Source organism: Streptomyces sp. NPDC002328, assembly GCF_042890065.1.
GTDB lineage: Bacteria > Actinomycetota > Actinomycetes > Streptomycetales > Streptomycetaceae > Streptomyces.
In genome coordinates this window covers 346030-401704 of record NZ_JBIARQ010000005.1, presented here as the reverse complement: position 1 = coordinate 401704, position 55675 = coordinate 346030, and the positions used below count along the sequence as shown (strand labels likewise).

Below are 55675 nucleotides of genomic sequence, written 5' to 3'. Positions count from 1 at the left end.
CATACGGAAGCTCTGGGCGTACGCGACCGCCGGGTCGTCGATCTCCTCGGTGAGCCGGTCCATGAGACCGCCGAACCACTCCATCGCCTCCTCTACCGCGGTGCGGAAGAGGTCCTCCTTGGTGGTGAAGTGGTTGTAGAACGAGCCGACCCCGACGTCGGCCAGCTCCGTGATCTCCAGGACCGCGGCGTCGGTGCGCCCCTCGGCCAGCAGGCGCTGTGCCGCGCACACCAGCGCGTTCCGCGTCCGCGCCCGCCGCTGGTCGACCCGCCGGGACGTCCTGTCGGCCATGGCATCCTCCATCGCACCGCACGCCGATTCAGAGTTGAAGTTATCATCAACTCTTTTGGCCTCCGCGACACCGCCCGCGGACGGTAAATCGGGCACGTCCCGCCCATCTCACCCATCCCGCCCATCCCATTTTCTGAATGTTTCGTCAGTTCTATTGACTGACGTCATCCTCGGAAGTGACGATTTCTTCAGGAGGTGGTGACCATGGTTGTTCATCCCGGCACCCACAACGACCTGCACTCCGAGCAGGGCGCGCTGCCTGGAGAGCATCCAGGGCGCGCGGCGAACCCATTGATCAAGGTCCACGACATCGCGTGGCTGGAGTTCTCCAAGCCCGACCTGGAGCGTGCCGAGGTCTTCGGCAGGGCGTTCGGCTTCGTGACGGCGTACCGCGACGGAGGCGAACTGCATCTGCGGGGCACCCGAGCGGGAGCCCCGTGCGTGATCATCCGCAAGGGCCGCCGGTCACGGTTTCTCGGGCCGGCCTTCCGGGCCGTCGACGCCCGCGATCTGCTGCGACTGGGAGACGCGCTCGGCGCCCGGGTGCTTCCACTGCCCGAGACGCTGGGCGGGTCGGTGGTCGAGCTGGCCGACCCCGGTGGCCTGCGGGTTCGGGTGGTCGCCGACACGGACGAGCTGCCCGCCCTGCCGGGACAGCATCCGCAGCGGTTCAACTTCGGCGGTGACGTCGACCGCGTCAACGGCACCCAGCGGCCGCCCCGTGAGCCGGCCGGCGTGCGGCGTCTGGGGCATGTGGTCCTGGAATCGACGACCTACCGGCGCACCCTGAACTGGTACCTGGAGCACCTCGGCCTGATCGTCAGCGACTTCCTCTACTACGAGGGTCAGCGCGAGCGCGGCCCCACCATGAGCTTCATCCGCTGCGACCGGGGCCCCACCCCCACCGACCACCACACCCTCGCCCTCACGCTGGGGCCCTCCAACCGGTACGTGCACTCGGCGTACGAGGTCACCGACCTCGACGCGCTCGCTGCCGGGGGCCAGTACCTGCTGGGGGAGGGCTACCGGCGCTCCTGGGGGATCGGCCGGCACGTCCAGGGCAGCCAGATCTTCGACTACTGGCGTGACCCCGATGGCTTCCTCGTCGAACACTTCACCGACGGTGACATGTTCGACAGCACGCTGGAGCCGGGCTGGGCACCTATGTCGGCCTCCGGCCTCGCCCAGTGGGGGCCGCCGGCGACCAGGGACTTCCTGGGCATCGCCCCGGGACGGGAGTCGCTGGCCGAGCTGCGCTCGATCCTCACCTCTCTGCGAAACGACGACAACGAGTTCGACCTCGACCGCCTGCGCGGCCTTCTGAAAGTGGCTTCTTCGTGACTATCACCGTCCTCCGCACCCCCGACTCGTGGTGGGTCGCGCTCGACGAGCGCCAAGCCGTCCCCGTCGACACCACCGCGGCCACGACCGCCGAACTGCTGGCCGACATGGCCGCGGTCAGCGCGGCCCGCTCGGGCCGGTCGTCCGCGCAGGCGCGCAGCATCAGCACGCTCCCGCTGGTCTCCCCGGTCACCGCGCCCTGCCGGGTGGTCGCGCAGATGACCAACTTCGTCTCCCACGTACGCGATTCGGGCATGGACCCCGCGACCGTCCCGCTGACCTTCTTCCGCAAGACCTCCGGATCGATCAGCGGCCCCTTCGACGAGATCGTGAAGCCCGCCCACGTCCGGTTCCTCGACTACGAGATCGAACTCGGCCTGGTCATCGGGCGCCCGCTGAGGGTCGGCGCCACCGTGACCGCCGCCGACTGGAAGGACCACGTCGCCGGCCTCGTCATCACCAACGACATCTCCGCACGCGACGTCCAGCTGCCCAAGACCCAGTTCTACGAGGCCAAGTCGTACCCGACCTTCACCCCGGTCGGCCCCTCCCTCGTCCTGCTCGACGCCGACGAACTCGACCGGCTCTCCCAGCTCAGGCTCGTCCTCAAGGTCAACGGCGAGATCCGCCAGAACAGCGACCTCACCGAAATGATCTACAACCCGCTCCAGGCCCTCCAGGAGCTGTCCCGCTTCCAGGCCCTCGCGACCGGCGACCTCATCCTCACCGGCACACCCGGTGGGACGGCCCTCAAAGCTCCGCCGAAACCGGTGGAGATCATCGGCTCCCTCCTGCCTCCCGCGGCCAAGTGGAAGGCGTTCTTCAACACTCAGGCGAAGAACGCCAAGTACCTCCGCGACGGCGACGTGCTGGAGCTGTCCATCCGCACCCCCGACGGGGCCATCGACCTCGGCGTCCAGCAGAACACGGTGAGGTACGCGTGACCACCAGCACCAGCACCAGCACCAGCACCAGCACCAGCACCAGCACGAAGTGGAGCGCAGGCTCAGCGACTTCGCCGTGTTCTGTCGCATCGTCACGCTGGAGGTCGTCGACGTACGCGACCCGCGCGCCCACGCCCTCCACGAACGGGACCTGGGCCTAATCCGGCCCGACCGGCACGTCGCCCGGCGCGCAGACACGGCGCCCGCCGACCCGCTGCGCATCGTCGACCGCATCCGAGGCGCCCGCCGACGGCTACCGGCCGTCGTCCCCCACCGTGGGCACGATGGTCCCGCCGAACTGGCGCTGCGACGGCGTGGCCGAGGTCCGGTTCGGCAGCAGGACCGCCTCTCTGCCAGAACCCTGGTGGCCTACCCCGGTGGCCTCCCTGGTCAGCAGCGCTTCCGGGCCAGTCAGGGGCGACGGCGGTGGGCGGCCGGTGCCAGAGGCGGCGGCACCGGTCACGCGTCCACTTCTCGCTCCGTCAGGGCTTGACGAGGACCTTGAGGCTCTTGCGGTCGGCCATGTCCCGGTAACCGGCCGGAACGCCGCCGAGGTCGGTGGTGGCGTCGAAGACCCGGCCCGGGTCGATGCTGCCGTCGAGGATGGCGGGCATCAGTTCCTCGATGTAGGCGCGGGTGGGGGCCGGCCCGCCCGCCAGGCGGATGTTGCGCCCGAAGAGGCTGTCGAAGCCGATCGGGGCCTGCTCGTACTGCGGGACGCCGACCCGGCTGATCACGCCGCCGGGGCGGACGATGCCGACGGCCTGCTCGTACGCCGGCATGGCGCCGACGCATTCGAGAACCACGTGTGTGCCGTGTCCGCCGGTGAGGTCGCGGACGGCCTCGATGCCTTCCGCGCCCCGTGCGGATACGACGTCGGTGGCACCGTAGTCCCGGCCGAGGTCGGTGCGTGCCTGGTGGCGGCCCATGAGGATGATCTGTTCGGCGCCCAGGAGCCTGGCCGACAGCACGCCCAGCAGGCCGACGGCGCCGTCCCCGATGACGGTGACGCTGGTGCGCTTGTCGACCCCGGCCGCTACGGCCGCGTGGTGGCCGGTGCCGAAGACGTCCGAGAGGGTGAGCAGGGACGGCATGAGCGCCGAGTCGGCGGCGACGGGCAGCTTGACCAGGGTGCCGTCGGCGAGCGGGACGCGGGTGGCTTCGGCCTGGCCGCCCTCTTCCGGCATGCCGTCCCAGAACCCGGCACGCGGGTTCTCGCAGGAGGTGTGCACGCCCTCGCGGCAGAAGACGCAGGTGTTGTCGGAGACGGCGAACGGAGCGACGACCAGGTCACCCCGCTTGACGCTGGTCACCTCGGAGCCGGTGTCCTCGACGATGCCGATGAACTCGTGGCCCATCCGCACCGGGCCGTCCGCCGCCTGCATCGAACCGTACGGCCACAGATCGCTGCCGCAGATACAGGCCGCGGTGATACGGACCAGGGCATCGGTGGGCTCCTGGATCACCGAGTCGGGGACGTCCTCGACCCGGACGTCGCCGGCTTCGTACATGAGGGTTGCGCGCATGAGTGGTTTCTCCTGTCGGGTGAGGTGGTCGGAGTAGAAGGCGAGCGGCGCTCGCGTGGCGGGTGGCCGCGGCTCCCTCAGCGCGCCGTGCTTCCGGCATCGGCAGCAAGAGGAGGAGCGGCATCCGCATCGCTCAGGACGACGGTTTCCCCGCGGTCGCGTCGGTAAAGCAAGGCGATGGTGATCGTCGGGAGCAGGGTCAGCGCGGCGACCGCTGTGCCCACCACGGCGGGACCGGTGGCCCCGAGGGAGGAGTCCAGGGCCATGCCGGCCGCCCACGTGCCGACCACGGTGCCGGCATTGAACGCCGACACCGTCAGGGCCGAGCCCAGGGTGGGCGCCTTGCCGGCGAAGCGGACGGCGAAGGAGATCAGCACCGGGTTCGCACCCAGCCCGAACCGACCCAGCAGCGCCACCAGCACGATGACGGGCACGGAGAACGCGGACAGCACGCAGATCGCCAGCAGCAGGACCGTGGTCACCGCGGCGGCCACGATGGTCGTCGCGTGCGGACGGACGTCCCCGAGCCTGCCCCCGACGAGGAAGCCCGCCAGGGCGCCGACGCCGAACCCGACCAGGACCAGCGGAACGATCCCGGCAGCGAGCCCCGCCCGGTCGGTCAGCAGCGGGGAAATGTAGGAGTACGTCGCCAGCACGCCACCGGTCGTGGTCGCGCAGGCCGCCGGCGCCAGCCAGAGCCGGCCGGCGCTGCTCCGGGCCGAGGCCGGACGAGAGCCCAACGACCGGGCCCTGCGGGAACTCATCGGCGAACTCTCCACGCTCAGCCCCGAGTTCCGCACGCAGTGGGCCGCCCACGATGTCCGCATCCGACACGACGGCGTCAAGTGGCTGCGGCACCCCGACGTCGGTGACCTGGAGCTGACCTACCACTCACTGGGACCTGCCCCTGTCCAACAGGGCGATGCACGACCTGACCGTCTACACCGCCGAACCCGGCACCCCGTCCGAGGAACAGCTCAGGCTCCTGGCCAGTTGGACGGCGACCCGGCCCACGGACAGCGCCAGAGAACCCCGGTACACCAACTGAGACCGCGTCCTACGTGGTTGGCGGACAGTGGCACGCCACGACCACGAGCGCATCACGCGCACCTACCGGAACCCCGAAGTCAGTGTGCGGAGCCACGAGCCAGATCCGCTGCTGCCTATCCACAGCCGGGGCAGGTTGGCCGCCCGGAGACTGCCCATACTCGGAGGCATGAACGGAAAGACGCAGCTCGGGGAGTTCCTTCAGGCGCGGCGCTCGCAGCTGCACCCGGAGGATGTCGGGGTGCCCACCTACGGAGAGCGCCGGCGTGTGCCGGGGCTTCGGCGCGAGGAGCTGGCCCTGCTCGCGGGGGTGAGCGCCTCGTACTACACCAGGCTGGAGCAGGGGCAGTCCCTGAGCGCGTCCGCTGAGGTGCTGGACGCGATCGCCGGTGCTCTGCGGCTGGACGAGTCCGAGCGGCGGTACCTGCACGACCTGGCCCGAGTGGACAGGCGGCGCACCCGGGGCCGACGGCCGCCGCCGGAACGGGTGACGCCGGCGACGCGTGAACTGCTGGACGTGCTGGGGGACACACCCGCGGTGGTGCTGGGCCGGCGCACCGACGTACTGGCGTGGAACCGCCTGGGCCACGCGTTGTTCGCCGGACATCTGGACCCGGGAGCCCCGCAGGCTCCGGCGCAGCGCCCGAACATGGCCAGGCTGGTGTTCCTCGACAGCCATGTCCGTGACCTGTACGCGGACTGGCCGAGCAAGGCCAGGGCGGTGGTGGGGAATCTGCGCCTGGTGGCGGCCCAGCATCCGGAGGACACCGCACTGCACGCGCTGCTGGGTGAACTGGCGGCCAAGAGTGCGGAGTTCGCCTCGATGTGGGCCGACCACCGGATCAAGGCGTGCACCGTCGCCACCTACGAGATGCGGCACCCGCTGGTCGGGCCGCTGACCGTCGTCCAACAGTCCCTGAGCAGCGGGCCGGGCCCGATCGTGGTGGTCGCGACCACACAGGCGGACTCGCCGTCGAGGGCCGCGCTCACCCTGCTCGCCGGGGCAGTCAGCCAGGCGACCACGCAGGCCGCTCCACTGACCGACCCGGAGCAGACGCGGCCGCGACCGCGAGCCGGCAAGGGCTGATCCCGACGAACGGCACGGGCGTTCGGCCGCAACGAGCCGACGTCCCGCGACAACTTCCGTAAGCAAACTCATGCGTCGGCGTGTTGCTGCCGCATGCCCGAAAACACTCCGAAAGGTCAGAAAGAAGCCATGCTCAAGAACCTCTCCGTGTCCGTCGCGACGGCGGCCGCCCTGGTCGCGACCGCTGCCACCGCGCTCAGTCCCACCGCGGCCTCGGCCGCCTCCGCCCCGCTGAGCGACGCGCGGATCGCCGCGCACTTCGACCTGGCCAAGGGCCAGACGCCGGAGAACGTCGCCCTGGCACCGGACGGCAGCGCGTACGTCACCTTCGCCAAGGGCCGCCAGATCGCCAAGATCTCCCCGAAGGGCGCCGTCCGGATCGTGGCCACCCTGCCCGAGCCCGCCGACGGCGGCGTTCACACCCCGGCCCTGGGCTTCCCGCTGACCGCCGGCATCGTCCGCGCCCACGACGGCACCCTGTACTTCCTCTACGCCACCGGCACATCCGACCTCACCGGCGTGTGGCGGCTGCGCCCCGGCGGCGAACCGCAGCGGATCGCCGCGCTGCCCGCCGACGGTCTGCCCAACGGCCTGGCGCTGGACGCGCGGACCCGCACGCTCTACGTCGCCGACTCCGTGCGCGGCACTGTCTGGAGCGTGCCCGTGCGCGGCGGCACCCCCACGGCATGGTCCACCGCTCCGGAGCTGGCGCCCGCCGGCTTCCTCGGCGCCAACGGCCTGAAGGTCCACAACGGGGCGGTGTGGGTCACCAACCTGGACAAGGGCACCGTGCTGCGCATCCCCGTCCTCCGGAACGGACGGGCCGGCCACCTCCAGACCCGGGCCACCGGTATGCCCGGGATCGACGACATCACCTTCACCGGCCACGGCAACCAGCTCCTCGCCGCCCTCGACGGACCCAACGAAGTCGCGGTCGTCGAGCCCGACGGCAGCCACTCCATCGCGCTGACCTCAGCCGACGGCCTCCAGAACCCCACGTCCATCGCCCTGCGCGGCCACACCGTCTACGTACTGAACGCGGGCTGGCTCACCGGCACGGACCCCAACATGATCCTCGCTCACTGGTCCGAGTAGACCGCAGTCACCAGTGACGAGCCCGGAGACGTGGTGGGCTATCGCCCCGTCGGCCGTGCGATGGCGAGGCGATTCGGGGGCGGCCGTCGGTCACTTGCCCGTTCGAGGGAACAGGCGCTGGGCGTTGGCTGCCGTCAGGGAACGCCATGTGGCCCCTTCCAGCGGTGACTCGGCCGCGTCGATCGCCGCGATGTGGGCATCGGCCAGAGGGGAAGGCGTCCAGCAGTAGTCGCTGCCGAACAACATGCGGTCGGGATCGACGAGTTTCAGCAGCGCGGGGGCCCCGTTGACGATCTCGACGGTCGGGTCGCACAGCCGGACCACGTGCGCGGCGCCTTCGGCGGGCGAGACGCCTTCGTGGGCGTACAGGGGGAGCAGGGCCGTGTCGCAGGCGCCCGGGTGCACGGAGACCGCGGTGACGCGCGGGTCGGCGGCGAACACGGTCAGGGCCAGCTGGGACTGCGCGTAGGCGGCGAGCCTGGAGTAGCGGCGGGCGCGGTGGGGGTCGGACCACTGGAGGGACGCCGTGCGGTGCAGCGTCGAGGACACGTTGACCACCCGGCCGCCGGGGTCGCTGGTCAGCGCGGGTTCCAGCAGGCAGGTGAGCTGGTAGTGGGCGAGGAAGTTGACCTGGAAGGCGATCTCGTTGCCGTCGGCCGTCACGGTGTGGCGCTCGGGGGCGGCGATGCCCGCGTTGTTGACGAGCACGTCCAGGTGCGGGTGCTCGGTGACGACCTCGCGGGCGAGGGTCTCCACTTCGTCGAGTCGCGTGAAGTCGGCGGCGTACGCCCGCAGTCGGGCGGCGTCGACGCCGGCCGTGGCGACCAGGCGGTCGGCGGCGGCGCGGGCCTCCTCGGCGGTGCGGCCGTGCAGCAGCTCGGTGGCGCCGCGTTCTGCGAGCTGCCGGGCGGTCTCCCAGAACCCCGTCCTCCTGCCTGCGCCGCACCAAGGCGCTGGAGGAGGACGGGGTTCTGACGCGAAAGGTGAAAGGGGTGCCGGGACGGTGATCTCGGCGCGCCCCTGGGATGCGGAAAGCCCGTCAGCGGGACGAAGACGCCGGCGTTTCCGGACAGCGCGGCACGCGACGGGGCAGCCGAGCGGGACTCGGCGGCCGGTCGAAGGGGGGCCAGGCACTGTTCACAGGTCCCATGAAATCTGTCCCGCAGGCTCCGGGCAAGCCATGTAGCCGTTCCCTGACACGCCTCTGACGTGCGCATACGTTCTCCTGACGGCCGAGCCGGGGGAGCGGCGCGCATCCATTCTTGACTCGATCGTCCATTACTGGGTAGGTTATGGACGTTCCATTCCATAACCGAAGGGGTTCGACATGCAAGGCGTGTTGCAGGGGAAGGTGGCCGTGATCACCGGAGGGAGCAGCGGGATCGGTCTTGCCATCGCCCACCGTTTCGTCCGGGAGGGCGCACGCGTCTTCGTGACCGGCCGGGACACCGGCCGCCTCGAAGCGGCGGTCAAGGAGTTGGGTCCAGCGGCCACCGGCGTACGATCCGACGTCTCGGTCCTGGCCGACCTGGACGCGCTCTACGCGCGAGTCCGCGAGGAGGCCGGACGCATCGACGTGCTGGTGGCCAACGCGGGAATCGTCGCGGACGCCGCGCTCGGCGACCACACCGAGGCGAATGTCGACCTGACGCTCGCCGTCAACGTCAAGGGCCCGCTGTTCACCGTGCAGAAGGCGCTTCCGCTGCTGGCGGAGAACGCCTCCGTCCTGGTCATCGGTTCGAGCAACAGCGTGCGGCCCAATGAGCATCTCGAGGTCTACAGCGCCTCGAAGGCGGCGGTGAGCAACCTCGTGCACAACTGGGCCCGGCAGTCGCGGGAGCGCCGATTCCGCGTCAACGTGCTCAGCCCGGGACCCACGCGGACCCCTGGCCTGCTGGGCGCCGCGGGACCGGACGTCGACCGGTTCGCCGAGGCCGTCGTACCCCTGGGGCGGCTGGCCGACGCCGAGGAAATCGCCGAGGCCGCCCTCTTCCTGGCTTCGGACGCCTCGTCGTTCGTCACCGGCGCCGAACTCTTCGCTGACGGCGGCTACACCCGGGCCTGAACGACGGCCCTTGAGGACGGAGTTGAGGAGGAGAACGGCTCCGGGGAGGTAGGGCCGGCGGGCGTGGAGGCGCCCAGGCTTCCGCCTGGACCCTGGCAGCGGAAGAAGGCCGTCCCGCGCGCGTCGTCCCCGTCCTCGGCCTGGCCGGCTGCGTGGTCCTGGCCTTCGCCCTGCCGCCGTCATCGGTCCTGACCGGGGCCGCGGTGCTGGCCGTCGGCGCCGCGGCCTACGGCATCCGCCGCATCCTGGTGCACCGAGGCTGATGTGTCCTGATGCCGGCCTCGATGCCGCGCTCGGAGAGCAGGCCGCGAATGCGCCGCGCTCGATCTCGTCGCGGACCGGGCTGACGGCGTCCACGCCCTGCCGGGCGGGAGCGTCCAGCAGCCGGCCCAGGCAGGGAGGAACGCCTGATTGTTCCTGATCGTGCGAAGGTGTTGATAGGGGGAGCGTGGCGAGGGAGTAGGCATGGCGAGGAATCCCGAAGACCTCCGGGGCACCGCCCCCGGTCTTCCCCGCCGGCAGCGCGGGCGCGACGAGAGCGCAGAGGAGCGTGCGGACCGGATGTGGGCCGACCTGTTGCAAGAGCTGCGTGTGGCTCAGACCGGTGTGCAGATCCTCTTCGGCGTCCTGCTCATCGCCGTCTTCCAGCCCGCCTTCAGCGACCTCGGCGACACCGACCGTGTCCTCTACGTCTCCGCGGTCATCGTGGGGGCGGCTACAGCCGGGGCCCTCATAGGCCCGGTGTCCCTGCACCGGCTCGTCGCCGGCCGCCGCATCAAGCCGCAGACCGTGGCGCTCGCCTCCCGGATGACGAAGACCGGCTTGGTGCTGCTCGCGGCGACGACCGTGCTGACTCTGCTCATGCTGCTACGTGTGGCACTCGACGACGCGCTCGCCGCCTGGCTGACCGCCCTCATCACCGTCTGGCTGGTCGCCGTATGGTTCGTGCTTCCCTCCTGGGTCGGACGCCACTACTCCGACCGCACCGAGTGATTCGAGTCAGAGCAGCCGGTCCGCCACGCCCGTTCCACCCGCCTCATCCGTTTCACCCGAACAGGGCTTCAGCCGGCCGCTGCGGCGCTCGGCTCACTGCTTCATCTTCGGGCCGGGGATCGCGGTGTTCCTGGAGCGGATGAAGCAGTGTCGTCCGGTCATGCCCGCGGGGCGGGCCAGGAGTTGAGGGGGAGCGGGCCGCGGTCGATGACGGTGCGGATGCAGAAGGTGCTGCGGGCGTCGCGAACGGGACCGATGGCCAGGATCTGGTCCGTGAGCACCTTTTCGAAGGTGCGCAGGTCCGGCACGGCGAGTTCGACGAAGAAGTCGGCGTCGCCGGACACGACGTGGCAGGCGACCACGTGCTCGATCTCCTTGAGTGCCTCTTCGACCACTTGGGAGGTGGTGCGGGAGTGCTCGACCTTGAGGGAGAGGAACACCGTCAGCCCGAGGCCGAGGCGCTCGCGGTCCAGATCGGCCCGGTAGCCGGCCAGAACCCCGTCCTCCTCCAGCGCCTTGGTGCGGCGCAGGCAGGAGGAGGGTGACAGGCGTACGGCGTCGGCGAGATCGACGTTGGGGGTGCGTCCGTGACGCTGGAGGTGGTCCAGGATCGCCCGGTCGATGCGGTCGTACAGGGGGTCGTGGCATGAAATGCAGCGTATCGGCCGGATCGACGAACAATCCTGCGCCGCAGATCCGACTGGGCACTGCCTACGCCATCGTATGCCGGACTCGGTGACGCATCCTGGTCACGCCGCGTCCGGTACGCCGGACCGCCGCCCTCGTACCCCTCTCACGCACATCGGACTGCCTCATGCACCACGTCTTCCTCCCCTTGGAACCCGACCGCGCTGCGATGACCGAAATGGGACACCTTGTCCTGGATCATGTCGTCGACCGCACCGACCAGCTCGCGGCCCGCCCCGCGACCAGCCCCCTGTCGCCGCAGGCCGAAGCCGACCTGGTGGAGTCCTTCCTGGCACCCCCGCCCGAGCGGGGCGGCGACCTGAAGGCCCTGCTCGCGCGTCTGGACGAGGCCGCCGACTGCGCTCTGGAGATGGCCGGGCCGGGACACCTGGCCTACATCCCGGGCAGCGGCCTTTACTCGGCCGCGCTCGCCGAGTTCTACAACCGTGCCGTCAACCGCTACGGCGGTCTGGCCTCGGTGGCTCCGGCCCTCGCCGCGCTGGAGGAGAGTGTGATCCGCTGGATGGCCCGCGATGTGTGCGGCCTTCCGGAGGGCAGCGGCGGCCTGCTGACCAGCGGTGGCTCGATGGCCACATTCTCCGCGACGGTCGCCGCCCGCCACCACAGGCTCGGCGAGGATCTCGCCGGCGGCACCGTCTACACCACCGCCTTCGCCCACCACTCCGTCGCCAAGGCCGCCCGCCTCGCCGGCATCCGCGCCGCTCACATACGGACCGTGCCGCACACCCCGGACCTGCGGATGGACCCGGAGGCCGCCGCCGCGACGATCCGCGCCGACCGGGAGGCCGGTTTGCGGCCGTTCCTGCTGGTGGCCACCGCCGGTACCACCGACACCGGCACCGTCGACCCGCTGCCTCAGCTGGCCGACCTGGCCCGCCGCGAGGACGTGTGGTTCCACGTCGACGCGGCCTACGGCGGCTTCTTCCGCCTCACCGCACGCGGCTCGGAGCGCCTCGCCGGTATGGAGCAGGCCGACTCGATCACCCTGGACCCGCACAAGACGCTGTTCATGCCGTTCGGCACCGGCGCCCTGGTAGTCCGCGACCTCGCCGCCCTGCATGCCGCGCACGACGGCACCGGCAGCTACCTCCAGGACATGGGGGCGGCGGGGGGCGTCCCGGACTCCGGCCGGCTCGGGCCCGAGCTGACCCACGAGATCCGGGGGCTGCGGGCCTGGCTTCCCCTGCACCTGCACGGGGTGGACGCCTTCCGCAACGCCCTGGACGAGAAACTCGACCTGGCCGAACACGTAGCCGAAGACCAGGGAGAGGGTGGCCAGCATGACTGACTCCGACTTGTCCGCGCTTCAGGAGCGTGCCGGTAACGGTGACCGGTCCGCCGTCGACGAACTGATCGAACTCGCCGCAGAGCAGGGCGACTTGGGTGTACTCCGGAGGCTGGCCGACCAGGGCAACACCACTGCGACCGACCAGCTGATCGAACTCGCCGCAGAGCAGGGCGACCTGGGCGAGCTGCGGCGGCTGTCCGACCAGGGCAACGCCACGGCCGCCGATCAGTTGATCGAACTGGCCACCGAGCAGGGGAACTTGGACGAGTTGCGGCGGCTGGCCGACCTCGGCAACGGAACTGCGGCGGAGCAGCTCGCAGAACTGACCTCGGGTTGATCGTCTTTACAACCGAACGGTCGACGGCCTCACGGGTGCAGTGACCGACCATTGATTCGGTCCTCGGCGGTGCCATCACGTCGACGCGGCCCTGCGTCCACACAACCGGGGGGTCAGATAACGCGTTCGTGCGGTTCGTCGGAGCGCAGCAGATCCTCGGCCCGGCGTTCCATGAGGACCGGCAGGTAGGTACGCACCTCACGGACGCCTGGGTCCGCTACGCCTCCCACTGGGCCCCTGTGTGGTGAACCCCCTGCGGAAGGGGACAGGGCCGATGGCGACGGACGCCCTCCGGATGTGCACCGGCCTCACCGGCTGCCCACCGCTCCCAGCTGATGGGCAGGAACCACCGGCCGTGGATGAACACCACCGGGATGCGGCCGGTGGTGTTCGGCCGTTCGATCTCGGCGAGATCGCGGGCGCAGAGCGGGCTGGACGACTGCGTGCTCATGGGTGACTCCTCGGCGTGGCGGGTGAGAAGGACCAGGCCGACGGCCGCAAGAAGAAGGGCAGCCAGGGCGGCCGTCCCGTCACCTTCGACGCCGATTTTTACCGCGACCGCAAGCAGCCGATCGATCATGACGTCACACGGGCCCTAACGGTCGTCTCAGGTTCGCTCGCTATGAAGTAGGCGTCCAGATAAGCGATGTGACGCGTATTTAGGAGGCCAGTGATGGCAGTCGACGCAGCGCCGTCCGGGGAAGCGCCGGCCGGTCGGTTGGCAGGCCGGTGGGTGCCTTGGTTGGTGATCGGCTTGTGGCTGGTGCTGGCGGCGGGCATGGTGCCGCTGAGCGGAAAGTTGAGCTCGGTCACCACCGACAGCGCCGTGGACACCCTGCCGGCCAGTGCCGAGTCCACCAAGGTGGCGGTGCTGGAGGACAGACTCCCCGGCGGTGAGGACAACACGTTCGTCTTCGTGTACCACCGCGCCGGCGGCATGACCGACGCCGACCGAGCGACGGTCGAGCGCCACTACGACACCCTTGCCAAGCGGTACCCGCCGAAGGCGACGACGACGACGGCGACGGCCGACGAGGACGACGAGGGCTCACCGACGACGCCCTCCACCGACCGCGAGGCGATGATGTTCACCCTCGAGGTGAGCACGACCTACGGCGCACCGGAGGACATCCTCGGCCCGTTGCGTGACGCCGCGAAGGACCGCCCCTCCGGCCTGGAACTCGACGTGACCGGCCCGGCCGCGATCGACGGCGACATGGACGCCGTCTTCGACGGAATCGACGAGCAGGTCCTCCTCACCACCATCGTCGTCGTCACGCTCCTGCTCATCCTCACCTACCGCAGCCCGGTGTTGTGGATCATCCCGCTGGTGGTCGTGGGCGCGGCCGCACTGACCTCGATGGCGACCGTCTACCTGCTCGTCAAGGGCTTCGGCATCGTGGTCAACGACCAGAACTCGGCGCTGCTGACGATCCTGGTGTTCGGCGTCGGCACGGACTACGCGCTGTTGCTCATCGCTCGATATCGGGAGGCACTGCACCACCATGAGAACGTCCGGGTCGCGATGGTCCACGCGCTCCGCGGCGCGGCGCCGGCCATCGTCGCGTCCGCGGCCACCGTGGTCGCCGGCCTGCTCTGCCTGCTCGTCGCGGACCTGAACAGCACCAGCGGGTTGGGCCCGATCGGTGCGGCCGGCATCCTGTGCGCGCTGGTGGCCATGCTGACGCTGTTCCCGGCGGTGCTCGTGGTGCTCGGCAGGCGGATCTTCTGGCCGGCCATCCCGCGGTTCAGCACGGCCGTGGAGGAGAAGCCGGGGGTGTGGGGACGGCTCGGCACCGCCATCAGCCGCCGCCGGTGGGTGGCGACGCTCGGCTCGCTCGGAGTCCTCGGCGTGCTCGCCCTGGGGCTGGCGGGCAACACCGGCACCCTGCGGGAGCAGGACCAGTTCCTGTCCGCGCCGGAGTCGGTCACCGGCTTCACCGTTCTCCGCCAGCACTTCCCGGAGCTCGGCGGCCAGCCGATGACGGTCTTCACGCGGCCGGCGCACCAGGAGCGGGTGCTCGACATCGTCAAGGGCACTCGCGGTGTGGCTCTGGCCGTCCCGGAGCAGACCAGCGGTGGCTGGGCCAACATCTCCGTGTTCCCGAAGGACGCGCCGGACACCGTCGCGGAGTACGACACCATCAAGCGGGTGCGTACCGCCGTGCACGCGGTGAGCGGGGCGGAGGCGATCGTCGGCGGGCCGAGTGCGGAGAACCTCGACACCGAGGTGACCACCAAGCGCGACGAGAAGCTGGTGATCCCGCTGGTGCTCGCCGTCGTCCTGATCGTCCTCGGGCTGCTGCTGCGCGCGATCCTGGCCCCGCTGATCCTGATGGCCACCGTGATCGTCTCATTCGCCGCGGCCTTTGGCGGCAGCGTGTTCGTCTTCGACACGATCCTCGGGTTCAAGGGGATCGACTACTCGGTGCCGCTGCTGGCCTTCCTGTTCCTGGTGGCGCTCGGCGTCGACTACAACATCTTCCTGGCCAGCCGGGCCCGGGAGGAGACCGTGCGTCTCGGCACCAGAGAGGGCATGCTCAAAGCCCTCTCGGCCACGGGTGGCGTCATCACCTCGGCAGGCCTGGTCCTGGCGGCCACGTTCGCGGTCCTCGTCACACTTCCGCTGGTGATGCTGGTCGAGGTCGGGTTCCTGGTCGCCTTCGGCGTGCTGCTCGACGCCCTGCTGGTGCGGTCGGTCCTGGTGCCCGCCCTCACCTTGCTGATCGGCCGGCGGATGTGGTGGCCGAGCCGGCTGTCCCGTCCAGCGGAGGAGCTGCCGGTCGGCCGACAGCCGCTCGCCGACGACGAGGAGCCCGCGCTGCAACGGTGAGCGCGGCGGCACGGACGAGATCCGGGACGGGCCCCAGGCCCGTCCCGGATCTCTTTCATGGGCCCGACGGCCGCCGCCCTTCGGTCCTGCGCCGTGCGGCCGGGGCGGGTCAGCGCACCGTAGTGTCATCCCCGGCGGTGGGCCGCGTGATCGGGGCGGGCGGGGTCGCGGTCGGAAGGTCGATCCGAAGCAGCGCGCCACCGCGTGCGGAGCGGGCGACGGCGGCCCGGCCGCCGTGGGCGTCGACGACCCGCTGCACGATCGACAGCCCCAGACCGGATCCCGGCAACGCCCGGGCGCTGTCGGCACGGTAGAACCGGTCGAACACCCGCGGTACGTCGGCGGCGTCGATGCCCGGCCCGGCGTCGTCGACCTCGAGCACCGCCGACGCGCCCTCGGCACGGAGCCGGACCTGGACCGGCTGGTCCACGGGGGACCACTTGCCGGCGTTGTCGATGAGGTTGAGCACCGCCCGCTCGAGCGCGGCGGGACGCCCGCTCACCCACACAGAGGTCACGTCGAGCACGACCTCGATGTCGGGCACGCGGGAACGCGCCCGGGCCGCGGCGGCCACCACCACGTCGGCGAGGTCGAGCACCTCGGTGCGCTCGTCGCTGACGTCACCGCGCGCCAGGTCGGTCAGCTCGGCGGCAAGGGTGCTCAACTCGGCCACCTGGGCGCCGAGATCGTTGAGCAGCCGGGTCCGGCTCTCCGCCGGCAGCGCGCTGTCCAGGGTGCCGCGCCGATCGAGCCGGATCAGCAGCTCGACGTTGAGGCGCAGACTGGTGAGCGGGGTCTTGAGCTCGTGGGCGGCGTCCTCGGCGAGCAGCCGCTGGGCCCGCCGGGAGTCCCGGAGCGCGGCGAGCATGTCGTTGATCGACCGGATCAGCCGCCGGATCTCCCCACCGCCCTCATCCGGGATGTCGGCGTCGAGATCCCGGGTGTGCGCGACACGCACCGCGGCGGCGGTCAGCCGGTCGATCGGTGCCAGCCCGGTCCGCGCCACGGTCCGCCCGACAAGGGCGCCGCCGACCACGCAGAGCAGCCCGATCAGCAGCATGCCGAACCCGAACTGGTTGATCGGGCTGTCGTCGGCGACGCGGGCCACCTGGACCGCTCCGTCGCCCGCCCGCAGCGTGTAGATGACGTAGCCGTCCTCGTCGCTGTCGTTCGACTCCATCAGGTCGGCCGACGCGCCCCGCGCCACGCGCTCGGCGCGCTCGCTGACCGGGGGCAGCGCGGGTTGGCCGGCCGGCGTCCGGGTCGAGCCGTCGGGCAGGATGACCCGCACCAGCCGACCGGATCCGGGATACGGCGATAGCTGGACCTGCGCCAGACCGGAGCGCTCCGCGGTCGTCGCCAGGACGCGGGAGTCGGCGCGCAGCTGATTCTCGGCGGTTTCCTGCAACTCCAAGCCCAGCAGCTCGCTGGCCACTTGGAAGGCCGCGAAGACGCTGACCGCGATGGCCGTCGCCGCGATCACCGTCAGCCTGGTCCGCAGGGACCGTCGGCGCCACCATCGGGTCAGCCGGCGCGGTTCCCGGCCGGCGGGCCTGCTCACGGAGGAGTCTCCCGCAACGTGTATCCCAGGCCGCGCAGCGTGTAGATCAATCGCGGCTCACCCTCGGCCTCCATCTTGCGGCGCAGGTAACTCACGTATACCTGGAGGTTGTTGGCGGTGGAGCTCATGCCGAAGCCCCAGATCGCCTCGAACAGCGCGTCGCGGGTCAGGACCCGGGTCGCGTTGCGCACGAGGACCTGAAGAAGGGAGAACTCGGTCCGGGTCAGGTGCAGCGACCGCTCGCCCCGCCACGCCTCGAACCTGTCGGGATCGAGCCGGACGTCGGCGAACGACAGGATCTGCGACTCCTCGTCGACCGGCGTGCGCCGGCGCAGCAGGGCCCGCACCCGGGCCAGTAACTCCTCGGTGGCGAACGGCTTGGGCAGGTAGTCGTCGGCGCCCGCGTCCAGCCCCGCGACCCGGTCGGAGACCTGGTCACGGGCGGTCAGCATCAGCACCGGCAGATCCCGGCCCGCGGCCCGCAACCGCCGGCAGGTCTCCAACCCGCCGAGGCGGGGCATCATCACGTCGAGGAGCAGCAGATCCAGCGTGTCACCGCCGGCCCCACCGACCCCGTCGAGCACCGCGAAACCGTTGGTGACGGTGCTGGTGTCGTAACCCTCGACCTGGAGCACCCGCTCCAGCGACTCACGGATGGCCGCGTCATCATCCGCGATCATGATCCGCACGCCGGCCCGCCCCCTTCCAGTCGATGCCTTTTCCGATCATTGTCCCCGATCAACCTGAAGCCAGTATTAGAGTCTGTGCGTTGTCGTGATCAACCGCGCGGAGGTCACGGTGGGGTTCGCGGCCTGCCGCTCGCCGGCGTCGGTGTCGGCGCCGGTGCCGGTGCTGTGCTGGGCGACGATCCGGGAGGAGCCGGCCGCGTCGCTGAGGGCGAGGGCGATCAGCGGCAGCAGGGTGAGCGCGACGAAGACGGCGCCGACCAGGGCCGGACCGGTCAGGCCGAGCGAGGAGTCCGGGGCCCGGCCCGCGACGAGGGCACCCGCGGCGATACCGGCGTTGTAGGCGGACGTGGTCAGCGCCGAGGTGAGGGTGGAGGCGTCGCCGGCGAAGCGGACGGCGAGCGAGGTGACGACCGGGTTGACGGTGAACCCGGTCAGCGCCATCAGGAAGACCAGGATCACGGCGGGCACCGGGCTGTTCGAGGCCGGGATCAGCGCCAGGAGAGTCAGGGCGGTGGCGGCGGCCGCGGTGATCGTCGTGGCCATCGGGCGGCGGTCCCCGAGACGGCCGCCGACGGCGGTGCCACCCAGCGCGCCGACACCGAAGGCGATCAGCACCAACGGCACGGCCCCGGCCGGGATGCCCGTCGCGGAGCCCGTGCCGCTGGAGCTGCGCACCGTTGCATCGGGTCGGCCGAGCAACTGCTCGGTCTTCGGCCCGGCCGTCGAAGTGCTGGAGCCGATGGAACTCCCTGACGCCCTGGTCCGCAGGACGCAGGAGACCATCGCCCTCAACGCCGCAGGCCGGACGGGCTGAAGACGAGGCCGTGCCAGTCGTTGTGGCCCCTGCTCGGCAGGGCTTCGGCGAGCGCCGCGGTGGCCTCAGCCCTCGGTCCGCGGCACCACCAGACCCGATTCGTAGGCCGCCACCACTGCCTGTGTGCGGTCGCGCAGCCCCAGCTTGGCCAGGATGCGGCTCACATGCGTCTTCACGGTCTCCTCGCCGACGTGCAGCCGGGCTCCGATCTCCGGGTTGGACAGGCCCCGGGCGACCAGCTTGAGCACCTCCGTCTCGCGGGGGGTGAGTGCGGGCAGGCCCGCAGGCGGCGGCGGGGACGTGGGCCGGTGTTTGGCGAACTCCTCGATGAGCCGCCTGGTCACCGTCGGGGCCAGCAGCGCCTCGCCCGCGGCGACCACCCGCACCGCGTCGAAGAGCCGCTCGGCGGTGACGTCCTTCAGCAGGAAGCCGCTGGCGCCGGCCGCCAGCGCGTCGTACACGTGCTCATCGAGGTCGAAGGTGGTGAGGATGAGGACGCGCGGGCCGTCGCCGTCCGCGGTGAGCTGTGCGGTGGCCTGGATGCCGTCCATGCCGGGCATACGGACGTCCATCAGCACCACGTCCGGGCTGTGCTCGGCGCAGGTCCGGACCGCCTCGGCGCCGTCGGAGGCCACGGCCACGACCGTGAAGTCCGGCTGGGTACCGAGGAGTCCGGCGAAACCGGCCCGTACCACCTCGTGGTCGTCGGCCACGACGATGCGGGTCTGTGCGGGGCTCACCTGGCGTCCTCCGTGGTGGCGGGCAGGGTGGCCTCGACCATGAAGCCGCCGCCCGGCGCGGCCCCGGTGCGCAGCCGGCCACCGACGGTCGTGGCCCGCTCGCGCATTCCGAGCAGACCGTGGCCGGAGCCGCCGGAGCCGCCGGAGCCGCCGGAGCCGCCGGAACCCGGTGCCGTGCGGTCGGGGCCGGGCCCGTTGTCGCGGATACGCAGTTCGAGGGAGTCGCCCGTGTAGTTCAGTTCGACGTCGACAGCGGCGCCGGGGGCGTGTCGACGGGCGTTGGTCAGCGCCTCCTGGACTATGCGGTACGCCGTGAGCTCGATGCCGGGGTCGAGCGGAGCGACCGGACCGCTGACGATGAGCCGGGTGGAGGCCCGGCCGGCGTCGCGGGCCTCGTCGAGCAGCTCGTTGAGCTGAGTGAGGCCGGGCTGCGGGCGGCGGGTCCCGGTCGGGGTGCCCGCGTCCTCCCGCAGCACGCCGAGCAGCCGGCGCATTTCGGTGAGCGCGGCGCGGGCCGTGTCTCCGATGTCCAGCAGTCGTGCGGCACCGGCCTCGGGCAGGCCGGGGGTGGTGAGGCGGGCCGTTTCCGCCTGTACGGAGATCATCGAGATGTGATGCGCGACGACGTCGTGCAGTTCGCGGGCGATTCTGGCCCGCTCGCCGCGTGCGGCGTGCTCGTGCAGCGTTTCGGCGATCGCGCGCTCGGTGGCACTCTGCGCCAGCGCCTCGCTGTAGGCGCGGCGGCCGATCGCCGCGGCGGCGACCGCGGCGGTGCACGTGGCCAGCAGGATCGCGGGGATACGGATGCCCGCGGCTTCGGGACCGCCGAGCGCGGCCACCACATACGGCACCACCAGCAGCAGCGGGAGGTGGCGGGCGCCGGACCGGCCGAGCAGGAAGAGGACGAGCAGCTGCGCCGCGGCCCCGCCGAAGGTGAGCGCCTGATAACCGGTCAGGGCCAGCACGCTCAGGCCGGTGACGCCGACGGCCGCCGCCGCGACGTTGATACGCGCCAGCGCAAGCGGTGTGGTGGCGCCCAGCGCCAGCAGCAGCGCCAACGGCAGCTCGGCGTGCACGCTGTCCGCGCGGACGACCATCTCGAGCGACGCGAGCAGCGCGAGTACGGACGCCGCGATGGCGGGGCCCTCGGGGGCGGAGTCCACCGCCGCGTCGAACCGGCGCGCCAGGCGGCCACCCCAGCCGACGGCCCGGGGCGGCCGCCCGGCCGGGATCTCGCGCGCGCGTTCCTCAATTCCCTTGCCCACGACGTTCATTGTCGCGGCACCGGACCCCGCACGCGTCCCCCTGGTCAGCGTTCGACACATCCCTCGTACGAGGGACCACGGCCGCCGGTGGTCCCCCACACCAGGGAGGGCGAAGTCCGCTCTGGCGCGTGACGACCGCGGCACCCGCCGCTCCCTAGCCTTCGTCGTCATGGAAGCAACCATCGAAGTGCAGGGACTGCGAAAACAGTTCGGGCGGACCGTCGCCGTGGACGATCTGTCCTTCACCGTGGAGCCCGGCCAGGTCACCGGCTTCGTCGGGCCCAACGGCGCGGGCAAGTCCACCACCATGCGCGTACTGCTCGGCCTGGACTCGGCCGACGCGGGCCGCGCGCTGATCGGCGGCCGGGTGTACGCCGCACTGCGCCACCCGCTGACCGAGGTCGGTGCGCTGCTGGACGCCGCCGCCGTGCACCCCGCCCGGCGCGGACGCGACCATCTGCTGTGGCTGGCCCATACCCATGGGCTGCCGGCCCGGCGGGTCGACGAGCTGCTGGAGACGGTCGGTCTGGGTTCGGTCGGACGCAAACGGGCGGGTGGCTATTCGCTGGGCATGCGGCAGCGGCTGGGGATCGCCGCCGCGCTGCTGGGCGATCCGCCGGTGCTGCTCTTCGACGAGCCGGTCAACGGCCTCGATCCGGAGGGCATCCGCTGGATCCGCGGCTTTCTGCGGGCGCTGGCCCGCGAGGGGCGTGCTGTTCTCATCTCCAGCCATCTGATGAGCGAGCTGGAGGACTCCGCCGACCATCTGGTGGTGATCGGCCGGGGCCGGCTGATCACCGACACCTCTGTGGCCGAGCTGCTGGCCGCGGCCTCCGGCGACCGGGTCGCGCTGCGCACCAGTGACCGTACCCGGGCCATGGCGGTGCTGGCCCGCGAGGGTGCCACCGTCGCCACCAACGGGAAGGAGAGTCTGACCGTCACCGGGCTGCCCGCGGAGCGGATCACCGCGCTGCTGGCCGCGGGTGGCGTGCCGTTCTCCGAGGTCAGCGCGCACCGGGCGACTCTTGAGGAGGCGTATATGGAGCTCACCAGGGACGCGGTGGAGTTCCAGGGATCGGTCGACCGGGGGGACGTGCTGTGACCGCGCCGGTGAAGACCACCCCGTACCGCTCCGGGCTACCTGCCGCCAGGTCCGGTTTCGGACACCTGGTGCACGCGGAGTGGACCAAACTGCGCACCGTGCCCCGCTGGGGCCTGGTGCTGCTGTCCGCGATGGTGCTGACCGTGCTCGTCTCCGTGCTGTCGGTCTCGGGCAGCGCGGTCAACGGCGGCGGGCCGCCTTGGCCCGCCGGCCCCGACGGCACGCCCGTGAAGGACACCATGCAGCTCGTCCACGAGCAGTTGCCCGGGGACGGCAGCGTCACCGCCCGGGTCTCCGGACTGAAGGGCCTCAAAGCCCCCGCGCCCGACGGCGGACGGCCGGGCGCGCCGCCCGCGGTGAACACCGGCAGGACCCCGGGCTGGACCAAGGCGGGCGTCATCATCAAGGCGAACACCAAGGCCGGCAGCAGCTACGCCGCGCTGGTCATGACGCACGGTCACGGCGTACGCATGCAGTGGGACTACACGCACGACCTCGCCGGCAGCGCCACCCCGCCGCAGGAGGACCGCTGGCTGCGGCTGGTACGGGAGGGCAACGTCCTGACCGGGTACGAGTCCGCGGACGGCAAGGACTGGCGCCGGGTGGGCTCGGTCCGGCCGACGGGACTGACCGGCACCGTCGAGGCCGGGGTGTTCACGGCCGCGGCACCCAACACCAAGGTGCAGCGCGCGTTCGGCGGCACCTCGGTCGCCGAGGGGCCCGGCCGGGCCACCGCGCACTTCGACGAGTTGGCGGTGGACGGCGGCACGGGCGGCCGGCGGCAGGCCTCGATCGGCGGGCCGGGCCCACAGGACGCGGTGCCGGCCGCGGACATCGGCTCCCGCTCCTTCGACCTGACCGGCTCCGGGGACGTCGCCCCCTTGCAGACGGACACCGACATCCCCAGGCAGACCCTCAGCGGGGCGATGATCGGGCTGATACCGCTCTCCGCGTTGGGCGTGCTGTTCATCACCGCCGAGTACCGGCGCGGCATGATCCGCACCACGCTGACCGCCGGCCCGCGGCGGGGACGGGTGCTGGCCGCCAAGGCGGTCGTGCTGGGCGGGGTGACGTTCGTGGCCGGGCTGATCGCGGCGGTGCTCTCCTTCCGGATCGGCGAGCCCATCATGCGGCGCAACGGGCACAAGCCTCCCATGTGGCCCGAAGTGGCGCTCACCGACGGCCCGGTGCTGCGCGCCGTCGTCGGCACGGCCCTTCTGCTCGCCGTCGTCAGCGTCCTCGCCCTGGCCCTGGGCGCGCTGCTGCGCCATACCGCGGCCGCCATCACGCTCATCGTGGTGGTGCTGGTGCTGCCGCAGATCCTCATCAGCGGGTTGCCCCTCGGCGCGGCGCACGCCGTGATGCGGGCCACGCCGCTGGCCGGCTTCGCGATCCAGGACACGGTCACGCGCTACGACCACGTGTCATCGGTCTGCCTCCCGGAGGAGGGCTGCTATCCGCAGGGGCCGTGGACGGGCTTGGCGGTGCTGTGCGCGTATGCGGCGGTGGCGTTGGGGCTGGCGATCTGGCGGCTGCGCCGGCGGGACGTGTGATCCGTATGGGAGCGATGCGGGCCGAGTGGACGAAACTGCGCACGCTGCCCAGCAGTTGGTGGCTGCTGCTGGCCGTGATCGCGCTGACGGTGGCGGTCGGGGGCGCGGCGACGGCGGCGGTGACGACGGAGAACTGCCACCCGACACCTGCCGCCTGCCAGGAGGACACGGTGAAGCTCAGCCTCACCGGTGTGTGGGTCGCGCAGGCGGCGGTGGCGATCCTCGGGGCTCTCGCGATGAGCGGCGAGTACGGCACGGGCACCATACGGGCGGCGCTGGCCGCCGTGCCCCGGCGCGGGCGGCTGCTCACCGCGAAGGCCGTGGTGGTCGGTGTGCTGGCGCTGGCCGCGGGCGCCCTCGGCGTGCTCGGCTCGCTGCTCGTCGGCCGCCTGGTGCTCCCCGGCAACGGCTTCACCGTCCAGGCCGGCTACCCGCCGCCGACCCTCTCGGACGGGCCGACGCTGCGGGCCGCGGTGGGGTCGATGCTCTACCTCGGGCTGATCGCCTTGCTGGCGCTGGGGGTTGCGGCTCTGGTCAGGGACACGGCGGGGGCGATCACTGTGGTGTTGGCGCTGCTGTACGTGTTCCCGGTGCTGGTCTCGCTGGTCTCCAGTGAGACGTGGCGCGAGCGGTTGCAGGAGTGGGGGCCGGCCTCCGCCGGAATGGCCGTCCAGGCAACCAGGAACCTGGACGCCCTGCCGATCGCGCCTTGGCCCGGGCTCGGGGTGCTCGCCCTGTACGCGGCGGCCGCATTGCTGGCCGGCGGACTGGCGTTCCGGCTCCGGGACGCATGAGCGGCGCGACCCTACCGCGAGCAGCAGATCCGGTCCCGGGCCACGTACTGACGGGTGCCGAGGTAGGCCACGGCGGCGCTGAAGTCCTCGACGAACGTCTCGAGGGATGCGATGTTTCGTGGCCTGCCGCCGCTCTCGCCGTTGCAGGAGGCGTCGAACGCCGGCGTCACGAACCCGCACGGCGCGTGACACCGACGCCGCCGACGATGGGCGGATGGCGTGCGGCGGTCCGCAGCGGGAGTTGTTCCGCGGTCTGCGGACGCGCACGGTGGTGCTTCGCCGAGGTGGTCGTGGACGTACGTCGAGCCGCCTCGGCCCCTCGGTTCGCGAGCAGCACGACGATCTGCCAGGCCCCGCGTTCGGCCGGGTGTCCGCACGGGGAGTCCAGGCGGATCAGAGTGCCGCCGTCTGCGCCGTCGGGAGTGCCGCCCGGCGCCCACGAAGGCTCGGCTGTCGGCTTTCAGTGGCGTACGTGCCGCCCCCAGGATGCTGACGCCCTGTCAGGAAAGTCGGCATTGGGTCAGCATTCGTTCTGCCGGAGTTGCCCACAGATGCCCGCACGTTGGAAACGCGGACGGCCCGGGAGGTGCCAACGTGGCAGCGTCCGAGTGCCCGCGTCTCCGGAGATGACCATTGCTGCGTAGGGTCAGCGCACTCTTCCCCGGGGCTTCAACGGGGTCGTCGGCAGGGCGGGAGCGGGCAGGGGGTCGCCGTCGTAGCCCCTTACCTGGCCGAAGCGGGTGCCCTGCATCCAGTCCTCGCGGGCCTTTACGATCTCTTCCTGCGTCCGCCCTACGAAGTTCCACCACATGATGAGTTCCTCGGCGAAGGGCTCGCCGCCGAGGAGCATCAGGCTTGCGTCGGATTCGGCGCGCAGGGGGAGTTCCGTGCGGCCGCAGCCGAGGTAGAGCATCGAGCCCGGCAGGACCGGGACGCCGTCCACATGGACCTCGCCGGACATCGACAGGACGCCGTACTCGAAGTCGGGCACGAGGGGCAGGCGGAGGTCGGTGCCGTGGGTGAGGGTCAGGTCGGCGCCGACGATCGGGGTGTACGCCGTGCCGGGGGAGACGGAGCCGTCGAGGTCGCCGAGGATCACGGTCGCGGTGAGGCCGGGAGCCGTGACCGTGGGCAGGTCGGCGTGGTGCTCGAAGTGGGGCTCGGTGTGCCGGTGGGCGTCCGGGAGCGCCACCCACAGCTGGGCGCCGTGCAGGAAGCGGGCGTGCGTCTTCGGGCTCTCCTCGGAGTGGCTGATCGCGCGTCCCGATGTCATCAGCCCCAACTCCCTCGGGCGGATGGTCTGGAGGCTGCCGGTGGAGTCGCGGTGCAGCACTTCGCCCTCGTGCAGCCAGCTCACCGTCTGGAGACCGATGTGCGGGTGCGGCGGGACCTGCATGCCGGGCTCGTCGGCGATGTCGTCGGGGCCGTAGTGGTCGACGAAGGCCCAGGCGCCGATCATGCGGCGGCCCAGGTTCGGCAGCAGCCGGCGTACCTCGGTCGCCTCTCCGAGCTTGACGCGCCGGGGGCTCAGCAGCTCGCGGACCGGCTCGGCGACGACGAATCCGCGGCCGCCGCAATTGCTGGGTACGGGCGCGCGGTCAAGGTTGCTCATGGCGGACAACCTAGCGTTCCATGAGATGCCTTGCTGTGCCTGACCTCCCTCGCCCGGCCGGCCGCACGTCCCTCCCTTGCCCGTCCCGCCTCACCGCTCACGCAACGTAGCCGCCAGCTCCCTGCTCGCCCGGGCCACCTCCCCGTCCGGTTCGGCGAGGAGTTGGTGCAGGACGTTGCGTTGGGCGTGGACGGCGTGGCGGGCGTCGCGTTCCCATTGGACGTGGTTCTCCCGGCGGCGCAGCAGTTTCGGATAGGCGGTGGCGGTGGTCTCCCACTGCCGGGCGACGGCGATGCTCTTCAACAGTTGCAGTATCTCGACGCGGCAGGTGACCTGTGGGAGCCGGACCAGCTCCCACAGGAAGGGCACCGTGGCCGCCGTCGCCTGGCCCACCAGGAAGCCGTACTGGCAGATGCGCTGGCGGAGTTGGCCGAGGGCGGAGCCCGCGGTGTCGGCGTCGCCCCGGGCGACGGTGGTCAGCAGGATGGGGATCGCCGCGGCGGAACCGGTGGAGTCCTTGATCTCGGGCCACGGCACGTGTCCCAGGTCCTCGAGCGGTACGGGTCTCTTGGTGGCAGTCATGTCAGTCGGGGGAGACGGGTCGGCAGCATGGCCCAGACGGTCTTGCCCACGGGGGAGCGGCGGGTCCAGCCCCAGTGCTCCGACAGGGCTTCGACGATGTGCAGTCCGCGGCCGTGCTCCAGCAGCGGGTCGTCGGAGTGCGCGTACACCGGCGGCACGTCGCTCGGATCGGTGACGGCGCACACCAGGTGGTGACGGCGCAGGCTGAGCCGGAGTCGTGCGCCGGCGCCCCCGTTGGGGCGGTCGCCGAGTGCGTGCAGTACCGCGTTCGCCGCGAGTTCGGTGACGACGGTGAGCGCGTCGTCCGTGCAGTGGTCCAGCGACCAGGCGTCCAGCGTGCGGTGGGTGAAGTCCCGTGCGTCGGAGAAGCCCCTCCGGCTGCCCGCGAGGTGCAGCACGGCGGTTCTGGACGACGAGTCGCGGACGGACTCATGGTTCCGGAACTGCGCAGGTGATGACACGGCATCTCCCTGGGGCGACTGAGGTGACGTCGGGACGGTCTGGCTGCGGATGACCGCTGCGCGCGGCAACCGCCTGCGCACGACGGCTGAGCGGAACGGCTGAGCTGGAACGGCTGAACTGCGGTTGACGACACGGCTATTATCCACGCTGACGATGTCCTCGTGCAATTTCACGGGAAATTGCGCGCAAGTCCGAGGAGAGTGCAGTGTCGTCAGTGTCGAACGGAGTACGGGCGAGCGAGCTGGGCGTCCGCTGGGTCAAGAGCAGTCACAGCAATGCCGAGGGCAACTGCGTCGAGGTGGCGGCCTTGGAAGGAGGAGGCGTCGCGATGCGCAACTCCCGTGACCCGGAGGGGCCCGCGCTGATCTACACGCCGGCCGAGGTGGCCGCGTTCCTCGCCGGAGCCAAGGACGGGGAGTTCGACCACCTGCTGTAGGGCCGCCTGTCACGGTGGGGCGATGCGCGCGGGCTCAATTCCCGTGCTGCGTGCGGTCGGAGGCCTTCGGATGCGATACTGCCATCTGTCGTCTGCCGGTCCACGGGGAGTCAGGATGTCTCTCGAGTCGCCTCGCGTCTCCCGCCTCGAACCGTATCTGAACCGGGCCGAGCCCGCCCCGACCTTGCTGAAAATGCTGGTCGGCGTGCAGTTGGCGGGCATACGCGAGGACGCGGGTCTGTCCCAGGAACAGGCCGCGCGCAAACTCGGCTTCAGTCCGGCGAAGTTGTCGCGGATCGAGGCGGGCAAGGGGCGTCGTCCGCCCGCGGAGGCCGACGTCCTCGCCCTGCTCAAGCTGTACTCGTGCGACGAGTACGAGGGCTCCGTGCTGCTCCAGTTGCTGCGGCGCGCCGGGGAGCCGGGCTGGTGGCAGCGCTACGACAAGCGGCTGATGCCCGAGTGGTTCGACCGGCTCGTCGGACTCCAGGAGGCGGCGACGGCGATCCGTACCTTCGAACTCCAGTACGTCCCGGGCCTGTTGCAGATCCCCGCGTACACGCGCGCCGTCGTGGAGCGCGGGCTGCCCATGGCGTCCGCCCGGGAGGTCGAGCGCCGGGTGGAGCTGCGGACCCGGCGCACCGAGCTGCTGGCGCGGCCCGACGCACCGCAGGTGTGGGCGATCCTCGACGAGTCGGTGCTGCTGCGCGTCCTCGGCAGCCGCGAGGTGATGCGCGAGCAGCTCGCCCACCTCGCCAGGATGGCCCGGCTGCCCCATGTGACCGTCCAGGTCGTGCCGTTGGACGTCACCCACGCCTCCGCTCCGGCCCTTCCCGTCACCTACCTGCGGTTCGGCGGCTCCGATCTGCCCGACGTCGTGTATCTCGAACAGATCAGGAGCGCCACGTTCCTGGAGGACCGGGACGAGACGGAGGAGTACCGGGTCTCGCTGGACCGGCTGGCCGACGAGGCCCTCGACCCCCGTCAGTCCCTGGAGCGCCTGACGCAGACGATGGAGCAGCGGTACCCCACCGACTGACCGCCGGCCCGCGCAAGTCCCGGCGGAATCAACCCAGTCTGCCGACTCCGCCGAACTCGATCCACTCCTGCGTGAGTTGGCGTGGTGCCACCTCTGTGTCGGGACGCCAGGTGGAGACCTCCACCAGTCCCGGGTCGAGGACCTCCAGGCCGTCGAAGAACGCGGCGACGTCCTTCTCCTCGCGCACCCGGCCCCAATGCCCCTGCGTGGCCTGGTCCATGAAGTTCGTGACGAAGTCCCGGACCTCGGGGTCGCCGCTCACCAGCTGACACATCACCAGATAGCTGCCGGGCGCGAGGCGTTCGGTCACCCGGCGGACCACCTCCTGCGGGCCGTCGGTCTCGCGTCCGGGATGCAGTGGAACACCGAGTTGAACAGCACGGCGACCGGCTGGGAGAAGTCGATCAGGCGCTCGGTGTCGGGGTGCGTGAAGATCGCCTCGGTCTCGCGCATGTCGGCGTGGATGACGGTGGTGCGCTCGTCCTGCTCCAGCAGGGCCCGGCCGTGCACGAGCACCATCGGGTCGTTGTCCACGTAGACGACGCGCGCGGCCGGGTCCACGCGCTGCGCGACCTGGTGGACGTTGTCCTGCGTCGGCAGGCCGGAGCCGTGGTCGAGGAACTGCCGGATGCCGTACTCCTGCGCCAGGGTGCGCACCACCCGCTGGAGGAAGCGGCGGTTGTTCAGCGCGAGGGCGCGGGTGCTGGGGACGACCTTGTCGAGCTCCTCGCAGGCGGCGCGGTCGGCCGCGTAGTTGTCCTTGCCGCCCAGGTAGTGGTCGTACATGCGCGCCGCGGTGGGCACCGAGGCGTCGATCGACGTGGACAGCTGCTTGCCAGGCTGCATCTCTTCCCCCAGATCCGAGCCGTGCCGCGGTCCGGCGCGGTCGACAACACATCCTAGGGAAGCGGCAATTGGGGGTGCCACCCCTTGATCGACGGTTCCCCTGAAGGCGGGACGCGGGTTTCCTCGTGCGACGAGGGTCTGGACTGAGTGTCCAGAAGCTGGATGTGTGGTCTAATCGAAGGTGAGGGGGTCGCCGCCCGATCGCGGGCAGGCCCCGGACCGACGTGGGAGGTGGGAGGCCGGATGACGGACGAGGAGCCCCGGCGGGTGCCGCAAGAGGCCGAGCGGAAGCGCGGCGCGGGCGAGGCCGAGCGGGACGCGATCCTGCGGGCGCTGACCCCCGTCGTCGACGGCATCGCGGCGACCTTCGGACCCGTCTGCGAGGTCGTGCTGCACGACTACCGGCGGCCGGAGAGCTCCGTCGTCGCCGTCGCCGGGACGGTGACCGGGCGGACGGTGGGCGGGGCGATGAGCGAGATCGGCATGCGCGTCCTCGCCCGCGGCGACGAGGCGGCCGACGAGCTCAACTACGTCACCCGCACCGGCTCCGGCCGACTCCTCAAGTCCTCGACGATGGTGCTCCGCGACTCCGCGGGCGCCGTGTTCGGGGCCCTCTGCGTCAACGTGGACGTCACCGAGGTCGGTCGGGTGCAGAGCCTGCTCGCCGCGCTCTCCGGGACCGGCGCACCGTCCGCCGACACGCCCGTGACGACCTTCGGCGACGACATCGACTCCGTCGTCGACGCCCTGCTCGACGCGCATCTGGCGCGCCAGGGCCAGACGTGGGCCGGCCTCGACCGGGCCGCCCGCCTCGACCTCTTCCGCGGACTGGACGAGCGCGGGGTGTTCGCCGTGCGGCGGGCCGTCGAGCAGATCGCCGCCCGCCTCGGCATCTCCCGCGCCTCCGCCTACAACTATCTGTCCCAGGCGAGGGCGACCGCCGCGCCCGACAGCCATGACACCCCCGAGGGAGCCGCCCCGTGACGACCACGCCCGCGCCGACCACCCCGCCGATCACCCTCGACGACGTCCGCGACGCCGCCGCCCGGATCGAGGGCGTCGCCCACCGCACTCCGGTGCTCCGCTCCCGGACCCTCGACGCCCTCGTCGGCGCGGAGGTTCTGCTGAAGTGCGAGAACTTCCAGCGCGTGGGCGCCTTCAAGTTCCGCGGCGCCTACAACGCGGCCTCCCGTCTGAGCCCCGAGCAGCTCGCCCGCGGCATCGCCGCCTACTCCTCGGGCAACCACGCCCAGGCCGTCGCCCTGGCCGCACGGGAACTCGGGACGACCGCCGTGATCGTCATGCCCGAGGACGCCCCGCCCTCCAAGCGGGCGGCGACGGAGGGCTACGGCGCCGAGATCGTGACGTACGACCGCTACGAGGGCGACCGCGTCGCCATCGCCGAGGCCCTCGCCGCCGAGCGCGGACTCGCCCTGATCCCGCCCTACGAGCACCCGCACGTGATGGCGGGACAGGGCACCGCCGCTCTCGAACTGCTCGAAGAGGTCGGGGAGTTGGGGGCGCTGGTCGCTCCCGTCGGCGGCGGCGGGCTGATCGCGGGCAGCGCCACGGCCGCCAAGGCGCTGTACGGGAACATCCGTGTCGTCGGCGTCGAGCCGGAGGCCGGCGACGACACCAAGCGGTCGCTGGAGGCGGGCCGGCGCGTGAGCGTGCCGGTGCCGCGCACCATCGCCGACGGACAGGCCCTGCACACGCCCGGCGAACTGACCTTCTCGGTCAACCGTCGCCTCGTCGACGCGATCGCCCTGGTCTCCGACGACGAGATCCGCGCCGCGATGCGGTTCGCCTTCGAGCGGCTGAAGATCGTGGTGGAGCCGAGCGGCGCGACCCCGCTGGCGGCCCTGCTGTCCGGCCGGGTCGGCGAACTGCCGCGCCGGGTCGGTGTGATCGTCTCCGGCGGCAACGTCGACGCGGAGCGGTTCGCCCGGCTCTGCGGCACGGGCGACGACGTCTGAGGCCCGTCGCTTCCCGGATGGCGGCGCTCAGGACGCGGGCGGACGATGGAAGGGTGAGGACCGGCCCCCATCGGTGACGTCCAGGGCCGCCGGGGGACCGGCCCCGGCCGCGGGGTGTGCGCGGCCGGAAGGGAGGAGCGTCATGCTGGAAGTGAAGACGCTCGACAAGCCGGACGAGCGGCGCGATTTCCCGCGCGGGCACCTCGAAGCCGTCCATATGACGGGCCTCGACTTCGCCGTGGCGACCTTCGAGCCCGGCTGGCGCTGGACGGAGTCCGTGGGGCCGCTCGCGGGGACCGACAGCTGCCAGGTCCACCACAACGGGTACGTCGTCCAGGGACGGATGCACATCCGCATGGACGACGGCGGCGAGAGCGAACTGGACGCGGGCGACGTGTTCGTGTGCCCGCCCGGCCACGACGCCTGGGTGGTCGGCGACGAGCAGGTCGTCGTGTACGACTTCGCGGGCCAGATGGCCACGGAGTACGCGAAGGCCAAGGACGATTGACCGGACTGCGTCGAGTCGGCCCCGGGCCCCTTCCCGGTCGCCCGGGGTCAGCGCGCGCACCGTCTTCCCCGCGGTAGCGGTCACCCCCTGACCGCTTTCCCTGGCACCGTTGCCCTTCTCCACTGAAATGAGACGAAGGGAAACGGCGTCATCGTGACCGTTCTCGACAGCCGAGCGCTCAACCGTGCCGCGCTCGCCCGGCAGTTGCTGCTCGACCGCTCCGACATGACGGTCCTGGAGGCCGTCGCGCACCTCGGCGGTCTTCAGGCGCAGGAGCCGCAAGAACCGTTCCACGGACTCTGGTCGCGGCTGCGCGCGTTCGACCCGGCGACGCTCTCGGAGCTGCTGACCGGACGGCAGGTGGTCCGCACCCACCTGATGCGCCGCACCGTCCACCTCGTCACCGCCGACGACGCCCTGGCCTGGCGGTCCCGTCACGACGCCATGCTGCGCCAGAAGGTCCTCGGGGTCTACCGCCGCGAACTCGACGGCGTGGACCTCGACGAGCTCGCGGCGGCCGGCCGGGCCGCGATGGCCGACGGCGAGCCCCGCACCCTGGCCGAGCTGGCGCGGGCGGTGGCCGGGCGCTGGCCGGCGGTGCCGCCACGCGTCCTGGGCGAGATGCTGGTCACCGCCCTCGTCCCCACGGTGCAGCTGCCGCCGCGCGGGCTGTGGCGGGCCAGGGCCGGTGTGCGCAATGCCCGGCTTTCGTCCTGGCTGGGCCGCGAGGTCGCCCCGCCGTCCACGGACGGCTCCGATCCCGTCGGCCAGGCGCTGGTACGGCGCTACCTCGCCGCGTTCGGCCCCGCCGCCTCGGCCGACCTGCGCGCCTGGTGCGGCCTGGCCGGACTGCCGGCCGCGGTCGCCGCGCTGCGCGGGGAGCTGGTCGCCTTCCGCGACGAACGCGGCCGGGAACTCCTTGACCTGCCCGACGCGCCGCGCCCCGACCCCGGCACGCCCGCCCCCGTGCGGTTCCTGCCGGCGTTCGACAACGCGATCCTCGGCTACCACGACCGCGGTCGGATCATCGACGACGCCCATCGCGGCCTGTCGGTCGCCGGTGCGCGCGTCGTCCTGGTCGACGGCAGGGTGGCCGCGACCTGGGACGTCGCGGCGGCCACCGTCACCGTCACGCCGCTGCGTCGGTTCTCCCGGGCCGACCGGGACGCCGTGGCGGAGGAGGGGGAGGCGCTCGCGGCCTTCCTCTCCGGCTCCGACGGCGAGAGCCACCGCGTCCGGATCGCCGACGGCCCGGCGGCCACACCGTGAAGCCTGCCCCCGCCCCCGCCCCCCGCCCCCGGCACCTCGGCCGTCGCCGCCCGCAGGAATTGCACGGCCCGCTCGGCGGCGGGACGCTGAAGAAGTCGGCCCTGCGGCGTTCCAGGACGACGTCCGCTCACCCGGGGGCAGGGGCCGAAGCCGGGGGCAAGAGATCCGCGCCTCCCCGAGGAGACCACCATGGACAGTGCGGCCTTGGACGCGATGAAGACGTCTCTGCGCGGGCCCGTCGTCGGCCCGCAGGATCCGGAGTACACCCGGACCCGCCAGGTGTACAACGCGATGATCGACAAGCGTCCCGCCGCGTTCGTCCGGTGCGCGGACGCTGCGGACGTGATGGCGGCGGTCGACCACGTCCGGGACAACGGCCTGGAACTCGCCGTACGCGGCGGCGGGCACAGCGGGCCCGGACTGTGCCTCGTGGAGGACGGCGTCACCGTCGACCTGTCGCCGATGCGCTGGGTGCGCGTCGACCCCACCGCGCGCACCGCCCAGGTGGGCGGCGGCAGCCAGCTCGGCGATCTCGACCACGCCACGCACGGCTTCGGACTGGCGACGCCCACCGGCATCGTGTCGATGACGGGCGTCGGAGGCCTGACGCTCGGCGGCGGCCACGGGTATCTCACCCGCAAGTACGGCCTGACGGTGGACAATGTGATCGCCGCGGACGTCGTCCTCGCCGACGGCAGCTTCGTCACCGCCGACGAGACCCATCACCCCGATCTTTTCTGGGCGTTGCGCGGCGGCGGCGGCAACTTCGGCATCGTGACGGCCTTCACCTACCGTCTGCACCCGGTGGACACCGTGGGCGTCGGCATCACGGCGTGGCCGGTCGACCACACCCGCGAAGTGCTCGGCTGGTACCGGGACTTCCTCCCGCAGGCCCCCGACGACGTGTACGGCTTCTTCACGCTGTTCACGATCCCGCCCGGCCCGCCGTTCCCCGAGGACCTGCACGGGCACAAGGTGTGCGGCGTCGTGTGGTGTCACACCGGCGACCCGGACCGCACCGAGGACGTCCTCGCCGTCGTGAACGAACCCGGGCGGCCCGCCTTCCACTTCACCGCGCCGATGCCCTACCCCGCGCTCCAGGGCATGTTCGACGATCTGATCCCCACCGGCTACCAGTGGTACTGGCGCGGCGACTTCTTCGACCGCATCCCGGACGCGGCCGTGGACGTGCACCTCAAGTACGGCGAGAACCTGCCCACCCCGCTCTCCCTGATGCACCTCTACCCGGTCGACGCCGCCGCCCACCGGGTGGCCCCGGAGGACACCGCGTGGAGCTACCGGGACGCCGTCTGGTCCGGCGTCTTCGCCGGCGTGGACCCCGACCCGGCGAACGCGGAGGCCGTCCGGCAGTGGTGCGTCGACTACTGGGAGGAGACGCACCCCTACTCCATGGGCGGCTCGTACGTGAACTTCATGGGGCAGGACGAACGGCAGGACCGCGTCCGCGCCACCTACCGCGACCACTACGACCGGCTCGCCCAGGTCAAGCGGACCTACGACCCGGGCAACCTCTTCCACGCCAACCAGAACATCGAGCCCGCGCCCGCCTAGCCGCCGCGAGCGCCGGGCGCTGTCAGTGCCCCCGGGTACGGTCTGATCATGGGCGTATACCTGGTGAGCATCGATGAGCGTGAGTGGTTCGGCGAGGAAGAGGGCGGACACGCGGACGTCGCCTCGGCTCTGAACGAGGAGCTGGGGCGGCGCGGACTGCCGCCGTACGCGAGCGTGCGCGGACCTGGGGCCGGCGCCCCGGCGGCCGGCGGCTGGTTCGAGGAGAAGGTCTCTCCCTCCATGCAGGGCTTCGAAGCCTGGTGCCGGACGCATCTGACCGAGGCCGAGCGGGACACCCTGTACGGCTGGACCGTTCTCGTGCCGCTCTCCCTGGAGGAGCGCGTCCAACTGCCCTTCGGCTCGGGGTACTGGGACGAGACGGTGATCGCCGGCGCCCCCCAGGTCCTCGCGCCCGCCGAGCGGCTGGCCGCGGCCGTCGGCCTTCCCGTCGACCTGATACCGGCGACGGGCGGCAACCTCGAACTGACCTTCTGGTTCTCCGAGGGCGGCGCGAGCAAGGCCGCCGAGTCCCGGCCGGGCCCGTGGAGCGAGGACCTCGACGCGGCCTTCTACACGGCGGTGTACCTGCGCGCCGCCCAGTACTCACTGCACCACGGCTGCCCGATGGTGTACTCCTGACCGCCGTCCCGCGACGCCGTCCCCCGCGACGCCCCCCGCGACCGCGACGAGGACCGGTGGATGCCTCACCGGAAGGCGGCCGCATGGCGCAGGGCCCAGTCCGCGAAGGCACGGGGCGCGCGTCCCAGCACCCGTTCGACATCGGGGCTGATCCGCCGCTCGTCCGGCGTCGGCTCGCCGAGGATCGCCAGGGTGGTCTCGACGACGGGTTCGGGCATGAACGCCAGCATCTGCGCGCGCGCCTCCTCCCGGCTCTGCTCGACGAACCGCACCGGTTCACCGAGCGCCGCCGCGATCGCCTCGGCGCGCTCCCTGGGCGTCGTCAGGTCGGGGCCGGTCAACTCGTAGACACGACCGGAGTGTTCGCCCTCCCTCAGTGCGACGGCGGCGACCTCCGCGATGTCGGCCGGATCGACGGTGGGCAGGCCCACGTCCCCGAAGGGGGCGGCCACGGTGCGGTGGGCGCGGACCGGCTCCGCCCAGGCGAGGGCGTTGGAGTGGAAGCCGCCCGGCCGCAGGATCGTCCAGTCCATCCCCGCTTGAGTGACGGCATCCTCCAGGACGCCCGCCAGTCTCCCGTGCGACTCCGACTCCGGCCTGGTCGACACCCCCTGGGACGACAGCAGCACGACCCGGCCCACCCCGCCGGCCTTGGCGGCGTCGAGAAGGTCCCGCCCACGGAGCAGGGGCAGGCTCGCCCCGCCGTTCTGGAGGAACAGCGCGTCGGCGCCGTCGAGGACGGGCCCCAGGCTCTCCGCGTCGGTGAGATCCGCGCGCATCCACCGTACGCCGGTGGGCACTTGGGCGTCGGAGACGTTCCGTGAAGTGGCGGTCACCTGCTCCCCGGCGTCCACCAGGACCCGCACCAGTTCACGGCCGACGTTCCCGGTCGCCCCTGTCACCACGATCATGAGTAACTCCCTTTCGGAGGTGGCTCGTTGATGTTGCAGGGGACGCTAACACCGGCGATATGGTAGGTACCCAGAGGAAAGTGACTTCCCTGAAGGGACGCACATGGCCGGCAGGACGACGACCTCGTCGAGCGCCACGAGTGCCGCGAGCGCCATGAGCCCGGCGACCGCCTCGACCGACCCCGCACTCGCCTGCCCCATCGCCCCGGTGGTGGACATCGTGTTCAGCCGCTGGACGACGCCGATCCTCTGGACGCTCCACACCCACGGCCGCCAGCGCTTCGTCGAGCTGGAGCGCCGGATCGCCCATGTCACCCCCAAGGTGCTCACCCAGCGCCTCAGGCAGCTCGAACGCGACGGCCTCGTCGTGCGCACCTACCACCCGGAGGTGCCCCCGCGTGTCGAGTACGAGATCAGCGAACTCGGCCTCAGCCTCGCCCCGCTCTTCGCGCACCTCGCCGAGTGGGCCACCGGCCGTCTGCCCGAGGTGGAACGGGCCCGCCAGGACTACGACAGTCGTTAGGAGCTCCGGCGGGCCGTGTGGCCGGGCCGGTCGCGGGGAACCCGAGGCCCATGGACGAGCAGGCGGACATCCACGGGTCGTACTGGCTCCACACCGTGCCCCCCGGCGAGCCGGCGCCCCCTCCCGAGGGGCCGCTCACCGTCGACGCGGCCGTGGTCGGCGGCGGGATCGCGGGTCTGTGCACGGCGTGGGAGCTGGCCCGGCGGGGCCGCTCGGTGGCCGTCCTGGAGGCGCACCGGATCGCGGCCGGCGTCACCGGCCACACCACGGCCAAGCTGAGCGCCCAGCACACCCTCGTCTACGACCACCTGCGCCGCACCCGCGGCCCGGAAGGCGCCCGGCTCTACGCCCGCTCGCAGACGGACGCCATCCGGCACGCGGCGCGGACCGCCGAGGAACTGGGCGTCGACTGCGACTGGGAGGACACGGCCGCCTACACCTACGTAGAGGACCCGGCCCGCACCGACCCGCTGAAGGCCGAGGCGGAGGCCGCCCGGGAGGCGGGGCTGCCCGCCGAGTACGTGACCGAGACGGACCTGCCGTTCCCCGTCGCGGGCGCGGTCCGCGTCGCCGACCAGGCCCAGTTCCACCCCCGCAAGTACCTCCTGGCGCTCGCCGACGACATCCGGCGGCTCGGCGGCGTCATCCACGAGAACAGCCGCGTCACCGGCTTCGACGAGGGCGACCCCTGCCGGCTGACCGTCGAGTCGGCGGCGGGCGCCACCGAGGTCACCGCCCGTTCCGTGGTGGTCGCCACCCACTACCCCGTCTTCGACCGGGCCCTGCTGTTCACCCGGCTCTCCCCGCGCCGCGAACTGGTGCTGGCCGCGCCGGTCGACGCCGCCCGCGCCCCGCTCGGCATGTACATCACCCAGGAGCACCGCACCCGCTCGGTGCGCACGGCGCCCTTGGAGGACGGCCGCCGTCTGCTCGTCGTCACCGGCGAGCACTTCACCCCGGGCGCCGGCGGTGACGTCGAGGAGCGCTTCGAGCGGCTCGCCGCCTGGGCGACCGACCGCTTCGGCGAGCTGACCTTCACCCACCGCTGGGCCACCCAGGACAACGACTCCACCGACTCCGTCCCGCTCGTCGGCCCGCTCCACCCCGGCAGCAAGCATGCCTACGTCGCCACCGGCTTCGGCGGCTGGGGCCTGAGCACCGGGATCATGGCCGGCCGTCTGCTGACCGAGCGGATCACCGGCCGTGACTGCGCCTGGAGCGACCTGTACGACCCCCGCCGGATCGCCTCCGTCGTCCGCGAGGGCGCCGCCTTCCTCAAGCACCAGGCCGACGTGGCCCGCCACTTCGTGGGCGACCGGCTGCCCTCGGCGAGCGGCCCCGAGGTGGACGGGATCGCCCCCGGCGACGGCGCGATCGTCCGTGTCTCGGGGGAGCGGTGCGCCGTCCACCGCGACGAGGCCGGACAACTGCACGCTGTGTCCGCGCGCTGCACCCACCTGGGCTGCCTGGTGGCGTTCAACCGTGCCGAGAAGGCGTGGGAGTGCCCCTGCCACGGCTCCCGCTTCGACTTCGAGGGGCAGGTCCTCCAGGGGCCGGCCCAACAGCCCCTGGAGCGACGCGACTTGTGAGCGCCGCGGGGCAACGGACGGTCAGGTCGGTCAGTCGACCAGGACCACTTCCAGGGTGCGCGGCCCGTGCACCCCTTCCACCCGGTCGAGTTCGATGTCGCTGGTTGCCGACGGGCCCGAGATCCATGTCAACGGGCGTGCCGGATCGAGGCGTTCGAGGGCCTGGGGGACGGAGGAGACGACCTGGTCGGGGACGCGGACCACGCAGATGTGGTGGTCGGGGACGAGGGTGATCCGGCGGCGGCCCTGGTCGGGAGAGCCGTCCAGCACGATCGTGCCGGTCTCGGCGACGGCCACCGCGCACGCCGTCACCACGCTGTCGACCCGGTCCAGTTCGTGCGCGGTGCTCTCGGGCCGGTCCGAGATCCGCTCGACGTCGGCCGCCGCGAGCCACTCGGGCCGCAGGCCCGGCGGCGTCAGCACCGTCCGCGCGCCCCGCGCCGCCAGCATCCCGGCGAGCGTCGCCGCGAACTCGTCCGCCGTGCAACGGTGCACGATCGCACGGTAGTCGGCCAGGTTCTCGGCCAGCAGGTCGACCGTCCCCGCGACGCTCAAGTCCCCGTGCACCCGCGCGTAGTCCCGCTCCACGGCCCGCTCGTACGGGGTGTCGTCCGGCCCCACGTCCGCCAGCGCCCGCCGCACCCGGCCCAGGATCCGTTCCCTGTCGCTCACTGCGCGTCTCCTTCGCCGCCCCGGGTCCGCTGCCACCAGTCGCGGAACGGCTCGGCGGGCACCGCCGGCAGCTCCCGCGAAGCGCTCCACGCCCTGCCGGGTCCCGGCAGGGTGCGGGGGTGCAGCCGGCGGGTCCGGGACGCCAGCCGCTGCCCGGCGCGCAGGGCCCCGGGACGGGCGAACGCCCAGCGGGCCGCCCGCATCGCCGCCCGCTCTCCGGCGTGGCCCTTGGCGGGCTTCAGCACCACCCGGTTGCCCTCCCGGGTCACCGGGCCGCCCTCGACGACCCGTTCCCGCAGATGCACCAGCACCTCCGGGATGTCGATGGCGACCGGGCACACCTCGTAGCAGGCCCCGCACAGCGACGACGCGTACGGCAGCGAGGCGTCGATCTCGCTCTGCGTGCCCCGGAGTTGGGGGCTCAGGATGGCGCCGATCGGGCCCGGGTAGACCGAGCCGTAGGCGTGCCCGCCGGCCCGCTCGTACACCGGGCACACGTTCAGGCAGGCCGAGCAGCGGATGCAGCGCAGGGCCTGCCGTCCGACCTCGTCGGCGAGGGTGTCGGTGCGGCCGTTGTCCAGCAGGACCAGGTGGAAGGCCTTCGGGCCGTCGCCGTCGGCGGTGCCGGTCCACATGGACGTGTACGGGTTCATGCGCTCGGCGGTGGAGGAGCGGGGCAGGGTCTGGAGGAACACCTCCAGGTCCCGCCAGGTCGGCAGCACCTTCTCGATGCCGACCACGGAGATCAGCGTCTCGGGCAGGGTGAGGCACATCCGCCCGTTGCCCTCCGATTCGACGACGACCAGCGTGCCGGTCTCGGCGACCATGAAGTTGGCCCCGGAGATCCCGACCTTGGCCCGCAGGAACTTCTCCCGCAGGTGGAGCCGGGCCGCCTCGGCGAGTTCGGCGGGCGTGTCGGTCAGGCCCTCGGGGGCGGGGCGGCCCCACTCGCCCATCTCCGCGCGGAAGATGTCCCGGATCTCCCGGCGGTTGCGGTGGATCGCCGGGACGAGGATGTGCGAGGGGCGGTCCTTGCCCAACTGCACGATCAGCTCGGCGAGATCGGTCTCGTAGGCGCGGATGCCCTCCGCTTCGAGCGCCTCGTTGAGCCCGATCTCCTGCGTGGCCATGGACTTGACCTTGACGACCTCCGACTCGCCGGTCTCCTTGACGAGTTCGGTGACGATCCGATTGGCCTCGTCGGCGTCCGCCGCCCAGTGCACGACGCCGCCCGCAGCGGTGACGGCCTCCTCCAACTGCACCAGGTAGCGGTCGAGATGGCGGAGCGTGTGGTCCTTGATCCGCTTGCCCGCCTCGCGCAGCGCCGCCCAGTCGGACACCTCCGTCACGGCCTTCGCCCGTTTGGCGCGGATGGTGTGCGTGGCGTGCCGCAGATTGCCGCGCAGGGTCTGGTTGTCCACGGCCTCGCGCGCGGCCTCGGGGAAGGCCGGCATCCCCACGAACGTGCCGCTCACGCGCCCGCCTCCCGCTCACTGTGCCCGCTCATACCGCCGGTTCCTCCTCCGTGCTCGCCAGGATCTCCGCGATGTGCACCGGACGCATGCCCGTCCGGAGCCGGGCCATCGTGCCGCCGATGTGCATGAGACACGAGTTGTCGGCCGCGCACAGCACCTCGGCGCCCGTGGACGCGGCGTTGCGCACCTTGTCCGCGCCCATCGCCGCCGAGACGTCGGAGTTCTTCAGCGCGAACGTGCCGCCGAACCCGCAGCACTCGTCCGCCCCCGGCAGCTCCGCCAGCTCCAGCCCCTTCACGGCCCGCAGCAGCCGCAGGGGCCGCTCCCCGAGCCCCAGGCCGCGCAGCCCGTGGCAGGTCGGGTGATAGGTCACCGTGTGCGGGTAGTACGCCCCGACGTCCGTCACCCCGAGCACGTCCACCAGGAACTCGGTCAGCTCGTACGTCTTCGGCACCACCGGCGCGAGCGTCGTCGCGAGACCGTCCCCGCGCCCCTCCGCCCGAGCCCGCTCGCCCATCCGCGGATACAGCTCCCGCACCATCGCCCCGCACGACCCGGACGGCGTCACGATCGCCTCGTACTCCCTGAAGACATCGGAGAAATGCCGGGCGAGCGGTTCGGCCTCATGACGGTAGCCGGTGTTGTAGTGCGCCTGGCCGCAGCAGGTCTGCGCCATCGGGAAGTCGACCTCGACACCCAGTCTGGTCAGCAGTTTCACCACGGCACGGCCGGTGTCCGGATACAGCGTGTCGTTGACACAGGTCAGGAACAGTGCGACACGCATCGCGGCTCCTCGGGGTCTGTCATCGGATGAGTGCAGCGTAGTAGGGCAGGAACTTCAGGAGGACCCCCGCTCACCGCGCGTCGAGCCGGGCCTGCGCCTCCCGCCAGCGCCCGGCGTCGCCCTGCGGCTCGTACCGGGTCAGGGGCTGGGTGCGGGCGACCAGCCGCCGCATGGCGTCGCGGTCGCCCACCAAGCCGTGCGCCCGCGCCTGGACGAGCACGTTGCCGAGCGCGGCGGCCTCCGTCGGACCGGCCACCACGGGCAGCCCGCAGGCGTCGGCGGTGAGCCGGCACAGCAGCGCGTTGCGGGTGCCGCCGCCCACGATGTGCACGACGTCGACGGGGTGGCCGGCCAGCCGCTGGGCGTCCTCGACCGCCCGCCGATGGGCCAGCGCGAGCGAGTCCAGGATGCACCGCGTGATCTCGGCCGGCGTCTGCGGCACCGGCTGCCCCGACGCCCGGCACGCCTCGGCGATCCGCTCCGGCATCCGCCCCGGCGCGAGGAACGCCGCGTCGCCCGCGTCGATCACCGACCGCAGTGCGGGCACGCCCGCCGCCTCCCGCAGCAGCACGCCCAGATCCGGGTCGCCCCAGGCCCGCACGCACTCCTGGAGCAGCCACAGGCCCATGATGTTGCGCAGATAGCGGACCGTGCCGTCCAGCCCCAGCTCGTTGGTGAAGTTGGCGGCGCGGCTCTCCTCGGTCAGCACGGGCGCGTCCAGCTCCAGACCCGCCAGCGACCAGGTGCCGGTGCAGATGTAGGCGAACCGCTCGCCCGTCGCCGGCACCGCGGCCACCGCGGACGCGGTGTCGTGCGAGCCGACGGCCGTCACCGGCACGGGCCCCGTCAGCCCCGTCTCCTCCAGCACCCCGGGTCGGAGCAGCCCGGCCGGGTCGCCGGGCTGCCGCAGCGGCGCGAACAACTCCAGGTCGATACCCAGCCGTTCCGCGATGCCGTACGACCACCCGCGCGTCCGGGGGTCGATCAGCTGGGTGGTGGAGGCGTTGGTCAGCTCGGTGCCCTGCTCCCCGGTCAGCCAGTACGCCAGCAGATCCGGGACCAGCAACAGCCGCTCGGCGTAAGCCAGTTGACGGGTTCCCCGCGCCGCCGCCAGCTGGTAGAGCGTGTTGAACGGCGCGTACTGCAAGCCCGTCGCCGCGTACAGCTCCGCCGCCGGGACGGTGGCCCACACCTTCTCCGCGACGCCCTCCGTGCGGGCGTCGCGGTAGTGCACCGGGTTGCCGAGCAGCGCCCCGTCGGCGTCCAGCAGACCGTAGTCCACGGCCCAGCTGTCGATGCCGACCGAGTCCAGTCGCCCGCCGCAGCGCACGCCCGCCGCCCGCAGCCCGTCCAGGACGCCCGCGTACAGCGACAGCACGTCCCAGCGCAGCCCCTCGGGCAACCGCACCGGACGGTTCGCGAACCGGTGCGCCTCGGTCAGCTCCAGCGAGTCGGGGCTCACCCGGCCGACCATCACCCGCCCGCTGGACGCGCCGAGGTCGACCGCGGCGTACGACTTCACGGATGTGCTCATCGCAGGAAGGCGGCCGCGACGCCGGCGTCGACCGGAATGTGCAGCCCGGTGGTGTGGGTCAACTCGCCCCCGGTGAGCGCGAACACCGCGCCCGCGACATGCTCCGGCAGCACCTCCCGCTTGAGGATGGTCCGTTGCGCGTAGAACTCGCCCAACTTCTCTTCCTCCACCCCGTACACGGCCGCCCGCTTCGCGCCCCAGCCGCCGGCGAAGATGCCCGAACCGCGCACCACCCCGTCCGGGTTGACCCCGTTGACACGGATCCCGTGCTCACCCAACTCGGCGGCGAGCAGCCGCACTTGATGCGCCTGGTCGGCCTTGGTGGCCGAGTAGGCGATGTTGTTGGGGCCGGCGAACACCGCGTTCTTCGAGGCGATGTAGACGATGTCCCCGCCCAGTTCCTGCGCGATCATCACCCGCGCCGCCTCCCGCGACACGAGGAACGAGCCGCGGGCCATGATGTCGTGCTGGAGGTCCCAGTCCTTCGCCGAGGTCTCCAGCAGCGGCTTGGAGATGGAGATGCCCGCGTTGTTGACGACGAGGTCGACCCCGCCGAACGCCAGCACCGCGGCCCGGAACGACTCGGCGATCTGCTCCTCGGAGGTCACGTCCACGGCCACGGCGACGGCCTTGTCCGCCCCGCCCAGCTCCTCGGCGACCGCCGCCGCGTTCTCGGCGTTCAGATCGGCGACGACGACGCACGCCCCCTCGGCCACCAGCCGGTGCGCGATCGCCTTGCCGATCCCGCTGCCCGCGCCGGTCACCAGCGCCACCCGCGTGGCCAGCGCCTTCGGCTTCGGCATCCGCTGGAGCTTGGCCTCTTCCAGCGCCCAGTACTCGATGCGGAACTTCTCCGACTCCTCGATCGGCGCGTACGCCGAGACCGCCTCAGCGCCCCGCATCACGTTGATCGCGTTGACGTAGAACTCGCCCGCGACCCGCGCGGTCTGCTTGTCCTTGCCGAAGGAGAACATGCCCACGCCCGGCACGAGCACGATCGCCGGATCCGCGCCGCGCATCGCGGGCGAGCCGGGCTCTGCGTGCCGCTCGTAGTAGGCGGCGTACTCCTTTCGGTACTCGGCGTGCAGTTCCTTCAGCCGCGCGACGGCCTCCTCCACCGGCACGCCCGGCGGCAGGTCGAGGACGAGCGGGCGGACCTTCGTCCGCAGGAAGTGATCGGGGCACGAGGTGCCCAGCGCGGCGAGCCGGGGGTGCTCGGCCCGCGCCACGAAGTCGAGGACGACCTCGGAGTCGTCGAAGTGCCCGACCTGCGGCCGATCCCGCGAGGCGATCGCCCGGACGTACGGCGCGAGCGCGGCGGCCCGCTCCCGGCGCGCGGCCTCGGGCAGCGCCTCGTACCCCGCCAGGACCGGCCCGAACGGCTCGGCCTTGCCGCGTTCGGCGAGGAAGGCCTCCGCCGTGCGGATGATGTGCAGCGAGTTGCGCTCGCACTCCTCGGCCGTGGCGCCCCACGCGGTGATGCCGTGCCCGCCCAGCACCACGCCGATCGCCCGCGGGTTGGCCTCCTTGATGGCGGCGATGTCCAGCCCCAGCTGGAAGCCGGGCCTGCGCCACGGCACCCAGGCGACCGCGTCCCCGAAGCACTCGGCGGTCAGCTTCTCCCCGTCGGCGGCACAGGCGAGCGCGATCCCCGAGTCCGGGTGCAGATGGTCCACATGGGCGGCGTCGACGAGCCCGTGCATGGCGGTGTCGATCGACGGCGCGGCCCCGCCCTTCCCGTGCAGGCAGTAGTCGAACGCGGCGACCATCTCGTCCTCGCGCTCGACACCGGGATACACGCCGACGAGCGCCCGCAGCCGATCCAGCCGCAACACGGCGAGCCCCGCCTCGGTGAGCGTCCCGAGATCCCCGCCGGACCCCTTCACCCACATCAGCTCGACGTCACCGCCGGTCACGGGATCGGTGTCGGTTCCCTTGGCGGAGGCGTTCCCGCCGGCGTAGTTGGTGTTACGGGGATCGGCGCCGAGCCGACGGGAACGAGCGAGCAGGGCAGCGGCTTCGGAATGGGTGGTCATTGACATGCGGTCCTTACTTGAGAAGGGGGGTTTCCTTAGGGGCGCGGGGAACTGCGCGACCAGCCACAACCGACCCGCACCCCGCGACGAAACAGAACCAGGCAGACGCTCACGCCCCCCAACCGGCCTGCTCCCCACCCACCCGCTCAGCAACAACCCTCTCGGCCCACCCCGACCGGCGGTACGCAGCAAGCGGCGCGGGGTCCAACCCCATCTCCTCCCGCACCTCCGCGAGCAGCCCCCGCACATCCGTGTCGTACGCGTCCATCAACACGGAGTTGGCCTCCAGCACATCCCCGGACGCCTGCGCGGCAGCCAACGCCGCCCGGTCGACCAGCAGCGCCTTCGCCGTGGCCTCCTGCACGTTCATCACGGAACGGATGATCGCCGGGATCTTCGCCTCGATGTTGTGGCACTGGTCCAGCATGAACGCCACGTTCGTCTCCGCCTCGAACCCCCCGTTGCGGGACACCTCGTACATGATCCGGAACAGCTGGAACGGGTCGGCGGCGCCGACCATGAGGTCGTCGTCGGCGTAGAACCGCGAGTTGAAGTCGAAGCCGCCGAGCTTGCCCTCCCGCAGCAGCGTGGCGACGATGAACTCGATGTTGGTGCCCGGCGCGTGGTGCCCGGTGTCGACCACGACCTGCGCCTTCGGGCCCAGCTTCAGGCAGTGCGCGTACGCCGTGCCCCAGTCCGGGACGTCCGTCGTGTAGAAGGACGGCTCGAAGAACTTGTACTCCAGCAGCATCCGCTGACCGTCGCCGAGCCGCGCGTACACCTCGGCGAGCGCCTCCGCCAGCCGGTCCTGCCGCGCCCGGATGTCGTCCTGGCCGGGATAGTTCGTGCCGTCCGCGAACCACAGCTTCAGATCGGCGGAGCCGGTCGCGTCCATGATGTCGACGCACTCCAGCAGATGGTCGACGGCCTTGCGCCGCACGGAGGCGTCCGGATGGCAGACGCTGCCCAGCTTGTAGTCGTCGTCCTGGAAGGTGTTGGAGTTGATCGTGCCGAGCCGCACCCCCCGGTCCTCGGCGTGCTTCGCGAGCGCGGAGTAGTCCTCCACCTTGTCCCAGGGGATGTGCAGGGCCACCGTCGGCGCCACGCCCGTGAACTCGTGCACCTTCGCCGCGTCGTCCAGCTTCTCCTGCGGCGTGCGCGGGACGCCCTGCTGGGCGAACACCTTGAAGCGGGTCCCCGAGTTCCCGTACGCCCATGACGGCGTCTCGACGGCCTGGGTCTTCAGCGCGGCTTTCACCGCGGCGAGGTCGGTCACTTCGGGCTCCCGTGACATCGGTTGCGGAAAGGGCATCCTGAACGGCTTCACGGAGAGGCTTCCGCGGAAGCGTCTGGATGAAACGATTCAGAACGGGAAGCTATGAGGCCGCCGGGGGAGTGTCAACCCCTCTGCCCAGGCCCGCTTTCCGTGACCGTCGCGTGACCTTCGGGTATCGAAAGATTTTCGAGACGGACCCATTGACGTGACATGCCCGCCCTGCCTAACGTCCCGGCCATCCGATTGAAACCTTTCACGACGTCGTGACGGCCCCCGGCGGGAGCGGATCACGAACGCCGTCGAGGAGCCATCCATGACCCACCCGTCCGACGCGGGACCGCCCCCGGTGCTGGCGCTCAGGGACGTCGCCAAGTCCTTCGGCGCCGTGCGCGCCCTGCGGGGCGTCTCCCTGGAGCTGTTCCCCGGCGAGGTGCACGCCCTCGCCGGGGAGAACGGCGCGGGCAAGTCGACCCTCATCAAGACGCTCGCCGGGGTGCACCGACCGGACGCCGGCCGGGTGCTGCTCGACGGCGAGCCCGTGGTCTTCCACGGCCCCGGCGACGCCCGCGACGCCGGCATCGCCGTCATCTACCAGGAGCCCACGCTCTTCCCCGACCTTTCGATCGCCGAGAACATCTTCATGGGCCGCCAACCCCGGCGCGCCCTCGGCCGGATCGACCACAAGGCCACCCGCGCGGCCACCGCCGCGCTGATGACCCGGCTCGGCGTCGACCTCGACCCCGACCGGCCCGCGCGCGGTCTGTCCATCGCGGACCAGCAGATCGTCGAGATCGCCAAGGCGCTCTCCTTCGACGCCCGCGTCCTGATCATGGACGAGCCGACCGCCGCCCTCACCGGCAGCGAGGTCGCCCGGCTCTTCGGCGTCGTGCGCACCCTGCGCGAGCAGGGCGCCGCCGTCCTGTTCATCTCGCACCGGCTGGAGGAGATCTTCCAGATCTGCCGACGGGTGACGACCCTGCGCGACGGCGCGTGGATCTCCAGCGAGCCCGTCGAGGGCATGACCGAGGACGACCTGGTCCGCCGGATGGTCGGCCGCGACCTCGACGAGCTGTACCCCAAGCAGGACGTCACCCCGGGCGAGGTCGCGCTCAGCGTCCGCCGCCTCACCCGCGAGGGCGTCTTCACCGACGTCTCCTTCGAGGTGCGGCGCGGCGAGATCGTCGGCCTCGCCGGACTCGTCGGCGCCGGCCGCACCGAGGTCGCCCGCGCGGTCTTCGGCATCGACCGCTGGGACGCCGGCGAGGTGACCGTGGACGGCAGGGCGCTGGTCAACGGCGCCCCCTCCACCGCGATGGCCGCGGGCCTCGCCCTGGTCCCCGAGGACCGGCGCGCCCAGGGCCTGGTGATGAACATGTCCATCGAGCGCAACATCGGCCTGACCGGCCTGCGCACCAGTGTGAAGGCCGGCCTGATGGACCGGGGCGCCGAACGCAGCCGCTCCCTCGACTGGGCGGTCAAGCTCCAGGTGAAGTACGCCCGGATCGCCGACACCGTGAACACGCTCTCCGGCGGCAACCAGCAGAAGGTCGTCCTCGCCAAGTGGCTGGCCACCGGCCCCAAGGTGCTCATCGTCGACGAGCCCACGCGGGGCATCGACGTCGGCACCAAGGCCGAGGTGCACCGGCTGCTGAGCGAGCTGGCCGCCGACGGGGTCGCCGTCCTGATGATCTCCTCCGACCTGCCCGAGGTCCTCGGCATGGCCGACCGCGTGCTGGTGATGCACGAGGGCCGGCTCACCGCCGAGATCTCCCGCTCCGACGCCACCGAGGAAACAGTGATGGCTGCGGCCACGGGGAGGGCAGCCGCGTGACGATGACCACCCCACGAGAAGCCCCCGCCGCCGAGATCCCCAAGTCCAGCGGGACCCGGCTCGTCGACCGTGTCTTCAAGATGCGCGAACTGGCCATCCTGGTCGTCTTCCTGGCGATGATCGCCGTCACCCAGGCCGGCAACAGCGAGTTCCTCTCCGAGCAGGGCGTCAAGGACCTGCTGCTGAACGCGACCATCCTGGTCCTGGTCGCCACCGGACAGTCGCTGGTCGTGATCACGAGGAACGTCGACCTGTCCGTCGGCTCCACCCTCGGCATCACCGCCTTCGCCGCCGGCGTCCACCTCCAGGGCGGCGGCGACCCGGTCGTCGCGATCGCCCTGGCCGTGCTGCTCGGCATCGGCGTCGGACTGCTCAACGGGCTGCTGGTGAGCCTCGGCCAGGTGCCGGCCCTCGTCGTCACCCTCGGCACGATGTACATCATCCGCGGCGTCGACTCCATCTGGGTCGGCTCCCGCCAGATCACCGCCGCCGACCTGTCCGGCGGGTTCGTCGACTTCGGCTCCGGCGGCGTCTCGGCGGTCCCGTACCTGGCGCTGATCGCCGTCGCCGTCCTCGTCGCCACCGCCTACTACCTCAAGCACTTCGGCAGCGGACGCGAGTTGTACGCCCTCGGCTCCAACCCGGAGGCCGCCCGCCTCGCCGGCATCCCCGTCCGCAAGCGGATCCTCCTCGCCTACACCTTCTGCGGCGCGCTGGCCGGACTCGCGGGCGCCATGTACCTGGCCCGCTTCGGCAACGTCGACTCCAGCACCGGCAACGGCTACGAACTCACCGTCGTCAGCGCGGTCGTCGTCGGCGGCGTGGTCTTCACCGGGGGCTCCGGCAGCGTCTACGGGGCCGCGCTCGGCGCGCTGCTGCTGACCTCCGTCAACAGCGTGCTGCCCGCCCTCGGGGTCAGCTCCGTCTGGGTGCTCGCCATCAACGGCATCCTGCTCATCCTCGCCATCGCCGTGGACCGCGTGGTCGCGCTGCGGGTGGCGTCGGCCCTGAAGAAGAGGAACGCCCGCCATGCCTGAGTCCGGATCCCTGGTGAGCCGTGCGAGCCGCTGGTCCGCCTCACTGAGGTGGGACGGGGCCGTCGGCGCCCTCCTCGTCGTCCTGCTGCTGTTCTCCTTCTCCACCGTGGACGGCTTCGGCAACGCCCTCAACCTGTCCTTCCTGATCGGCAACACGCTCCCGATCGCGCTGATCGCCCTGCCGATGACGCTGCTGGTGGTCTCCGGCGAGATCGACCTTTCGGTCGCCTCCACGGCCGGGCTGTCCGGCGCGGTGATGGGCGCCCTGTGGAACCAGGGCATGACCATCGAGGCGATCATCCCGATCTGCCTGCTGCTGGGCGTCGTCTGCGGCCTGGTCAACGGCCTGCTGGTGACCCGCCTCGGGCTGCCGTCCCTCGCCGTCACCATCGGCACCCTCGCCGCCTACCGGGGCATCGCGCAGATCGTCCTCGGCTCCGACGCCGTGACCGACTTCCCCTCCCAGTACCTGGACTTCGCGGCCGGACGCGTCGGGGACAGCTTCCTCCCGCAGGCCTTCCTGCCCTTCGTCGTGCTGCTCGCCATCGCCGTCGTGGTCCTGCACGCCACCCCGTTCGGCCGGTCGCTGTTCGCGATCGGCGCCAGCGAGGAGGCCGCCCGGTTCGCGGGCATCCGCGTCCGGCGGCACAAGCTGATCCTGTTCACGGTGACCGGCCTGATGGCCTCCCTCACCGGGATCTTCTGGGCCCTGCACTACGCCAGCGCCCGCTACGACAACGCCACCGGGCTCGAACTCTCCGTCATCGCCGCCGTGTTGCTCGGCGGCATCGACTTCGACGGCGGCAAGGGCACCCTGGGCGGGGCCGTCGCCGGCGTCTTCCTGCTGGGGGCGCTCCAGAACGTGATGAGCCTCCAGGACGTCTCCGCGCAGTCGCAGATCGTCGTCACCGGCGTCCTGCTCGTCGTCTCCGTGCTCGGCCCCCGGGTCGCGCGCCAGATCTCCGTCGCACGGGCGGGCCGTAGAGCCGCCGCCTCGACCCCGACGGGCTGAAAACCCCGCTCACCTCCGTAAAGGACCCGCCATGCGCAAGTCATCCCTCCGTCGTGCCTGTGCGGCCCTCGCCGCCGTCTCCTCCCTCGCCCTCACCGCCACCGCCTGCGGTGGCACCACCAAGGAGGACGTGAAGAACGAGAGCGGCGGTTCGGCCGCCGCCGCCGGCAAGGCCGACCCGAACGCGGCCACCAAGAAGGGCCTGACCGTCGGCTTCCTGCCCAAGCAGGTCAACAACCCGTACTTCACCTCCGCCGACAAGGGCGGCGAGGCGGCCCTGAAGGAGCTGGGCTCCAGCTACAAGGAGGTCGGCCCGTCCAGCGCGACGGACACCTCCGGGCAGGTGTCGTACGTCAACACGCTCACCCAGCAGCAGGTCGACGCGATGGCCGTGTCCGCGCAGGACCCGGGCGCCCTGTGCACCGCGCTCAAGCAGGCCATGAGCAACGACATCAAGGTCGTCACCTACGACTCCGACACCAACCCCGAGTGCCGCAACGCGTTCGTCTCGCAGGCCTCCGCCGAGGACCTCGGCCGCACCGAGGTGCAGCTGCTCGCCGAACAGATCGGCTACAAGGGCGAGATCGCGATCCTGTCGGCCGCGCAGACCGCGACGAACCAGAACGTCTGGATCGACTTCATGAAGAAGGAGCTGGAGGAGCCGAAGTACAAGGACGTCAAGCTGGTCAAGGTCGCCTACGGCAACGACGACGCCCAGCAGTCGTTCCAGCAGACCCAGGGCCTGCTCCAGGAGTACCCGAACCTGAAGGGGATCATCTCCCCGACCACCGTCGGCATCAAGGCCGCCGCCCAGTACCTGTCGGGCTCCAAGTACAAGGGCAAGGTCAAGCTGACCGGCCTCGGCACCCCCAACGACATGCGCAAGTACGTCAAGAACGGCACCGTCGACGCGTTCGAGCTGTGGGACCCGTCGAAGCTCGGCGCGCTGGCCGCGCAGACGGCCGTGGCGCTGGTCTCCGGCCAGATCACCGGCAAGGAGGGCGAGACGTTCAAGGCGGGCGGCACCACGTACACCATCGGCAAGGACGGCGTGATCAGCCTCGGCAAGCCGACCGTGTTCGACGCGAAGAACATCGACCAGTTCAACTTCTAGGAAGGCAGCGGTACTTCATGCAGCGCGTCTGTTTCCTGCTCAAGGTCCGTCAGGACAAGATCGCCGAGTACCGCGAACGTCACGCCGCCGTGTGGCCCGAGATGCTCGAGGCGCTCTCGGCCACCGGCTGGCAGAACTACTCGCTCTTCCTGCGTGAGGACGGCCTGCTGGTCGGTTACTTGGAGACCGAGGACTTCCCGGCGGCGCTGGCCGGTATGGAGGCCGCCGAGGTCAACGCCCGCTGGCAGGCCGAGATGGCCCCCTTCTTCGAGTCCCTCGACGGCTCCCGCCCGGACGAGGCCATGAAACCGCTGACCGAAGTGTTCCACCTCGCCTGACAACCTCGCCTGAAACCTCGCCTGAAACCTCGCCTGACAACGGAGTCCCGAGATGAACAGACGTACGCTGCTGGGCGCCGCCCTCGCCGGCGCGGTGGCCGCGCCCGCCCTAGCGTCCGGCACCGCACGCGCCGCCGACCCCGGCCCCTCCGTCACCCGCACCGGCACCACCACCCTCGACGGCCAGGCGATCTTCTTCGTGTCGTACGACGGCCTGGTCAACAACAACTCCTTCCAGAAGAACGGCCTGTTGACCTACAAGGGCCACCAGTACGCCGTCTGGTACACCGCCGACCGCAATGCCGTCGTCGGCCGCCGCGCGCTCGGCGCGAGCACCTGGTCCACCGTGAAGGTCGGCCACACGCTGCGCTACAACGACTCCCACAACGTCATCTCCATGGGCGTCTCCAAGGTCGACGGCCGGCTCCACCTCAACATGGACTCCCACAGCGACGGCTTCACCTACGTCAAGTCGGCCGCCGGGCTGATGGACGACCCGGCCGGCCTCAGCTGGACCGCGAGCCGCTTCGGCGCACCGCAGTCCACCCTCGACGGGCTCGCCCTCACCTCCCAGTTCACCTACCCGCAGTTCGTCTCCGCCCCCGACGGGAAACTCCAGCTCAGCTATCGCGTCGCCGTCTCCGGCAACGGCCGCAACGCGCTCGCCGAGTACGACGGCGCGAAGTGGACCAACCTCGGCGAGTGGTCCGGCTCCACCGGCACGTACACCAGCGAGCACGGCTCCAGCACGGCCCGCAACATGTACCTGCACGGCATCGACTACGACGTCAACGGCCGGTTGCACTCCTTCTTCACCTGGCGCGAGCAGAACGGCGCCGTCATGTGCTCCGGCGGCGGCATCACCAACCACGACACCGGCTACGTCTACTCCGACGACCGCGGCCGCACCTGGCGCAACAACGCCGGCACCGTCGTCGGCGTCACCGGCGGCTCCGACAAGGTGTCCGTCACCGACGCCGGCCTGGTCGTGGACCCGCTGAACCCGGACCACTCCCTGATGAACCAGGAGAGCCAGTCCACCGACTCCGCCGGCCGCCCGCACGCGATCATCTCCTACGTCCCCGGCCGCTTCGGCCAGTGCACGACGAACTACGTCGCCGACCGCACCGCCAACGGACGCGCCTTCCACGTCCGCAAGAACGCCTCCGGCGCCTGGCAGAAGACCGAGATCCCCGTCCCGCTCGGCTCCAGCCAGCGCACCAAGCTGGTCCTGGACAAGTACGACAACGCCTACGCCGTCTTCCCCTTCGGCCGGATCGCCGGCGCGTCCAAGACCTCCGGGTACACCGACTGGAAGCTGCTCTTCGACGGCAGCGGCCTGAACGCCTTCGGCGAGGTCGTCGTCGACGAGACGCGCGTCGCCCAGGACGGCGTGCTGTCCGTCATGTACCAGGAGAAGTCGAGCGGGACGACCCCCTCGGCGCTCCACGTGGCCGACTTCCGGCTGCCCGCCTGACCGGTCCGGCGCGCGGCGGGAGGACGGTACTGTGAAGGCCCCCCGCCGCATCCGCTCGCTTTCGTTCCCCTGGAGGTCCCCGCCTGATGGCCCAGTCGGTGGGTATCAAGGACGTCGCCCGTGCCGCCGGAGTCTCCGTCGGCACGGTCTCCAACGTCATCAACCGCCCGGACACCGTCGCCACGGAGACCCGGGCCCGGGTGCTGTCCGCGATCGACCGGCTCGGCTATGTGCGCAGCGAGTCCGCCCGCCAGCTCCGCGCCGGCCGCAGCCGGATCATGGGGCTGCTCGTCCTCGACATGGGCAACCCCTTCTTCGTGGACGTCGCCCGCGGCGCCGAGCGGGCCGCCCGGCGGGCCGGGCTCGGCGTGATGGTCTGCAACAGCGCCGAGAGCGTCGGCGAGGAGGCCGAGTACCTCTCCCTCTTCGCCGAGCAGCGGGTACGGGGCGTGCTGCTCACCCCCGCCGACGCCACCGGCCGCAACATCGACTCCTTCCGCCGGCACGGCATCCCGTTCGTGCTGGTCGACCGGGTCTCCGAGGGCACCGCCGAGTGCTCGGTCTCCGTCGACGACGTCGCCGGCGGCGCCCTCGCCGTACGGCACCTCGTCGACGCCGGACACCGCTCCATCGCGTACGTCAGCGGCCCGCCCGGGTTCAACCAGGTGCGCGACCGCCGTACCGGCGCGCTCGCCGCCCTCGCCGAGGCCGGCCTCGGCCCGGAGTGCCTGCGCGAGCTGCCCACCGAGCGGCTCGACGTCGCCGCCGGCCGGGACGCCGGCGCCCGGCTGCTCGGCCTCGCCGACCGGCCGACCGCCGTGTTCTGCGCCAACGACCTGCTCGCTCTGGGCGTCCTCCAGGCCATGTACGCGGCCGGCGTCACCGTCCCCGACGACCTGGCGATCGTCGGCTACGACGACATCGAGTTCGCCGCGGCCGCCGCCGTGCCGCTCACCTCGGTGCGCCAGCCCGCCGTCACCATGGGGGCCCTGGCCGCCGAGATGCTGCTGGAGGAGACCGAGGAGGACGGCGGCCGGCACGAACACCGCCGGGTGGTGCTCCAGCCGGAACTGGTGGTGCGCCGCTCCAGCCTCTCCGCCCGCTGACCGGCCCTTTCGCCCAGGCCGCCTCTCCGCCCGCTGACCGGCCCTTTCGCCCAGGCCGCCGCCCGGCCCGCTGACCCGCCGTTCAGTGGGGACTTTCCGGCCGTTCAGCAGCAGTTCATGATCCCCAGGGCTTCGGCTGCGCCCCGGCATGTGCTGAACTGGGACGCGGCCCGCACACCGAGCGTCCCTGGAGCCCCAGTTGTCCCGTCGCTACCGCCAGCCCGGCGTCGTCCTCACCGACCGTCGCTTCACCGTGCCCCTCGACCACGCAGCCCCGGACGGGGAGACGATCGAGCTGTACGCCCGCGAGGTCGTCGCGAGCGACAAGGAGCACCAGGACCTGCCCTGGCTGCTGTACCTCCAGGGCGGCCCCGGCTTCGGCGCCAACCGGTTCGTCGGCAAGCCGGGCTGGCTCGGCCGCGCCCTGAAGGAGTTCCGCGTCCTCCTCCTCGACCAGCGCGGCACCGGCCACTCCACCCCCGCCAACCGCCAGACGCTCCCGCTGCGCGGCGGCCCCGCCGAACAGGCCGACTACCTCACCCGCTTCCGCGCCGACTCGATCGTCCGGGACTGCGAGCTGATCCGCCGCGAGGTCACCGGCGGGGCCCCCTGGACCGTCCTCGGCCAGAGCTACGGCGGCTTCTGCACCGTCACCTATCTCTCCTTCGCCCCCGAGGGCCTCGCCGCCGCCGTGATCACCGGCGGGCTGCCCTCGCTGGACGCCCACGCCGACGACGTCTACCGCGCCGCCTACCCGCGCATGGAACGCAAGGCCGCCGCGCACTACGCCCGCTACCCGCAGGACGTCGAACGCGCCCGCCGTATCGCCGACCACCTCCTCACCCACGAGGTGACCCTCCCGGGCGGCCACCGGCTGACCGTCGAGGCCTTCCAGAGCCTCGGCATCCTCCTCGGCGGCGGCGAGGGCAGCCACCGGCTGCACCACCTCCTGGAGGACGCCTTCGTCCCCACCCCGCGGGGCCCGGAGCTGTCCGACGCCTTCCAGGAGGAGATCCGGGGCCTGCTGTCGTACGCGAGCCACCCCCTCTACGCCCTCGTCCACGAGTCGATCTACGGCCAGGACAGCCGGCCCACCGCCTGGTCGGCGGAGCGGGTGCGCGGCGAGTTCCCCCGGTTCGACGCGGCGAAGGCGCTCGCCGGCGACGGCCCGCTGCCGCTGACCGGCGAGACCGTCCACCCCTGGATGTTCGACGACGACCCCGCGCTGCGCCCGCTGCGCGAGACCGCCGAACTCCTGGCCGCCCGCACCGACTGGACGCCCCTGTACGACCCGGCCCGCCTCGCCGCCAACGAGGTCCCGGTCGCCGCCGCGATCTACCACGACGACCTCTACGTCGACACCGCGCACTCCCTGCGGACGGCCCGCGCGATCCGCGGCCTGCGCACCTGGGTCACCGACGAGTTCGAACACGACGGCGTCCGCGCCGGCGGCCCCCGCGTCCTGGACCGACTGCTGGCCCTGACCCGCGACGAGGTCTGAGGCGCGAACCCGGCGCGGGCCATAGTCTGCGGACATGACCGAGCCGACGAAGAACGGGCTCAAGCCCATGCCCGAGGACTGGCGGCGTGCCCTCGCCGTCGTCGCGCATCCGGACGACCTGGAGTACGGGTGCTCCGCGGCGATCGCCGCCTGGACCGACGCCGGCCGTGAGGTCGCCTATCTGCTGGCGACCCGCGGCGAGGCGGGCATCGACACGATCCCGCCCGAGGAGTGCGGCCCGCTGCGCGAACGGGAGCAGCGGGCGAGCGCCGCCGTCGTCGGCGTCACCTCCGTCGAGTTCCTCGACCACCGGGACGGCGTCGTCGAGTACGGCACCGCGCTGCGCCGCGACATCGCCGCCGCGATCCGCCGGCACCGCCCCGAACTGGTCATCACCCTGAACCACCGGGACACCTGGGGCGGGATCGCCTGGAACACCCCGGACCAC

At 71.7% G+C, this 55675-nt stretch carries 54 protein-coding genes and 5 pseudogenes (2 of these 59 running past the window's edge); 35 read left to right on the top strand and 24 right to left on the bottom strand.

Annotation, left to right across the window (positions count from 1 at the left end; genetic code table 11):
- Window positions 1–291: the 5' portion of a TetR/AcrR family transcriptional regulator gene (locus ACFYX4_RS16825; protein WP_389332727.1), read on the bottom strand. 360 nt of this gene lie to the left of the window's left edge; only the first 291 of its 651 coding nucleotides appear in the window; its start codon is at window positions 289–291; the stop codon falls past the left edge of the window.
- Window positions 292–495: 204 nt separating this feature from the next.
- On the opposite strand from ACFYX4_RS16825, the gene ACFYX4_RS16820 reads away from it, so the two are divergent.
- Together ACFYX4_RS16820 and ACFYX4_RS16815 are read left to right on the top strand one after the other, a co-directional pair.
- Window positions 496–1632 (top strand): VOC family protein, encoded by a 1137-nt coding sequence (locus ACFYX4_RS16820; RefSeq protein WP_389332724.1) that lies wholly within the window; start codon window positions 496–498, stop codon window positions 1630–1632.
- On the top strand, window positions 1629–2576 hold the full coding sequence (locus ACFYX4_RS16815; protein ID WP_389332721.1) for a fumarylacetoacetate hydrolase family protein: 948 nt from the start codon (window positions 1629–1631) through the stop codon (window positions 2574–2576). The genes ACFYX4_RS16820 and ACFYX4_RS16815 overlap by 4 nt, the downstream gene beginning before the upstream one ends.
- Window positions 2577–3058: 482 nt before the next feature.
- Here ACFYX4_RS16815 and ACFYX4_RS16810 read toward each other — a convergent pair whose 3' ends face one another.
- Entirely contained in the window at window positions 3059–4102 is a 1044-nt protein-coding gene (locus tag ACFYX4_RS16810; RefSeq protein WP_389332718.1) for a zinc-binding dehydrogenase, read from the bottom strand.
- A gap of 77 nt (window positions 4103–4179) precedes the next feature.
- The gene (locus tag ACFYX4_RS16805) at window positions 4180–4866 is read right to left on the bottom strand and encodes a hypothetical protein (RefSeq protein ID WP_389333056.1); all 687 of its coding nucleotides are present in this window, start codon (window positions 4864–4866) and stop codon (window positions 4180–4182) included.
- On the opposite strand from ACFYX4_RS16805, the pseudogene ACFYX4_RS16800 reads away from it, so the two are divergent.
- The 3 genes and pseudogenes from ACFYX4_RS16800 to ACFYX4_RS16790 all read left to right on the top strand — a co-directional run.
- Window positions 4808–5150: pseudogene (locus ACFYX4_RS16800) on the top strand (transcriptional regulator); the annotation flags it as partial. The gene ACFYX4_RS16805 and the pseudogene ACFYX4_RS16800 sit on opposite strands and share 59 nt — an antisense overlap.
- A gap of 168 nt (window positions 5151–5318) precedes the next feature.
- Window positions 5319–6236: a helix-turn-helix domain-containing protein gene (locus ACFYX4_RS16795; RefSeq protein ID WP_389332715.1), complete on the top strand. Its 918-nt coding sequence runs from the start codon at window positions 5319–5321 to the stop codon at window positions 6234–6236.
- Between the two features lie 129 nt (window positions 6237–6365).
- Window positions 6366–7331: an SMP-30/gluconolactonase/LRE family protein gene (locus ACFYX4_RS16790; RefSeq protein WP_389332712.1), complete on the top strand. Its 966-nt coding sequence runs from the start codon at window positions 6366–6368 to the stop codon at window positions 7329–7331.
- Between the two features lie 279 nt (window positions 7332–7610).
- Here ACFYX4_RS16790 and ACFYX4_RS16785 read toward each other — a convergent pair.
- Window positions 7611–8339 (bottom strand): annotated as a pseudogene (locus tag ACFYX4_RS16785) (SDR family NAD(P)-dependent oxidoreductase); the annotation flags it as partial.
- 319 nt (window positions 8340–8658) lie between these two features.
- On the opposite strand from ACFYX4_RS16785, the gene ACFYX4_RS16780 reads away from it, so the two are divergent.
- The 3 genes and pseudogenes from ACFYX4_RS16780 (at window position 8659) to ACFYX4_RS16770 (ending at window position 10389) form a co-directional block, all read left to right on the top strand.
- The gene (locus ACFYX4_RS16780) at window positions 8659–9396 is read left to right on the top strand and encodes an SDR family NAD(P)-dependent oxidoreductase (RefSeq protein WP_389332709.1); all 738 of its coding nucleotides are present in this window, start codon (window positions 8659–8661) and stop codon (window positions 9394–9396) included.
- A 71-nt stretch (window positions 9397–9467) separates the two neighbouring features.
- Window positions 9468–9659: pseudogene (locus tag ACFYX4_RS16775) on the top strand (amino acid permease); the annotation flags it as partial.
- Window positions 9660–9861: 202 nt separating this feature from the next.
- Window positions 9862–10389 carry a DUF6328 family protein gene (locus ACFYX4_RS16770; RefSeq protein ID WP_389332706.1) on the top strand — a complete coding sequence of 176 codons (528 nt, stop codon included), beginning with the start codon at window positions 9862–9864 and terminating at the stop codon, window positions 10387–10389.
- Window positions 10390–10547: 158 nt separating this feature from the next.
- Here ACFYX4_RS16770 and ACFYX4_RS16765 read toward each other — a convergent pair whose 3' ends face one another.
- Complete coding sequence (locus ACFYX4_RS16765) at window positions 10548–10829, bottom strand: Lrp/AsnC ligand binding domain-containing protein (protein ID WP_389332703.1); 282 nt, start codon at window positions 10827–10829, stop codon at window positions 10548–10550.
- A gap of 63 nt (window positions 10830–10892) precedes the next feature.
- Window positions 10893–11012 (bottom strand): annotated as a pseudogene (locus ACFYX4_RS16760) (Lrp/AsnC family transcriptional regulator); the annotation flags it as partial.
- 242 nt (window positions 11013–11254) lie between these two features.
- On the opposite strand from ACFYX4_RS16760, the gene ACFYX4_RS16755 reads away from it, so the two are divergent.
- Window positions 11255–12385, top strand: a complete 1131-nt coding sequence (locus ACFYX4_RS16755; RefSeq protein WP_389332701.1) for a pyridoxal phosphate-dependent decarboxylase family protein — start codon at window positions 11255–11257, stop codon at window positions 12383–12385.
- Window positions 12378–12722, top strand: coding sequence for a hypothetical protein (locus ACFYX4_RS16750; protein WP_389332698.1), 345 nt, complete (start codon window positions 12378–12380; stop codon window positions 12720–12722). Before ACFYX4_RS16755 ends, ACFYX4_RS16750 begins: the two co-directional genes overlap by 8 nt.
- 217 nt (window positions 12723–12939) lie before the next feature.
- Here ACFYX4_RS16750 and ACFYX4_RS16745 read toward each other — a convergent pair whose 3' ends face one another.
- Complete coding sequence (locus ACFYX4_RS16745) at window positions 12940–13173, bottom strand: hypothetical protein (RefSeq protein WP_389332695.1); 234 nt, start codon at window positions 13171–13173, stop codon at window positions 12940–12942.
- A gap of 15 nt (window positions 13174–13188) precedes the next feature.
- Here ACFYX4_RS16745 and ACFYX4_RS16740 point away from each other — a divergent pair, with 15 nt between their 5' ends.
- Window positions 13189–13353: a hypothetical protein gene (locus ACFYX4_RS16740; protein WP_389332691.1), complete on the top strand. Its 165-nt coding sequence runs from the start codon at window positions 13189–13191 to the stop codon at window positions 13351–13353.
- A gap of 42 nt (window positions 13354–13395) precedes the next feature.
- Window positions 13396–15555 (top strand): MMPL family transporter, encoded by a 2160-nt coding sequence (locus ACFYX4_RS16735; RefSeq protein ID WP_389332688.1) that lies wholly within the window; start codon window positions 13396–13398, stop codon window positions 15553–15555.
- Window positions 15556–15664: 109 nt separating this feature from the next.
- On the opposite strand, the gene ACFYX4_RS16730 is transcribed toward ACFYX4_RS16735, so the two are convergent.
- The 3 genes from ACFYX4_RS16730 to ACFYX4_RS16720 all read right to left on the bottom strand — a co-directional run bounded on the left by ACFYX4_RS16730 (window position 15665) and on the right by ACFYX4_RS16720 (window position 18480).
- Window positions 15665–17116, bottom strand: coding sequence for an ATP-binding protein (locus ACFYX4_RS16730; protein ID WP_389332685.1), 1452 nt, complete (start codon window positions 17114–17116; stop codon window positions 15665–15667).
- The gene (locus tag ACFYX4_RS16725) at window positions 17113–17805 is read right to left on the bottom strand and encodes a response regulator transcription factor (protein WP_389332682.1); all 693 of its coding nucleotides are present in this window, start codon (window positions 17803–17805) and stop codon (window positions 17113–17115) included. Before ACFYX4_RS16725 ends, ACFYX4_RS16730 begins: the two co-directional genes overlap by 4 nt.
- Window positions 17806–17871: 66 nt before the next feature.
- Complete coding sequence (locus ACFYX4_RS16720; RefSeq protein ID WP_389332679.1) at window positions 17872–18480, bottom strand: hypothetical protein; 609 nt, start codon at window positions 18478–18480, stop codon at window positions 17872–17874.
- On the opposite strand from ACFYX4_RS16720, the gene ACFYX4_RS16715 reads away from it, so the two are divergent.
- The gene (locus ACFYX4_RS16715; RefSeq protein WP_389332676.1) at window positions 18461–18619 is read left to right on the top strand and encodes a hypothetical protein; all 159 of its coding nucleotides are present in this window, start codon (window positions 18461–18463) and stop codon (window positions 18617–18619) included. The two genes, ACFYX4_RS16720 and ACFYX4_RS16715, sit on opposite strands and share 20 nt — an antisense overlap.
- A 65-nt stretch (window positions 18620–18684) precedes the next feature.
- On the opposite strand, the gene ACFYX4_RS16710 is transcribed toward ACFYX4_RS16715, so the two are convergent.
- Window positions 18685–19359: a response regulator gene (locus ACFYX4_RS16710; protein WP_389332673.1), complete on the bottom strand. Its 675-nt coding sequence runs from the start codon at window positions 19357–19359 to the stop codon at window positions 18685–18687.
- Entirely contained in the window at window positions 19356–20624 is a 1269-nt protein-coding gene (locus ACFYX4_RS16705; RefSeq protein WP_389332670.1) for a sensor histidine kinase, read from the bottom strand. The genes ACFYX4_RS16710 and ACFYX4_RS16705 overlap by 4 nt, the downstream gene beginning before the upstream one ends.
- Window positions 20625–20793: 169 nt before the next feature.
- Between ACFYX4_RS16705 and ACFYX4_RS16700 the strand changes: the two genes are divergently transcribed.
- From ACFYX4_RS16700 to ACFYX4_RS16690, 3 genes are read left to right on the top strand one after another with little or no spacing between them, the layout of a single operon-like run.
- Complete coding sequence (locus ACFYX4_RS16700; protein ID WP_389332667.1) at window positions 20794–21726, top strand: ABC transporter ATP-binding protein; 933 nt, start codon at window positions 20794–20796, stop codon at window positions 21724–21726.
- Window positions 21723–23279: an ABC transporter permease subunit gene (locus tag ACFYX4_RS16695; RefSeq protein WP_389332664.1), complete on the top strand. Its 1557-nt coding sequence runs from the start codon at window positions 21723–21725 to the stop codon at window positions 23277–23279. Before ACFYX4_RS16700 ends, ACFYX4_RS16695 begins: the two co-directional genes overlap by 4 nt.
- A 5-nt stretch (window positions 23280–23284) precedes the next feature.
- Window positions 23285–24073, top strand: coding sequence for an ABC transporter permease subunit (locus tag ACFYX4_RS16690; RefSeq protein WP_389333031.1), 789 nt, complete (start codon window positions 23285–23287; stop codon window positions 24071–24073).
- Between the two features lie 11 nt (window positions 24074–24084).
- On the opposite strand, the gene ACFYX4_RS16685 is transcribed toward ACFYX4_RS16690, so the two are convergent.
- The 4 genes from ACFYX4_RS16685 to ACFYX4_RS16670 all read right to left on the bottom strand — a co-directional run bounded on the left by ACFYX4_RS16685 (window position 24085) and on the right by ACFYX4_RS16670 (window position 26728).
- Complete coding sequence (locus ACFYX4_RS16685) at window positions 24085–24243, bottom strand: hypothetical protein (protein ID WP_389332661.1); 159 nt, start codon at window positions 24241–24243, stop codon at window positions 24085–24087.
- 476 nt (window positions 24244–24719) lie between these two features.
- Window positions 24720–25685, bottom strand: coding sequence for a pirin family protein (locus ACFYX4_RS16680; RefSeq protein WP_389332659.1), 966 nt, complete (start codon window positions 25683–25685; stop codon window positions 24720–24722).
- 90 nt (window positions 25686–25775) lie between these two features.
- Complete coding sequence (locus ACFYX4_RS16675; protein WP_389332656.1) at window positions 25776–26267, bottom strand: hypothetical protein; 492 nt, start codon at window positions 26265–26267, stop codon at window positions 25776–25778.
- Window positions 26264–26728: an ATP-binding protein gene (locus ACFYX4_RS16670; RefSeq protein WP_389332653.1), complete on the bottom strand. Its 465-nt coding sequence runs from the start codon at window positions 26726–26728 to the stop codon at window positions 26264–26266. The genes ACFYX4_RS16675 and ACFYX4_RS16670 overlap by 4 nt, the downstream gene beginning before the upstream one ends.
- A 206-nt stretch (window positions 26729–26934) precedes the next feature.
- On the opposite strand from ACFYX4_RS16670, the gene ACFYX4_RS16665 reads away from it, so the two are divergent.
- Both ACFYX4_RS16665 and ACFYX4_RS16660 read left to right on the top strand, forming a co-directional pair.
- On the top strand, window positions 26935–27165 hold the full coding sequence (locus ACFYX4_RS16665; RefSeq protein ID WP_389332650.1) for a DUF397 domain-containing protein: 231 nt from the start codon (window positions 26935–26937) through the stop codon (window positions 27163–27165).
- A gap of 115 nt (window positions 27166–27280) precedes the next feature.
- Window positions 27281–28201: a helix-turn-helix domain-containing protein gene (locus ACFYX4_RS16660; RefSeq protein WP_389332647.1), complete on the top strand. Its 921-nt coding sequence runs from the start codon at window positions 27281–27283 to the stop codon at window positions 28199–28201.
- A 28-nt stretch (window positions 28202–28229) separates the two neighbouring features.
- On the opposite strand, the pseudogene ACFYX4_RS16655 reads toward ACFYX4_RS16660, so the two are convergent.
- Window positions 28230–29047: pseudogene (locus ACFYX4_RS16655) on the bottom strand (SAM-dependent methyltransferase).
- A gap of 243 nt (window positions 29048–29290) precedes the next feature.
- On the opposite strand from ACFYX4_RS16655, the gene ACFYX4_RS16650 reads away from it, so the two are divergent.
- From ACFYX4_RS16650 to ACFYX4_RS16625, 6 genes are all read left to right on the top strand, one after another.
- Window positions 29291–30031 (top strand): transcriptional regulator, encoded by a 741-nt coding sequence (locus tag ACFYX4_RS16650; RefSeq protein ID WP_389332644.1) that lies wholly within the window; start codon window positions 29291–29293, stop codon window positions 30029–30031.
- Window positions 30028–31023, top strand: coding sequence for a threo-3-hydroxy-L-aspartate ammonia-lyase (locus tag ACFYX4_RS16645; protein ID WP_389332641.1), 996 nt, complete (start codon window positions 30028–30030; stop codon window positions 31021–31023). Before ACFYX4_RS16650 ends, ACFYX4_RS16645 begins: the two co-directional genes overlap by 4 nt.
- 142 nt (window positions 31024–31165) lie before the next feature.
- Window positions 31166–31531, top strand: coding sequence for a cupin domain-containing protein (locus ACFYX4_RS16640; RefSeq protein ID WP_389332639.1), 366 nt, complete (start codon window positions 31166–31168; stop codon window positions 31529–31531).
- A 153-nt stretch (window positions 31532–31684) separates the two neighbouring features.
- Window positions 31685–32800 carry a winged helix DNA-binding domain-containing protein gene (locus tag ACFYX4_RS16635; protein WP_389332636.1) on the top strand — a complete coding sequence of 372 codons (1116 nt, stop codon included), beginning with the start codon at window positions 31685–31687 and terminating at the stop codon, window positions 32798–32800.
- Window positions 32801–32989: 189 nt separating this feature from the next.
- Window positions 32990–34372 carry an FAD-binding oxidoreductase gene (locus ACFYX4_RS16630; RefSeq protein ID WP_389332633.1) on the top strand — a complete coding sequence of 461 codons (1383 nt, stop codon included), beginning with the start codon at window positions 32990–32992 and terminating at the stop codon, window positions 34370–34372.
- Window positions 34373–34420: 48 nt separating this feature from the next.
- Window positions 34421–35011: a hypothetical protein gene (locus tag ACFYX4_RS16625; protein ID WP_389332630.1), complete on the top strand. Its 591-nt coding sequence runs from the start codon at window positions 34421–34423 to the stop codon at window positions 35009–35011.
- Window positions 35012–35076: 65 nt separating this feature from the next.
- Here ACFYX4_RS16625 and ACFYX4_RS16620 read toward each other — a convergent pair whose 3' ends face one another.
- Window positions 35077–35922, bottom strand: a complete 846-nt coding sequence (locus ACFYX4_RS16620) for an SDR family oxidoreductase (RefSeq protein ID WP_389332627.1) — start codon at window positions 35920–35922, stop codon at window positions 35077–35079.
- A gap of 154 nt (window positions 35923–36076) precedes the next feature.
- Here ACFYX4_RS16620 and ACFYX4_RS16615 point away from each other — a divergent pair, with 154 nt between their 5' ends.
- On the top strand, window positions 36077–36445 hold the full coding sequence (locus tag ACFYX4_RS16615; RefSeq protein WP_389333028.1) for a winged helix-turn-helix transcriptional regulator: 369 nt from the start codon (window positions 36077–36079) through the stop codon (window positions 36443–36445).
- A 50-nt stretch (window positions 36446–36495) separates the two neighbouring features.
- Entirely contained in the window at window positions 36496–38034 is a 1539-nt protein-coding gene (locus ACFYX4_RS16610; protein ID WP_389332624.1) for an FAD-dependent oxidoreductase, read from the top strand.
- Between the two features lie 30 nt (window positions 38035–38064).
- Here the strand turns inward: ACFYX4_RS16610 and ACFYX4_RS16605 are convergent, their stop codons facing one another.
- The 6 genes from ACFYX4_RS16605 to rhaI all read right to left on the bottom strand — a co-directional run bounded on the left by ACFYX4_RS16605 (window position 38065) and on the right by rhaI (window position 45811).
- Window positions 38065–38706 (bottom strand): lactate utilization protein C, encoded by a 642-nt coding sequence (locus ACFYX4_RS16605; RefSeq protein WP_389332621.1) that lies wholly within the window; start codon window positions 38704–38706, stop codon window positions 38065–38067.
- Window positions 38703–40181: a LutB/LldF family L-lactate oxidation iron-sulfur protein gene (locus ACFYX4_RS16600; protein WP_389332618.1), complete on the bottom strand. Its 1479-nt coding sequence runs from the start codon at window positions 40179–40181 to the stop codon at window positions 38703–38705. The genes ACFYX4_RS16605 and ACFYX4_RS16600 overlap by 4 nt, the downstream gene beginning before the upstream one ends.
- Window positions 40182–40209: 28 nt before the next feature.
- The gene (locus ACFYX4_RS16595) at window positions 40210–40965 is read right to left on the bottom strand and encodes a (Fe-S)-binding protein (RefSeq protein WP_389332615.1); all 756 of its coding nucleotides are present in this window, start codon (window positions 40963–40965) and stop codon (window positions 40210–40212) included.
- Between the two features lie 70 nt (window positions 40966–41035).
- Window positions 41036–42499, bottom strand: coding sequence for a rhamnulokinase family protein (locus tag ACFYX4_RS16590; RefSeq protein ID WP_389332612.1), 1464 nt, complete (start codon window positions 42497–42499; stop codon window positions 41036–41038).
- Window positions 42496–44535, bottom strand: coding sequence for a bifunctional aldolase/short-chain dehydrogenase (locus ACFYX4_RS16585; RefSeq protein WP_389332609.1), 2040 nt, complete (start codon window positions 44533–44535; stop codon window positions 42496–42498). The genes ACFYX4_RS16590 and ACFYX4_RS16585 overlap by 4 nt, the downstream gene beginning before the upstream one ends.
- A 109-nt stretch (window positions 44536–44644) precedes the next feature.
- On the bottom strand, window positions 44645–45811 hold the full coding sequence (gene rhaI, locus ACFYX4_RS16580) for an L-rhamnose isomerase (protein ID WP_389332606.1): 1167 nt from the start codon (window positions 45809–45811) through the stop codon (window positions 44645–44647).
- A gap of 313 nt (window positions 45812–46124) precedes the next feature.
- Here rhaI and ACFYX4_RS16575 point away from each other — a divergent pair, with 313 nt between their 5' ends.
- The 9 genes from ACFYX4_RS16575 to ACFYX4_RS16535 all read left to right on the top strand — a co-directional run.
- Window positions 46125–47642 (top strand): sugar ABC transporter ATP-binding protein, encoded by a 1518-nt coding sequence (locus tag ACFYX4_RS16575; protein ID WP_389332603.1) that lies wholly within the window; start codon window positions 46125–46127, stop codon window positions 47640–47642.
- A complete protein-coding gene (locus ACFYX4_RS16570; protein ID WP_389332600.1) occupies window positions 47639–48679 on the top strand; it encodes an ABC transporter permease in 1041 nt (346 codons plus the stop codon). The genes ACFYX4_RS16575 and ACFYX4_RS16570 overlap by 4 nt, the downstream gene beginning before the upstream one ends.
- Window positions 48672–49691 carry an ABC transporter permease gene (locus ACFYX4_RS16565; protein ID WP_389332597.1) on the top strand — a complete coding sequence of 340 codons (1020 nt, stop codon included), beginning with the start codon at window positions 48672–48674 and terminating at the stop codon, window positions 49689–49691. The genes ACFYX4_RS16570 and ACFYX4_RS16565 overlap by 8 nt, the downstream gene beginning before the upstream one ends.
- A 31-nt stretch (window positions 49692–49722) precedes the next feature.
- Entirely contained in the window at window positions 49723–50805 is a 1083-nt protein-coding gene (gene rhaS, locus ACFYX4_RS16560; RefSeq protein WP_389332594.1) for a rhamnose ABC transporter substrate-binding protein, read from the top strand.
- 17 nt (window positions 50806–50822) lie between these two features.
- Window positions 50823–51143: an L-rhamnose mutarotase gene (locus ACFYX4_RS16555; protein WP_389332591.1), complete on the top strand. Its 321-nt coding sequence runs from the start codon at window positions 50823–50825 to the stop codon at window positions 51141–51143.
- 52 nt (window positions 51144–51195) lie between these two features.
- The gene (locus tag ACFYX4_RS16550) at window positions 51196–52620 is read left to right on the top strand and encodes a BNR repeat-containing protein (protein ID WP_389332588.1); all 1425 of its coding nucleotides are present in this window, start codon (window positions 51196–51198) and stop codon (window positions 52618–52620) included.
- Between the two features lie 86 nt (window positions 52621–52706).
- On the top strand, window positions 52707–53726 hold the full coding sequence (locus ACFYX4_RS16545) for a LacI family DNA-binding transcriptional regulator (RefSeq protein ID WP_389332585.1): 1020 nt from the start codon (window positions 52707–52709) through the stop codon (window positions 53724–53726).
- Between the two features lie 199 nt (window positions 53727–53925).
- On the top strand, window positions 53926–55227 hold the full coding sequence (locus ACFYX4_RS16540; protein ID WP_389332582.1) for an alpha/beta fold hydrolase: 1302 nt from the start codon (window positions 53926–53928) through the stop codon (window positions 55225–55227).
- A 34-nt stretch (window positions 55228–55261) separates the two neighbouring features.
- Window positions 55262–55675 carry the 5' portion of a PIG-L deacetylase family protein gene (locus tag ACFYX4_RS16535; RefSeq protein ID WP_389332579.1) on the top strand. 330 nt of this gene lie beyond the right edge of the window, so 414 of the gene's 744 nt are visible here — the first part of the coding sequence; the start codon lies at window positions 55262–55264; its stop codon lies off the right edge, out of view.

Excerpts from the sequence above, each read along its gene's own strand:
- ACFYX4_RS16820 (WP_389332724.1), top strand. The coding sequence starts at position 496 with ATGGTTGTTCATCCCGGCACCCACAACGACCTGCACTCCGAGCAGGGC.
- ACFYX4_RS16810 (WP_389332718.1), bottom strand. The coding sequence starts at position 4,102 with ATGCGCGCAACCCTCATGTACGAAGCCGGCGACGTCCGGGTCGAGGAC.
- ACFYX4_RS16805 (WP_389333056.1), bottom strand. The coding sequence starts at position 4,866 with ATGAGTTCCCGCAGGGCCCGGTCGTTGGGCTCTCGTCCGGCCTCGGCC.
- ACFYX4_RS16795 (WP_389332715.1), top strand. The coding sequence starts at position 5,319 with ATGAACGGAAAGACGCAGCTCGGGGAGTTCCTTCAGGCGCGGCGCTCG.
- ACFYX4_RS16790 (WP_389332712.1), top strand. The coding sequence starts at position 6,366 with ATGCTCAAGAACCTCTCCGTGTCCGTCGCGACGGCGGCCGCCCTGGTC.
- ACFYX4_RS16780 (WP_389332709.1), top strand. The coding sequence starts at position 8,659 with ATGCAAGGCGTGTTGCAGGGGAAGGTGGCCGTGATCACCGGAGGGAGC.
- ACFYX4_RS16770 (WP_389332706.1), top strand. The coding sequence starts at position 9,862 with ATGGCGAGGAATCCCGAAGACCTCCGGGGCACCGCCCCCGGTCTTCCC.
- ACFYX4_RS16755 (WP_389332701.1), top strand. The coding sequence starts at position 11,255 with ATGGGACACCTTGTCCTGGATCATGTCGTCGACCGCACCGACCAGCTC.
- ACFYX4_RS16750 (WP_389332698.1), top strand. The coding sequence starts at position 12,378 with ATGACTGACTCCGACTTGTCCGCGCTTCAGGAGCGTGCCGGTAACGGT.
- ACFYX4_RS16745 (WP_389332695.1), bottom strand. The coding sequence starts at position 13,173 with ATGAGCACGCAGTCGTCCAGCCCGCTCTGCGCCCGCGATCTCGCCGAG.
- ACFYX4_RS16735 (WP_389332688.1), top strand. The coding sequence starts at position 13,396 with ATGGCAGTCGACGCAGCGCCGTCCGGGGAAGCGCCGGCCGGTCGGTTG.
- ACFYX4_RS16700 (WP_389332667.1), top strand. The coding sequence starts at position 20,794 with ATGGAAGCAACCATCGAAGTGCAGGGACTGCGAAAACAGTTCGGGCGG.
- ACFYX4_RS16690 (WP_389333031.1), top strand. The coding sequence starts at position 23,285 with ATGGGAGCGATGCGGGCCGAGTGGACGAAACTGCGCACGCTGCCCAGC.
- ACFYX4_RS16680 (WP_389332659.1), bottom strand. The coding sequence starts at position 25,685 with ATGAGCAACCTTGACCGCGCGCCCGTACCCAGCAATTGCGGCGGCCGC.
- ACFYX4_RS16675 (WP_389332656.1), bottom strand. The coding sequence starts at position 26,267 with ATGACTGCCACCAAGAGACCCGTACCGCTCGAGGACCTGGGACACGTG.
- ACFYX4_RS16660 (WP_389332647.1), top strand. The coding sequence starts at position 27,281 with ATGTCTCTCGAGTCGCCTCGCGTCTCCCGCCTCGAACCGTATCTGAAC.
- ACFYX4_RS16650 (WP_389332644.1), top strand. The coding sequence starts at position 29,291 with ATGACGGACGAGGAGCCCCGGCGGGTGCCGCAAGAGGCCGAGCGGAAG.
- ACFYX4_RS16640 (WP_389332639.1), top strand. The coding sequence starts at position 31,166 with ATGCTGGAAGTGAAGACGCTCGACAAGCCGGACGAGCGGCGCGATTTC.
- ACFYX4_RS16630 (WP_389332633.1), top strand. The coding sequence starts at position 32,990 with ATGGACAGTGCGGCCTTGGACGCGATGAAGACGTCTCTGCGCGGGCCC.
- ACFYX4_RS16625 (WP_389332630.1), top strand. The coding sequence starts at position 34,421 with ATGGGCGTATACCTGGTGAGCATCGATGAGCGTGAGTGGTTCGGCGAG.
- ACFYX4_RS16620 (WP_389332627.1), bottom strand. The coding sequence starts at position 35,922 with ATGATCGTGGTGACAGGGGCGACCGGGAACGTCGGCCGTGAACTGGTG.
- ACFYX4_RS16615 (WP_389333028.1), top strand. The coding sequence starts at position 36,077 with ATGAGCCCGGCGACCGCCTCGACCGACCCCGCACTCGCCTGCCCCATC.
- ACFYX4_RS16610 (WP_389332624.1), top strand. The coding sequence starts at position 36,496 with ATGGACGAGCAGGCGGACATCCACGGGTCGTACTGGCTCCACACCGTG.
- ACFYX4_RS16595 (WP_389332615.1), bottom strand. The coding sequence starts at position 40,965 with ATGCGTGTCGCACTGTTCCTGACCTGTGTCAACGACACGCTGTATCCG.
- ACFYX4_RS16590 (WP_389332612.1), bottom strand. The coding sequence starts at position 42,499 with ATGAGCACATCCGTGAAGTCGTACGCCGCGGTCGACCTCGGCGCGTCC.
- ACFYX4_RS16585 (WP_389332609.1), bottom strand. The coding sequence starts at position 44,535 with ATGACCACCCATTCCGAAGCCGCTGCCCTGCTCGCTCGTTCCCGTCGG.
- ACFYX4_RS16575 (WP_389332603.1), top strand. The coding sequence starts at position 46,125 with ATGACCCACCCGTCCGACGCGGGACCGCCCCCGGTGCTGGCGCTCAGG.
- ACFYX4_RS16565 (WP_389332597.1), top strand. The coding sequence starts at position 48,672 with ATGCCTGAGTCCGGATCCCTGGTGAGCCGTGCGAGCCGCTGGTCCGCC.
- rhaS (WP_389332594.1), top strand. The coding sequence starts at position 49,723 with ATGCGCAAGTCATCCCTCCGTCGTGCCTGTGCGGCCCTCGCCGCCGTC.
- ACFYX4_RS16555 (WP_389332591.1), top strand. The coding sequence starts at position 50,823 with ATGCAGCGCGTCTGTTTCCTGCTCAAGGTCCGTCAGGACAAGATCGCC.
- ACFYX4_RS16550 (WP_389332588.1), top strand. The coding sequence starts at position 51,196 with ATGAACAGACGTACGCTGCTGGGCGCCGCCCTCGCCGGCGCGGTGGCC.
- ACFYX4_RS16545 (WP_389332585.1), top strand. The coding sequence starts at position 52,707 with ATGGCCCAGTCGGTGGGTATCAAGGACGTCGCCCGTGCCGCCGGAGTC.